This is a genomic window from Arsukibacterium sp., assembly GCF_018402695.1.
In the GTDB taxonomy this organism is placed as follows: Bacteria; Pseudomonadota; Gammaproteobacteria; order Enterobacterales; family Alteromonadaceae; genus Alishewanella.
Window position 1 is genome coordinate 57,672 of record NZ_JAGYIM010000010.1, and the last position, 54,861, is coordinate 112,532.

At 50.1% G+C, this 54,861-nt stretch carries 45 protein-coding genes; 16 read left to right on the forward strand and 29 right to left on the reverse strand.

What is annotated here, in order from left to right; genetic code table 11:
* The first annotated feature begins 29 nt into the window (after positions 1 to 29).
* From KG631_RS04555 to KG631_RS04565, 4 genes are all read left to right on the forward strand, one after another.
* Positions 30 to 1,487, forward strand: a complete 1,458-nt coding sequence (locus KG631_RS04555) for an NAD-dependent succinate-semialdehyde dehydrogenase (protein WP_213995690.1) — start codon at positions 30 to 32, stop codon at positions 1,485 to 1,487.
* 93 nt (positions 1,488 to 1,580) lie between these two features.
* Entirely contained in the window at positions 1,581 to 1,895 is a 315-nt protein-coding gene (locus KG631_RS18795; RefSeq protein ID WP_301003605.1) for a nicotinamide mononucleotide transporter family protein, read from the forward strand.
* A 25-nt stretch (positions 1,896 to 1,920) separates the two neighbouring features.
* The gene (locus tag KG631_RS18800) at positions 1,921 to 2,127 is read left to right on the forward strand and encodes a nicotinamide mononucleotide transporter (RefSeq protein ID WP_301003606.1); all 207 of its coding nucleotides are present in this window, start codon (positions 1,921 to 1,923) and stop codon (positions 2,125 to 2,127) included.
* Positions 2,128 to 2,366: 239 nt separating this feature from the next.
* Complete coding sequence (locus tag KG631_RS04565; protein WP_213995691.1) at positions 2,367 to 3,194, forward strand: MipA/OmpV family protein; 828 nt, start codon at positions 2,367 to 2,369, stop codon at positions 3,192 to 3,194.
* A gap of 128 nt (positions 3,195 to 3,322) precedes the next feature.
* Here the strand turns inward: KG631_RS04565 and KG631_RS04570 are convergent, their stop codons facing one another.
* The 8 genes from KG631_RS04570 to KG631_RS04605 all read right to left on the reverse strand — a co-directional run bounded on the left by KG631_RS04570 (position 3,323) and on the right by KG631_RS04605 (position 8,331).
* Entirely contained in the window at positions 3,323 to 3,724 is a 402-nt protein-coding gene (locus KG631_RS04570) for a hypothetical protein (protein ID WP_213995692.1), read from the reverse strand.
* Between the two features lie 31 nt (positions 3,725 to 3,755).
* Positions 3,756 to 4,463 carry a DUF3379 family protein gene (locus KG631_RS04575; protein ID WP_213995693.1) on the reverse strand — a complete coding sequence of 236 codons (708 nt, stop codon included), beginning with the start codon at positions 4,461 to 4,463 and terminating at the stop codon, positions 3,756 to 3,758.
* Positions 4,463 to 5,047 (reverse strand): sigma-70 family RNA polymerase sigma factor, encoded by a 585-nt coding sequence (locus tag KG631_RS04580; RefSeq protein WP_301003607.1) that lies wholly within the window; start codon positions 5,045 to 5,047, stop codon positions 4,463 to 4,465. Before KG631_RS04580 ends, KG631_RS04575 begins: the two co-directional genes overlap by 1 nt.
* Positions 5,048 to 5,140: 93 nt before the next feature.
* A complete protein-coding gene (locus KG631_RS04585) occupies positions 5,141 to 5,776 on the reverse strand; it encodes a DoxX family protein (protein WP_213995695.1) in 636 nt (211 codons plus the stop codon).
* Positions 5,777 to 5,908: 132 nt separating this feature from the next.
* Positions 5,909 to 6,691, reverse strand: coding sequence for a putative DNA-binding domain-containing protein (locus KG631_RS04590; protein ID WP_213995696.1), 783 nt, complete (start codon positions 6,689 to 6,691; stop codon positions 5,909 to 5,911).
* Entirely contained in the window at positions 6,688 to 7,542 is an 855-nt protein-coding gene (locus tag KG631_RS04595) for a DUF692 family multinuclear iron-containing protein (protein WP_213995697.1), read from the reverse strand. The genes KG631_RS04590 and KG631_RS04595 overlap by 4 nt, the downstream gene beginning before the upstream one ends.
* A gap of 3 nt (positions 7,543 to 7,545) precedes the next feature.
* Positions 7,546 to 7,977 (reverse strand): hypothetical protein, encoded by a 432-nt coding sequence (locus tag KG631_RS04600; RefSeq protein WP_213995698.1) that lies wholly within the window; start codon positions 7,975 to 7,977, stop codon positions 7,546 to 7,548.
* 78 nt (positions 7,978 to 8,055) lie between these two features.
* Positions 8,056 to 8,331: a hypothetical protein gene (locus tag KG631_RS04605; protein WP_213995699.1), complete on the reverse strand. Its 276-nt coding sequence runs from the start codon at positions 8,329 to 8,331 to the stop codon at positions 8,056 to 8,058.
* Positions 8,332 to 8,527: 196 nt separating this feature from the next.
* Between KG631_RS04605 and KG631_RS04610 the strand changes: the two genes are divergently transcribed.
* Both KG631_RS04610 and KG631_RS04615 read left to right on the forward strand, forming a co-directional pair.
* Positions 8,528 to 10,918 (forward strand): ATP-binding protein, encoded by a 2,391-nt coding sequence (locus KG631_RS04610; RefSeq protein WP_213995700.1) that lies wholly within the window; start codon positions 8,528 to 8,530, stop codon positions 10,916 to 10,918.
* On the forward strand, positions 10,911 to 12,827 hold the full coding sequence (locus tag KG631_RS04615; protein WP_213995701.1) for a TIGR00341 family protein: 1,917 nt from the start codon (positions 10,911 to 10,913) through the stop codon (positions 12,825 to 12,827). Before KG631_RS04610 ends, KG631_RS04615 begins: the two co-directional genes overlap by 8 nt.
* A gap of 52 nt (positions 12,828 to 12,879) precedes the next feature.
* Here KG631_RS04615 and KG631_RS04620 read toward each other — a convergent pair whose 3' ends face one another.
* The 13 genes from KG631_RS04620 to KG631_RS04680 form a co-directional block, all read right to left on the reverse strand.
* Positions 12,880 to 14,571: a S8 family serine peptidase gene (locus tag KG631_RS04620; RefSeq protein ID WP_213995702.1), complete on the reverse strand. Its 1,692-nt coding sequence runs from the start codon at positions 14,569 to 14,571 to the stop codon at positions 12,880 to 12,882.
* Between the two features lie 249 nt (positions 14,572 to 14,820).
* A complete protein-coding gene (locus KG631_RS04625) occupies positions 14,821 to 16,437 on the reverse strand; it encodes a GGDEF domain-containing protein (protein WP_213995703.1) in 1,617 nt (538 codons plus the stop codon).
* The gene (locus KG631_RS04630; protein WP_213995704.1) at positions 16,434 to 17,900 is read right to left on the reverse strand and encodes a 5'-nucleotidase C-terminal domain-containing protein; all 1,467 of its coding nucleotides are present in this window, start codon (positions 17,898 to 17,900) and stop codon (positions 16,434 to 16,436) included. Before KG631_RS04630 ends, KG631_RS04625 begins: the two co-directional genes overlap by 4 nt.
* Positions 17,901 to 18,000: 100 nt before the next feature.
* On the reverse strand, positions 18,001 to 19,509 hold the full coding sequence (lnt, locus tag KG631_RS04635; RefSeq protein ID WP_301003608.1) for an apolipoprotein N-acyltransferase: 1,509 nt from the start codon (positions 19,507 to 19,509) through the stop codon (positions 18,001 to 18,003).
* A 35-nt stretch (positions 19,510 to 19,544) separates the two neighbouring features.
* Positions 19,545 to 20,423: a transporter associated domain-containing protein gene (locus KG631_RS04640; protein WP_213995705.1), complete on the reverse strand. Its 879-nt coding sequence runs from the start codon at positions 20,421 to 20,423 to the stop codon at positions 19,545 to 19,547.
* A 33-nt stretch (positions 20,424 to 20,456) separates the two neighbouring features.
* Entirely contained in the window at positions 20,457 to 20,918 is a 462-nt protein-coding gene (gene ybeY / locus KG631_RS04645) for an rRNA maturation RNase YbeY (RefSeq protein WP_213995706.1), read from the reverse strand.
* Positions 20,918 to 21,922: a PhoH family protein gene (locus tag KG631_RS04650; RefSeq protein WP_213995707.1), complete on the reverse strand. Its 1,005-nt coding sequence runs from the start codon at positions 21,920 to 21,922 to the stop codon at positions 20,918 to 20,920. Before KG631_RS04650 ends, ybeY begins: the two co-directional genes overlap by 1 nt.
* Before the next feature lie 38 nt (positions 21,923 to 21,960).
* Positions 21,961 to 23,385 carry a tRNA (N6-isopentenyl adenosine(37)-C2)-methylthiotransferase MiaB gene (gene miaB / locus KG631_RS04655; RefSeq protein ID WP_213995708.1) on the reverse strand — a complete coding sequence of 475 codons (1,425 nt, stop codon included), beginning with the start codon at positions 23,383 to 23,385 and terminating at the stop codon, positions 21,961 to 21,963.
* Between the two features lie 112 nt (positions 23,386 to 23,497).
* On the reverse strand, positions 23,498 to 24,346 hold the full coding sequence (locus tag KG631_RS04660) for a DMT family transporter (protein ID WP_213995709.1): 849 nt from the start codon (positions 24,344 to 24,346) through the stop codon (positions 23,498 to 23,500).
* Between the two features lie 106 nt (positions 24,347 to 24,452).
* Complete coding sequence (locus tag KG631_RS04665) at positions 24,453 to 28,955, reverse strand: EAL domain-containing protein (RefSeq protein WP_301003609.1); 4,503 nt, start codon at positions 28,953 to 28,955, stop codon at positions 24,453 to 24,455.
* A 194-nt stretch (positions 28,956 to 29,149) separates the two neighbouring features.
* Complete coding sequence (locus KG631_RS04670; RefSeq protein ID WP_213995710.1) at positions 29,150 to 30,112, reverse strand: cobalamin biosynthesis protein; 963 nt, start codon at positions 30,110 to 30,112, stop codon at positions 29,150 to 29,152.
* A 31-nt stretch (positions 30,113 to 30,143) separates the two neighbouring features.
* Complete coding sequence (gene mtnN, locus KG631_RS04675; protein WP_213995711.1) at positions 30,144 to 30,857, reverse strand: 5'-methylthioadenosine/S-adenosylhomocysteine nucleosidase; 714 nt, start codon at positions 30,855 to 30,857, stop codon at positions 30,144 to 30,146.
* A 97-nt stretch (positions 30,858 to 30,954) separates the two neighbouring features.
* Entirely contained in the window at positions 30,955 to 31,851 is an 897-nt protein-coding gene (locus KG631_RS04680) for a pirin family protein (RefSeq protein WP_213995712.1), read from the reverse strand.
* A gap of 212 nt (positions 31,852 to 32,063) precedes the next feature.
* Here KG631_RS04680 and KG631_RS04685 point away from each other — a divergent pair, with 212 nt between their 5' ends.
* Positions 32,064 to 32,600 (forward strand): hypothetical protein, encoded by a 537-nt coding sequence (locus KG631_RS04685; RefSeq protein ID WP_213995713.1) that lies wholly within the window; start codon positions 32,064 to 32,066, stop codon positions 32,598 to 32,600.
* 99 nt (positions 32,601 to 32,699) lie between these two features.
* Here KG631_RS04685 and KG631_RS04690 read toward each other — a convergent pair whose 3' ends face one another.
* Positions 32,700 to 33,182 carry a methylated-DNA--[protein]-cysteine S-methyltransferase gene (locus KG631_RS04690; RefSeq protein ID WP_213995714.1) on the reverse strand — a complete coding sequence of 161 codons (483 nt, stop codon included), beginning with the start codon at positions 33,180 to 33,182 and terminating at the stop codon, positions 32,700 to 32,702.
* 1 nt (position 33,183) lies between these two features.
* Positions 33,184 to 34,557, reverse strand: a complete 1,374-nt coding sequence (locus KG631_RS04695) for an AlkA N-terminal domain-containing protein (protein ID WP_213995715.1) — start codon at positions 34,555 to 34,557, stop codon at positions 33,184 to 33,186.
* A 203-nt stretch (positions 34,558 to 34,760) separates the two neighbouring features.
* Here KG631_RS04695 and KG631_RS04700 point away from each other — a divergent pair, with 203 nt between their 5' ends.
* Positions 34,761 to 35,102 carry a HopJ type III effector protein gene (locus tag KG631_RS04700; RefSeq protein ID WP_213995716.1) on the forward strand — a complete coding sequence of 114 codons (342 nt, stop codon included), beginning with the start codon at positions 34,761 to 34,763 and terminating at the stop codon, positions 35,100 to 35,102.
* Between the two features lie 71 nt (positions 35,103 to 35,173).
* Here KG631_RS04700 and KG631_RS04705 read toward each other — a convergent pair whose 3' ends face one another.
* On the reverse strand, positions 35,174 to 37,291 hold the full coding sequence (locus KG631_RS04705; protein WP_213995717.1) for a S9 family peptidase: 2,118 nt from the start codon (positions 37,289 to 37,291) through the stop codon (positions 35,174 to 35,176).
* Positions 37,292 to 37,461: 170 nt separating this feature from the next.
* On the opposite strand from KG631_RS04705, the gene KG631_RS04710 reads away from it, so the two are divergent.
* The 4 genes from KG631_RS04710 to KG631_RS04725 all read left to right on the forward strand — a co-directional run bounded on the left by KG631_RS04710 (position 37,462) and on the right by KG631_RS04725 (position 42,660).
* Positions 37,462 to 38,697, forward strand: coding sequence for a DUF819 family protein (locus tag KG631_RS04710; RefSeq protein ID WP_213995718.1), 1,236 nt, complete (start codon positions 37,462 to 37,464; stop codon positions 38,695 to 38,697).
* Between the two features lie 36 nt (positions 38,698 to 38,733).
* Positions 38,734 to 39,819, forward strand: a complete 1,086-nt coding sequence (locus KG631_RS04715) for an AI-2E family transporter (protein ID WP_213995719.1) — start codon at positions 38,734 to 38,736, stop codon at positions 39,817 to 39,819.
* A 167-nt stretch (positions 39,820 to 39,986) separates the two neighbouring features.
* Positions 39,987 to 41,540 (forward strand): PAS domain-containing methyl-accepting chemotaxis protein, encoded by a 1,554-nt coding sequence (locus KG631_RS04720; RefSeq protein WP_213995720.1) that lies wholly within the window; start codon positions 39,987 to 39,989, stop codon positions 41,538 to 41,540.
* 88 nt (positions 41,541 to 41,628) lie between these two features.
* The gene (locus tag KG631_RS04725; protein ID WP_213995721.1) at positions 41,629 to 42,660 is read left to right on the forward strand and encodes a LacI family DNA-binding transcriptional regulator; all 1,032 of its coding nucleotides are present in this window, start codon (positions 41,629 to 41,631) and stop codon (positions 42,658 to 42,660) included.
* Here KG631_RS04725 and KG631_RS04730 read toward each other — a convergent pair.
* Positions 42,657 to 44,600 carry an amylosucrase gene (locus KG631_RS04730; protein WP_213995722.1) on the reverse strand — a complete coding sequence of 648 codons (1,944 nt, stop codon included), beginning with the start codon at positions 44,598 to 44,600 and terminating at the stop codon, positions 42,657 to 42,659. The two genes, KG631_RS04725 and KG631_RS04730, sit on opposite strands and share 4 nt — an antisense overlap.
* A 265-nt stretch (positions 44,601 to 44,865) precedes the next feature.
* Here KG631_RS04730 and KG631_RS04735 point away from each other — a divergent pair, with 265 nt between their 5' ends.
* From KG631_RS04735 to KG631_RS04745, 3 genes are all read left to right on the forward strand, one after another.
* Entirely contained in the window at positions 44,866 to 47,283 is a 2,418-nt protein-coding gene (locus tag KG631_RS04735; protein WP_213995723.1) for a TonB-dependent receptor, read from the forward strand.
* A 93-nt stretch (positions 47,284 to 47,376) separates the two neighbouring features.
* Entirely contained in the window at positions 47,377 to 48,948 is a 1,572-nt protein-coding gene (locus KG631_RS04740) for a sodium:solute symporter (protein ID WP_213995724.1), read from the forward strand.
* A gap of 1 nt (position 48,949) precedes the next feature.
* Positions 48,950 to 49,900: a carbohydrate kinase gene (locus tag KG631_RS04745; protein ID WP_213995725.1), complete on the forward strand. Its 951-nt coding sequence runs from the start codon at positions 48,950 to 48,952 to the stop codon at positions 49,898 to 49,900.
* Between the two features lie 35 nt (positions 49,901 to 49,935).
* Here the strand turns inward: KG631_RS04745 and KG631_RS04750 are convergent, their stop codons facing one another.
* The 3 genes from KG631_RS04750 to KG631_RS04760 all read right to left on the reverse strand — a co-directional run bounded on the left by KG631_RS04750 (position 49,936) and on the right by KG631_RS04760 (position 52,745).
* Positions 49,936 to 51,519, reverse strand: a complete 1,584-nt coding sequence (locus tag KG631_RS04750; RefSeq protein WP_213995726.1) for a methyl-accepting chemotaxis protein — start codon at positions 51,517 to 51,519, stop codon at positions 49,936 to 49,938.
* Positions 51,520 to 51,731: 212 nt separating this feature from the next.
* Positions 51,732 to 51,926 (reverse strand): hypothetical protein, encoded by a 195-nt coding sequence (locus KG631_RS04755; protein ID WP_097111743.1) that lies wholly within the window; start codon positions 51,924 to 51,926, stop codon positions 51,732 to 51,734.
* A gap of 168 nt (positions 51,927 to 52,094) precedes the next feature.
* Positions 52,095 to 52,745 (reverse strand): DUF2726 domain-containing protein, encoded by a 651-nt coding sequence (locus KG631_RS04760; protein ID WP_213995727.1) that lies wholly within the window; start codon positions 52,743 to 52,745, stop codon positions 52,095 to 52,097.
* A gap of 196 nt (positions 52,746 to 52,941) precedes the next feature.
* On the opposite strand from KG631_RS04760, the gene aceB reads away from it, so the two are divergent.
* Positions 52,942 to 54,546: a malate synthase A gene (gene aceB, locus KG631_RS04765; RefSeq protein ID WP_213995728.1), complete on the forward strand. Its 1,605-nt coding sequence runs from the start codon at positions 52,942 to 52,944 to the stop codon at positions 54,544 to 54,546.
* Between the two features lie 67 nt (positions 54,547 to 54,613).
* Here the strand turns inward: aceB and KG631_RS04770 are convergent.
* The coding region (locus KG631_RS04770; protein WP_213995729.1) for a hypothetical protein at positions 54,614 to 54,861 on the reverse strand (248 nt) is incomplete at its 5' end.

The following is a 54,861-nucleotide window of genomic DNA, read 5'->3' on the forward strand; positions in this document are numbered from 1 at the left end:
TTGGGCCGGCGGTAACCGAAGGAGAGACTATGACCAAACTAACCGATCAGGGTTTATTAAAAGACTCATCTTATTGGCAAGGCCAATGGCACAAAGCTGACAATTATTTTGAGGTCACCAATCCGGCCAACGGCGAGCTTGTTGCTAAGGTAGCCGATGCCAGCGCGGCCGATGCAGAAAAGGCGATAGCCGCCGCCCATGCCGCTTTTGCTGACTGGGCGGCCCGGCCCGCAGCAGAGCGCTCAAAACTATTAATGCGCTGGCAGCAATTACTGCTGCAGCATCAGGATGATTTAGGCCTGCTGCTTACCCTGGAGCAGGGTAAGCCGCTGGCTGAAGCTAGAGGCGAAATTGGCTATGGCGCGTCTTACCTGGAATGGTTTGCTGAAGAAGCCAAACGGGTTTATGGCGATACTATTCCAGCGAAAACCGCCGATCAGCGGATTGTCGTTATCAAGCAGCCTGTTGGCGTGGTTGCGGCAATAACACCGTGGAATTTCCCTAATGCGATGATTGCCCGTAAAGCGGCAGCGGCCCTGGCAGCAGGTTGTACTTTTGTAGTTAAACCGGCCCAGCTAACCCCGCTATCGGCGCTGGCGATGGCAGAACTGGCCGAACGCGCCGGCATTCCGGCGGGGGTATTTAATGTAATTACCAGTACCGATGCTAAAGCTATTGGCGAGGTGCTGAGCCAGGATAAGCGGGTGGCCAAGTTCAGCTTTACCGGTTCCACCAATATTGGTAAACAGCTGGCCAAGCAGTGTGCCGGCACGGTAAAGCGGGTATCGCTGGAGCTGGGCGGCAATGCGCCCTTTATTGTGTTTGCTGATGCGGATCTGGATGCGGCAGTTGACGGCCTGATGGCCTCAAAGTTTCGTAACGCCGGCCAAACCTGTGTTTGTACTAACCGGATCCTGGTGCAAAAAAGTATCGTAGAACCTTTTACCAAAAAACTGCAGCAGGCTATCGGTAAGCTGCAGCTTGGTAATGGCACTGCTGACAACGTGGATATTGGTCCGCTGATCAGCAGCGACGCCTGCGACAAAGTTGATAAACTGCTACAGGAAGCCGTTGCCCAGGGCGCAACGGTACAGTGCGGCGGTAAACGCCAGCCGACAGATAGCTTGTTTTACTTACCTACGCTGCTGACCGGTGTTAACAATCAGATGGCAGTGGCCCAGGATGAAATATTCGGCCCGGTAGCTGCAGTACAATGTTTTGATGATGAGGCCGAAGCCATTGCGCTGGCCAATGCGACCGAGTCTGGCCTGGCAGCCTATTTTTACAGCCGGGATATCGGCCGCTGCTGGCGGGTTGCCGAGGCCCTGCAATACGGCATGGTGGGCGTAAATGAAGGCATGGTGTCTAACCCGACCGCCCCGTTTGGTGGAGTGAAACAGTCCGGCTATGGCCGGGAAGGCTCCAAATATGGCCTGGCCGATTATCTGGATATTAAATACTTATGCCTGGGTGGTTTAGATAAGTAACGGATAAGCTGACTGAGACTAGGGTATTTATCAGGCTACCTTATTTATCAGGCTTATGGCACCAATAGAGCAGGGCATGAAGCTGGGAATGAAATGGCAATAACGGAATTAGTCGCGCCGCTGTTAACATTAACTGCGCTGGAATACGCCGCTAATGGTTTTTACTTACTGGCGGTGTTTCTGGCGGCCCGTAACAGTATTCACACCTGGTGGCTGGGGATTATTGGCTGCAGTTTATTTGCAGTGCTGTTTTATCAGGTGCAGTTGTACGCCGAAAGTATGCTAATGGCGTTTTTTATTGCCACTAATTTTATTGGCTGGTACCAGTGGGGCCGGGCCAGTGGTATTAAACATGTTAGCAAAAGCCGGTTAAGGCATTTATTGCCGTTCCACCGGCGCGTGCTTTAGCTGGTTACCGCAGCGCGTCGGTTGCTTGCTACATAACCTGACCGATGCTTATGCGCCTTATGTCGACTCGTCTATTTTAATGTTCAGCCTTATCGCCCAGTTTTTATTAATGAACCGCAAACTGGAAACCTGGTGGTTCTGGCTACTGGTTATGTACGCGACGCTATCCTCTGCTGTATATTTCCGCGAGGCTGAACGTTACTGCTATTGTTTATTGCGGCTTCTGGTTTAATGCCTGGTATGGCTTGTGTCTGTGGCGCACATTAAGCCGCGAAAATATCCAGCCCGCGCACAGTAGTGGTTGAAAGAAGGCGGTTAAAAGCAGGCGGCTTACAGGAGTGCTGCCCCCCACTTTAATATTTAAGTTAAAACAACAATCGGAGATCTCTTTTTCCATGTTGCTCGTAAACCGGGAAAATATAACCTTACTTCACAGCACCCATCGCCTGGGCGTACAGGAAAGATAACACTATGAAAAAATTCTCAAGTTTAATGCTGGCCCTGGTGCTACAGGGTTTTGTATTGCAAACAGCCGTAGCGCAAGACGACAATACGGCTATGGTGCCACTACCTTCAGTCGACGACTTCACCCGGGGTGAGGACGGCTGGGCTTTCGGACTGGGGCTGGGTATTGAATATGAAACCGCTTACGAAGGCTCGGATGAATTTGGGGTTGAACTGCAACCCGCCGGCGCCGTGCAGTGGCGCAGTGGCAATAACATTTTTTATTGGGCCGGTGAGGCCCTGGGCTGGCGTGGCGTTCGTGCTGATACCTGGTTACTTGAAGCCTTAGTGGGTTTTGAGGAGGGCCGCGAAGAAAGTGATTCTGACAAGGGCTATCTGGATGGGCTGGGTGATGGCGATGAAGGAGTTGAATTCGTACTGCAAGCGCGCCATGCATTCAGCGCCGACTGGCGTTACTGGCTGGTTGGTCGGGTGGTGACGGGTGAAAACGGCAACCTTGGCCTGTTTGGCGTAGGCCGCCGCTTCGGTAACCAAACCGACGGCTCCGGCTCGGAGATTAACCTGGTTGCGGTATTTCACGACAGCAAATATGCCAATAATGGTTTTGGCATCGACGCGCAGCAGGCCGTGGCATCGGGGCTGGACGAAACCAGATTAAGTAGTGGGCTGCGCTCGGTTGGCATCGATTACAATTACCGGCATAACATCAACCAGAACTGGCAGATCTACGGCGAAGCACTTTATGAGTATTACAGCAGCGACGTGCGCGCCAGCCCAATCGCCCGCAGTGATTATGAAGCTGAAGTAGGCGTCGGCTTTATCTATATATTTTAGGTTGGTTAACCACAGCTTAAAGGGAGCCTCAGGGGCGGGTATTAATTTTGCCGTATTGATCAGCAAATTGATCTGCCCCTGACAGCCTGTCAGAAGTCATTTAAGCAGTGAATCTTCGAGCGTTGCTGCTACAACCAAAGCCGCAGCAAGCTGGCGGCGATTAATGCCAGGTAGGTTACTGCGACCGTGGGTTTTAGCGCTTGTTTGGCGTAGCTAAGCAGCAGTTGTAGCGGGTTTTGCCGTTGATATTGCCACTGGCTATGCCACTGACAGCCGATATCCTGTGCCTGTAATATCGCTTGTTCCAGCTGCAGCAAACGGTTGGCCGCGCGCTGCTGCCAGGTTTTAAGTAAGGCTTCATGCAGCCAGAATAAGCCGATGACCCCCAGGAGCAGCTCAAGGCCGGCGGTGTTTTTCAGCAACCACAGCCATACCAGAATAGTGACTGCTTTTAGCCATATGGCTTGCTGCTCTTGTTTATCGTAGCTTTGCTGAACTAACAGCCATTCTGCCTGGTTTCTGTCGGTCATTGTGCATCCCTGCTGCCTGCTGAGTGCGGCGTTAAATAAATTTCAGTTGTTGCTCCAGTTTAGCCGGTAATTGCTGTAAGTCAGCATCATTTTCACTCACCACCACTAAATCAGCGGTTTTTAAGGCCAGACTGCGGCCGCGATACGTTTCATCAGAGAAATGATGCTCAAATTTCAGCTTGTTACTGGCCGGTACCACAAACACTGTGGCCAGGCCATGCTCGGTTTGCATTACCAGGTGCAAGGAGCGGGTGCCACGAAAATCACAAAAGTTAGCGTAGATAATAGCCTGTTGCCAGTCACTCAGCTCGGCGCCAAAGCTGGCCAGTTTGGCATTCACCTGATCCAGCGATTGTGGTGCCAGCATTTGATCCATATAAGGGGCTTCATGATAGACATGCGCCAGCGCATGCTGGCCCAGGGTCATCCCGGGGTAACCATAATTAAACCAGTTCAGGGTCAGGCCGGCCACAAAGGCGACTGAGGCTGCCAGAGCAATGGCACCGGCAAAGCGCTTTTTCTGAGTTTGCTGACTGAGCAGCATTTGCTGGCGCAATAGTTTTAGCGGTAAGGTATCGGGTACTTCCAGCGTCAGCGCCTGTTTAATCCGGGCCTGATCGAGCAACAGCTGGCGCTGTAGTTGTTGTAATTGTGGATCTGTCGCAACGGCTTGTGCCACCTCAGCAGAGCGAGCCAGCGGGTCGGCGATTAGCGCCTGTCTTAGTGTTAAATCAGCCATCACTTTCCCCCCTTTTGCCGGGTATCTTGTTGCGGTTTATGTTGTGCGATTAGGCGCTGCTTCAGTAATTGCCGTGCCCGGAATAAACGGGTGTTAACGGTGTTTACGTTTAAGTTGAGCAGTTGGCCAATTTCTTCGCTGTTAAACCCTGCCAGCGCCTGCAGCAACAGCGGTTCGCCATACTCGGCTGGCAGCAACAGTAACTGTTGTTGCAGTAAGGCATTGTCATACTGTTGCTCCAGCGCCGGGTTAGTTTCATCGGTTAAGTTGTCTTGCTCAACATCACTGTAATCGAGTTGTTTACGCTCAAACCGCCGGGCATTTTCCCGGCGTAAAATGGTAATTAACCAGCTCTTCGCGGCATTGTCGTCCAGCAGTGAATCGAGCGCTTTCCAGGCCCGCAAAAATGTATCCTGGACAATGTCCTCAGCAATATGCTGATCCCGGCACAGCCAGAAGGCATAACGATATAAGTCGGCATGATACAGCCGCACCAGCTGCTCATAGCGCTGGCTGTTACTTTGCGCTTTGCGCTTAAATAATGAGACCGGCAAACTGAACAAGCCATTTCGTGATTGTGACATTACTACTGATTTCTGTTCACTGGAGAGAGTTGTAAGCGTAATCGACATAAGCTTAACCTGTAAAGCGATCATTTGAATTGGCCAAAGTGCCCACTATTGCAAAGCACCTGATGTCCGTTGACTGATAGAGCATTTGAGCCAGTGATCAACGCTGACATAGCGGCCCCCGCCACTAAACAGCAGGCTGAGCAGCATGGCAAAGTAGATGGCCGCAAACTCAATGCCGTTGTTCAGAATAACCAGCTTGCCACTGGAGGTAAGCCAGTCGTAATTACCATGCTGCTGTAACAGGCTGCGGGCAGCGGCAATTTTATCGCTGCTGTCCATTACCCGTTCATTAAGCAAAATGGTGCCATCGGCCAGCCAGCTGCTGCTATCAGCTATCGCTGGCCAGCCATAGGGCAGGTGGACGGCGAAAATAGCGACCAACATGGTGACCAGCAGCGGTATCGTTACCAATCTGGTTAATAGCCCCAGCAACAGCATAACGCCACCAATCAGTTCTGCGGCAATAGCCAGACTGGCTAGTAACCAGGGCAAGGGCAAACCCAAGCCCCAGTCACTGTTGCCAAACCAGGCGACGGTATCGGCAAAATGCCTGAATTTATTCCAGCCCGCCTGAATAAGCACCGGGGCCAGAATAAGCCGCAGCAGCAGCGGTGCCACGCCGCTGAACAGAGCCAGCCGGCCACGAAACTGCTGATAATGTGCATAGAGCTGGGTAACCATAAAAATAGCCTGTCAGGGTGTCAGAGATAATGATGATGTTTAACAAGACCGTCAGAATGGCAAAGCTATTTCAGTCATTTTCCAACAAGGTAGGCGTTAAGGTGGAAGGTTAGGTGGGTTTAAAGTGGACGCTCAGGCCGAATATCCGCAAATCGCGCCTTTACCGGCTAAATCCTGCAACAGGGGTAGGGCGCCCTGTTGCAGTTGTTGTTCGGTTAAGCCTGGTAATTGTGGGCTGAGGGCTTGGATAAGGGCATTAAATGTCAGGCCCGGTTGTTCAGCCAGGGTGTTAAGTAGCAGCAAGGTAGCCTGGTTTAGCTGAACAAACTTTACCTCATGCTCGCTGTTACGATACAGCAAGAAAAATACCGGCTGCGTGGGCTCAGCAGGTTGAAAATCGACGCATATTTGCTGCACCGGATACTGATAAGCGCACAGCATGGCCAGTTCAGATAATTGTAAACGGGTGCTGCTGAGCGCGTCGCTGGCAAGTTCTGCCTGGCTGAGAGCAGGCAACTGCTGTTCGCTGGTTAAGGTTGCGATATATAGCTCAGCCCATTCATAGTGCGCCAGCTCGGCTAAAAAAGGCGGATCGGCTGCTGTTGGCTGGTAATCCTGTAAAAAAGTCGCAAACTGTTCGGCAATATGCAAAAAGTAAGGGCTATGACAGGCGTAGTTGCTGAAAAACTGCCGGGCCAGCGCTGTCCAGTTCTGCTCGCTGTACAGGGTTTTGAGCACCGGAAAGGCGGTATCGAGAAAGCCCTTAACGTTATTAAAAAACAGTTCCCGATACACTTTTAGCCGGCGTGGTTCAACCCCGGTCGGTGGTGGGGCGCTATCTGGGTTACGAATATATGCCGCCAACTGCTGCTGCACCTGGCTAAAGTCATTTAGTGTGGTATCTGTGGTACTCATAGCGCAACCTTTTGCGGGGCACTCGCTTTTAGCGCCTGTTGCTGCAGGGCTCTGATCGTGTCCAGTTCGCGCTTAAGGCTGCTAAGCGCCGGAATATTAAAATCGCGCTCGTACAAGGTGGGCTTGACTCCATGCTGTTGATAAGCCAGCTGCAGTAAATGCCATACCGGGTCGGGAATATCAGCGCCGTGGGTGTCGACCAGTAAGTCCGCTGCTTCCTGATAATGGCCGGCAACATGATAGTAAGCAACACGCTCGCTAGGCAGGGCCTGCAGAAATGCCTTGGCATCGTAACCATGGTTTACTGAATTAACATAAATATTATTTACATCCAGTAATAGCTGGCAATCGGCCTGGTTAAGCACTTCACGGATAAAGTCCAGCTCGCTCATTTGCTGACCGGGCGCCGCATAATAAGACACGTTTTCCAGTATCAGCGGCTGTTCCAGAATATCCTGCACGGTGCGCACCCGGGCGGCGACATAGCTGGCGGCTTCTTCAGTAAACGGAATAGGCATTAAATCGTATAAATGGCCGCCGGCCGAGCAGTAACTTAAATGCTCGCTGTATAATCGAATATTGTGCTGTTTAAAAAACGTTTTTAATTGCTTAACAAAGCCAATATCCAGTGGATCCGGGCTGCCAATGGACAGCGATAAACCATGGCAGGCAAAAGCGTGACGCTCGGTCAGGGCCTGAAACTGGCTGGCCAGCTTACCACCATAGGGCAACCAGTTTTCCGGCGCGACTTCAAAAAAATCGATGTTCTGGTTATCGCCGGCCAGTACCTCGGGCAGCATTTCCCGGCGCAGGCCAAGGCCTGCGCCGGTTAACGGCAGAGAAGTTGTCACAGCTTAAGCTGCTCCACACTTACCTTCGCCGCACTTCATTTCTTTTGCTTTATCTTCAGCTTTGGCTTTGGCATCGTCTTTCATTTTCGCGGCTTTATCGGCACCGCACTTACCTTCACCACATTTGCCTTCGCCACATTTCATTTCTTTCGCTTTATCTTCAGCTTTGGCTTTATCGGCACCACACTTACCTTCACCGCATTTGCCTTCGCCACACTTCATTTCTTTCGCTTTGTCTTTAGCTTTATCTTTGGCTTTATCAGCACCGCATTTACCTTCACCACATTTACCTTCAGTGGCAGCCAGCTGATAGGCCATGCTCAGTTCTGCGGCTGCGAAAGGGTTGCTATCGGCATGAGCGGCGCCAGAGGCTACTGAGCCTAATGCCATGGCGCCAAGAGCGAAAGAAAGCTGGGTTTTGTTCAGTGTTTTCATCAGATGTTACCTTTGTGGTTGTCAGGGTCTGTAATAAGACCTGCTCAGCTGCAAAGGTATTTCAAAAATTTGCTTATTTCAATGTACCCGGTAAAAACGGCAGAAAAAGTCGATGACACTGTCCGGGTCAAGTGTGCTGAAACGCACTTTCCGATTGGCAACAATGGCCTCACCTAAGGCCCGCAGCGTATGGTCAAGTGGGGCACCTGCCGGACGCTGTGCGCCATGGTCGGCAAACAAAAAGTTTAAGGCAGTAGCGGCGTAAGATTTACCCGGCTCCAGTTGCACTAACTCCAGTTCCTGTAAACGAACACCAAGATTGCGAATTTTTTGCAGACAATTTTGTTCGTTCATATTGACCTCGACGTAGATTGATTTCTGTTGCTAAGCTTGTATCGGCGCCAGTAGCAGGATCTTTAACCGGCTTATTGAAAAAATAAAATAGCCCGCACAGTGCTGCGGGTTTTTGGTAGTATGTCGGCATATGCGTTTGCGTAACTTTTGCTTCAATACTCTTGCTTTAATACTCTTGCTTTAATTAAGGGATAATATGACCCACAGCCGTTTACCCGCAGCACTGCAGCCTGCTGACCTTGGTCCGGTATTAGATAGCGTTCAGATTGAACAGGCGCTGGCCACCGCCGAGCTTATTCCCGGCTTTATCGGCCAGGACCGGGCAAAATCGGCGTTGGCCTTTGCCATTGGTATGGATATGCCGGGTTACAACCTGTATGTAATGGGCGAGCCGGCCCTGGGCCGCTTTACTCTGGTGCAGGATATTCTGCAACACGCTGCTGCCGAAAAAGCCACCCCAAATGAGTGGTGTTACCTGAATAATTTTGATGATGAGCGGGTGCCCAATACGTTGCGGCTGCTGCCGGGCGATGGCCGCATTCTGGTTAAAAAGTTAGAAGCATTAATAGATGAATTACTGGATACCTTTCCGGCCGCCTTCGACAACCCGGGTTATCAGCGCAAGAAAAAAACCATAGCCCGCCAGTTTGACGACCGTTACGAGCAGGCGATTGAGCGGGTCGAAAAAACTGCGCTGGAAAAACAAGTTGTGTTATACGAAGACAATGGCGCCGTCAGCTTTTCGCCGATCATCGATGGTAAGCCGCTGGACGACAGCGAATTCAGTAAAATGACTGATGAGCAGCGGCAATATTTCTATTCGCTGGTGTCAGAGCTGGAAACGGTGTTAAACGATGCGCTGCTTGAGTTGCCACGCTGGAAACGTGAACTATCGGAAAACCTGCGAGCGCTGCGCAAAGAAACGATAGAGCAGGCCATTAAGCCGATGCTAAAAGAAATGGAGCATGATTACAGCACCGAACTTGGCGTGCTGAAATACCTGAAAGAAATGCGGCCCCATCTGGTAAAAGCGGTGCTGGAATTACTGCCTGATGAGTCGGATGGTGAGAAGCAGGAAGAGATCGACAGCCGGGAAATTTTTGTTGAAGAATTTGTGCCGAATGTGCTGGTCCATCATGAGACCATGTCGGGCGCGCCGATTATTTTTGAGCCTAATCCCAGTTATGGCAACTTGTTTGGCCGGGTTGAATATAACTCGTCCAGTGGCGCGCTTTACACCAACTACCGGATGATCCGCCCTGGTGCCTTACACAAAGCCAACGGCGGCTATTTAATTCTGGACGCCGACCGCTTATTGTCGCAGGCATCCGTGTGGGATGCCCTGAAACTGGCGCTGAAGAGCGGCGAAGTGGTGATTGACACCTTAAGCGAGCACGCCGTTACAAATTCCACCATTATTACCCCGCGGGCGATACCGCTGAACGTTAAAGTGGTGCTGCTGGGCTCGCGTGACCTGTATTATCTGGTACAGGAAGTCGATGAAGAATTTAACGAGCTGTTCCGGGTGCTGGCCGATTTTGAACATTACCTGCCTTACAATGAGCAAACCCTGAGCTATATGTCGCGGCAAATTCAGTTGCAAATGCAGCAGCTGAATATTAACCAGCTGACAAAGTGTGGCCTGCGCCAGCTGTTGCAGTTCAGCTTTCGCCAGGCAGAACACCAGCGCAAACTGTCAGCCCGTTTTGCGGACGTGCTGGAGCTGGTGCGTGAAGCCTGCTACTACGCAGCGCAGACCGACAGCGATATTCTGAATGCGCAGCATGTGCAGCAGGCATTACAGGGCAAGCAACACCGTACCGGCCGGATCAGCGAGGGCTTTCTGGAAGATATTCAGGAAGGGCAGATCCTGATTGATACTGAGGGCCTTGCAGTCGGTAAAATAAACGGCCTGACGGTACTGGAAATTGGCGATACGGCCTTTGGTACGCCAGCCCGGGTCAGCGCCACGGTATTTGCCGGCTCCAGCGGGGTTATTGATATAGAACGTGAAGTGGAGCTGGGTAAAGCTATTCATTCCAAAGGCGTATTACTGCTTACCGGTTATCTGGGCGCGAAATATGCCCGCCAGTTTCCGCTGACGCTATGCGCGAATATTGCCATGGAGCAGTCCTATGGCCATATTGACGGCGACAGTGCCTCACTGGCGGAGGTATGCGCCTTGATTTCGGCCATTACCGATATCCCGATCAGACAAAGTCTGGCGGTTACCGGCTCGATTAACCAGCATGGTCAGGTGCAGGCCATTGGTGGGGTAAATGAAAAAATAGAAGGGTTTTTCCGGCTGTGTCAGTCACGCGGCCTGACCGGTGAGCAGGGGGTGATTATCCCGGCCAGCAATCAGCTGAATCTGGTATTACGCGATGAAGTCATTGCCGCCGTGGCAGAGCAAAAGTTTCATATCTATGTGGTAAAAACCGTGGATGAGGCACTGGGTCTGTTAACCGGCGAAGAAACCGGTGAGTTAAACCGACGTGGCCAGTATCCGAAAAAGTCGGTCAATGGCCGGGCTATGCAACGTTTGGCAGAGATTGCCGAACTGGTTAACGGAAGTCTGGATGAATAGTAGCAGTTCAGTTACCGATGAACCCTTAGTATTACTGTATGCCGATTTAGACGCAGAGCGGGTGCAGCAGCAATTAATTCCGCTATTAATCAGCCGCCTGGGCGAGGCTTTTTCGGCTATATCAGTGCAGGTATTTAATCCGGAGCAGCCGGCAGGTTTTGCCCCCGGCAGCAGGTTAGTCTGCTATTTAAGCGATGAGCACCTGCGTGAGCTGGTATTGCAGGTCCAGAATCAGCCACTGACCCTGGCCTTACTGCCCCATCCGGAGATGAAGCATGCCCGTTATGGCTTTGGTATCGCAGGGAAAACCGAAGACGCGTTGACCGATGCGCTGAATAACGAGACGGTAGAAGCCGATTTACTGCTGTGCAACGAGGTACCGGTGTTTAACTCGGTGGTGATTGGTGATGCCCTTACCCTAACCCCGGGTGAAGCACTGGCCGAGCCATTGGCAAAACGGATTAAACGCTTTATCCGGCTGGTCAAAGGTATTGGCGAGGTAACATTTGATGCCTTTAAAATAGTGACTCACAAGGAAAAAGTTGTTGATACCGCTGCGCTGGGAATCGTGGTGGTAGAGCATGGCCGCAGTTCAGTATTGTCTCGCCGGTTAGTGGCCGACTCCAGTGTCAATGACGGGATGTTACATGCGTTGGTGCTGGCACCGCGCAGTGTGTTTGAAATGCTGCGGTTTTTATTTGCTTCCTTGTTTTTACGTGACTACTGGAATAACAATACCCCTTCTTTTGTCGGTCGTATTAAAAGTCGCAGCCTGACCATCAGCAGCCCCAGAGCCATAAGTTATACCCATGATGGCCTGATTGAAAAGATCAGCGTGCTGCAGTTAAGGGTCGAACCGCGGGTGCTGCGGTTGGCCCCGGGTCGTTATCTGGCGCTGGAAGATGCCGGGGTTGAAAGTAAAGAAGCGATAAGAACTCAGGCTTTGCCCGCGGGTAAAGCGAAAACAGAGCTGGTGACCTATCCATTGCCGTGGATCCATCATGCGGCTACCGACGAGTTTAAAGAGCTATTTATGGCAATGCGCGAGAGCGCCAAAGCCTCGCCGTCTTATTTAACCCTGATGGTGTTAGCAACGTTACTGGCGGTATTTGGGTTATTTGCCAATTCTACCCCGGTAATTATTGGTGCAATGATTTTAGCGCCGTTAATGGGGCCGATTATTTCAATGGCCCTGGGTACCCTGCGCCAGGACGAGGGGTTAATGCTGGTTAGCAGCCGCAGTATCGCCGTGGGTACAGGGTTGGCGATGGGCTGTGCGATGGTGGCCACCTGGTTTATTCCGCTTACTACCATTAACAGCGAAATTGCGGCCCGGATCAGCCCAACATTACTGGACTTAGGCGTAGCGGTAATTTCCGGTATTGCCGGTGCTTACGCCCATGCCCGGGCGGAAGTAGCAAAAAGCCTGGCAGGGGTCGCGATTGCCGTGGCATTGGTGCCGCCACTGGCAGTGGCAGGTATTGGTTTGGGCTGGCTGGATCTAACCGTGTTCTGGGGCGCTTTTTTGCTGTTTTTAACTAACCTGGTTGGGATTATTCTGGCCGCAGTTATCACGTTCATGTTTCTGGGCTACAGTCCGTTTCACCGGGCCAAGCGCGGTCTGGCATTAACACTTACGCTGGCCGCCATTTTATGTATTCCGCTGGCAATCGGCTTTGGCCATATGGTGGCAGAGCACCGGATAGTGCAGCAGCTGGATGGCATAGTACTGGATGAAGTAAAACTGCGTGATGTCAGTGTACGCCCGGGAACACCGCTCAGAATTAGCCTGACGATAGTGTCCGGGAGCGCGGTAGATAATGCCACTATGGATAGGGTAAAGCAGCGTATCGAGCAGAAGCTGCAACAGCCGGTAGAGTTGGAAATTGGTGTCAAGGTTATTCGCTGATCCCAATAAAAAAGCCGGTGCGTTGCACCGGCTTGTTGTCAAGAATCAGGTGTTAACCACACTTTTTCGGACCACCTTTGCAACTGCCACCACCAGTATCACCACCGGTGTCGCCACCAGTATCGCCACCAGTATCACCACCGGTGTCTGCTCCGGTACAACCATTAGCGAGCAGGTAGTCATAAGCGGCTTTCGCTTTAACAATACCTTTACCAAACTTCACCGGGTCGCCGTTAGCAGGCAGTACTGCCGTTGCTTTTAAAGCGTTGCGAATTTCAGTGCCTGAACACTGCGGGAAGTTAGACCAAACTAATGCAGCGACGCCAGATACCGCTGGGGTAGCCATCGACGTGCCGCTCATATAACCATAATCGCTAGCTGAAGCCGAGATAGCAATATTTGCAGCGCCGACGATGTCGCTACGTGATTCTAACGCTGCACCGTAAGACGGGATATTAGCTGCGCCGGAAACGTCCATATAAACCGGACCTTCGTCCGCAATGTTGTTAATTACAACAGCGCCGATACCACCAGAGTTGGCACAGTTATTAATTTTGTCAGCAAAAGAGATATTGCCACGGTCAATAGTACAGATTTTACCGTTGGCACCGCTATCTGTCGCTTCAGCTGTACCCATATGGTATGTAGCTGCGTTCAGGTTGCCGGTGTTATCGGAAGGCGCGGCACTAAACCCAATACCGTCAGCAGTTGCTGTAACTAATGAAGTACTACCTGCAGGGTAGGTCGATAGGGTATCAACACCACCGGCGGTTGCTTCTACACAGAAACCTTCATTTGTAGTAGTGGTGGCATTTTTACCGCGGCCAGACGTCACTGTACAGGAAGGGTATTGAGAGAAAGTAGCAATATTGTTGTTGCCATCATTGGCACCAATCATCATGACCGAGGCATAACCTGCCGGGTAAGAGCGGGTAGTATTGCCGTCATTACCTGCCGCTGCCAGCACTAAACCACCATTATTAGTAAAGGTGTTAAACGCGTTCTCTTCGGTACTGTTGGCACCGCCACCGCCTAAACTCATACTGATAATTTCAGCCCCGTTCTGGGCGCACAAATTGGCAGCATGTGCTAAGTCAGACGAGTAACCCCAGCCTGCATCATTAAATACTTTAATAATATGCATCGGGTTACCTGGTGCCATGCCTACCACACCAAAGCCATTATCTGCTGCAGCAACAGTACCAGCAACATGGGTGCCGTGCGGGCCGCCATCGCGGAACCAGTCACCGGTGCCGGAATTGCTGCTACCGGTGATATTTGACCAGTCAAAATCGTTATTGCCACCACCGGTCTCACCGGTATCACGGGCAATACCAGAGTCAATTACACAAACCCGTTTGGCATTACCTAAGTTCAGGCCAACCTGATTAGCCTGTGACTGATAAACTGCATAAGGGGTTAACTGCTGAGTCACCGGGTTTCCGGCGTCATCGTTAAATAAAGCCTGAGGGTAACGCTTAACATCCGCTTCAATTAATTTAATGTGCGGGTTGTTCAGTAAACCTTTAACGGTTGCTAAATCCTGACCGCTGAAAGTGGCGGCAATAAAGCCATCCGAGTCTACTTCAATCTGGCCGCCCATTCGAACGGCTAATGCTTTTATCAGACCTTTGTTATGGTTATCTACCTGGATAACATATCGATCTGAAGCCTGAGCCTGCACTGACAAGCCCAGGGCGAGTAGTGTTGCGGCGGCGATGGGGGTAATTCTGGAATATTTCATTAGTACTTCCTTCCAAGCTGTTGCGATGAATGACTCTTCAGAGTTCTTTATTTAGTTTGTTCTTATCTATATTTATCGTGGATTTAGTGCGATTTGGCGCAATAGCTATTGCCAGCAACGCCAAATTAATTTGACGATAAATGAAGTGGAATGCAAGGTTTTTTTAGTTTTACCTAAAGCAACAACAAAATTGTATTAAAATGTAACAAGGAAGAAGCCGATACGCTGGTTTATGTCGAATCAGTGTTTTTACACCATCACACAACAATTTCGCCCCTGATTTTTGGCCTGATAAAGCGCTTTGTCGGCCTGGTTCAGTAGCACTTTGTCGCTGATATCCTGGCCCGGTAGCAAACAGGCAATACCCAGACTAATAGTGATAAAACCAGCTGTCGGGCTGGCGTGGTGTGGTAGCATCAGCGCCAATACGTCCAGCCGCAATTGCTCTGCCATTTTGAACGCCTGATCCGGACTGGTATTGGGCAGAACACAGGCAAACTCTTCGCCGCCGTAGCGTGCCACTAAATCTATCTGGCGTTGCAGGGTGTTGGCCAGAGTATCAGCAATCGCTTTTAAGGTGTCATCACCGGCCAGGTGACCATAACTGTCGTTGTAAGCTTTAAAGTGGTCCACATCCAGTAAAATAACCGCCAACGGCTGTTGCATCCGTTTTGCCATGGCGACGGCACTGTGCAATTGGCTGTCGAAATGACGTCGATTGGCGATGCCGGTAAGACCATCGGTTAGCGACTGGCGTTCCAGTGCCGTTTGCTGCGCTGCAACAGTATTACTGTACTGGGTAAAGGAGCGGGCAATATCGGCAATTTCATCATTGCTGGCGAACAGCCGGTCATCATCATCAAAACCACTGCCTGCCAGTACTTTTTCGTTCAGCAACTTTAAGCGTTTAATAACCCGCTTCTGGGTGTAAAACATAATAGCGAGCAGTAACAGGATTGCCGCCAATGCCAGGGCAAAACTGAATTGGTTTTGTCGTTCAAGGGCAGTTGACGATTGCTGGCTTAGTTGCATCAATGATGCGGCAGACTGGTAAGCATTCAGCTCGGTTTCGCTGGCGTAATCTGTTACCAGACTTCGCAGAAAGTTAGCTTTGCCGGTGGCCTTGGCAATATTACTGAGCTCGGCTTCGCGCAGCGCCAGAATGCCTTGTTCAGATAGCAGCGCTGTGATTAATTGCTGTGACAATTCAAGCGCAGTCTGCTGCTCAGTATTATGCAACTGCTTGAGCATCTGCTGATTAATTGCCAAAGCGTTATTCAGCTCTGTCCTGCTTTGGCGCAGGTTGTACAGCCGGTCAATACTGTACAAAGCAGTGATATCCCGCAACAACCCGGAGTAATGCAATAGCCACGGCTGGCTGGTGATGGTGTCAGTCAACTGCTGGCTTTGTTGCTGTAACTGGCTAAGTTTATCCAACCACTTTTTGTTATGTTGTTGCAGCACCAGGCGCTCGGCAATCAGCATATCCAGGCTGCGGGCTTCGTCAGCAATCAGCTGTAATCGTTGTTGCTGATACTGATGTTGCACATACTGCTGATGGTCCAGGCTGCTGATCTGGACGATGATCTGGCTTATTTGCTGGGAGGCCCTGGCTCTGGCCGCCTGACTGATGGCATCCCGCAGCAGTTCTGACTGCAGGTTCAGCTCTTTGACTTTGTCATGCACCTGGCTCGATTCCAACACAGCAGGAACGGCTTGCTCTGCCACGTTACTGACTATTTGCTGTGCTTGTTGTAAGCGATGATAAAACAGTAAGCTCAGTAAAATAAAAAGCAGTAAAATCAGCAATAATGACGCAAATAATAGCCGGGCGCTGGAGTAGTAGCGTTTACTGAACAGACTCATGGTTGCTCCTGCCGGCTTACGTCCTGTAAGCGGCCATCGGTGATCAGCTCAATGTTCTGCTGTTTTTTTATCGCCGCAGCAACAATATCGGCAATATTGCGGTCACTCGGGTTAAAAAAGTTCAGTTTGCTGCGTTTATTTAAAATGGTAAAACCATCACCCCCTTCGGCCAGGTATTGCAAGGTGGCACCCTTATACATTTTAGTACGAACTACGGCCTCACCATTTACCAGCAATTCCTTTACCCGGTTACCGGACGGTGCAGTGCTATCAAAACGCAGTGTTACGCCAGAGCTGTGCAGAAAAAAACCACGTTGGTTATCCAAACCACTTAAACCGTGTTCAAAGATACCGAGCAGGTCGCTGCCGCTGAGCTCGAGTAACACCGGCGTGTTGCGAAACGGCAGCTCTGCCAGAATATCGCCACGGGTCAGCATGGTATCAGCCGGGTAGTCTCTTACCCCACGAATAGTGCCACTATTAACAAAAGCCAGCTCAGCGCCGGTATAGTTTTTCAGGGTATCAGCAACAAAATTAGCAAAAGCATTTTCACGATTACGCACTTCATCGCGGCGGGTGGTAAAAGCAACCGTGCTGCGGCCAAGTGGCTCTTGCAGTAGTAATTGCAGCCGCTGGCTATGCTCCCGTATTTGCCGGGCCACCTCTGGTTTGGCAGGCAGGGTAGCGAGATCGATAGCGTGGGTTTGCAGGTTTTGCAGCTGCTGCTCAGCCACCAGCTCGGCGTTTACCACCAGAGCCTGATTAAGCTCTTGTTGCAGGATAATATCGGGTTGATCCGGCAATAGTTGCTGGCCATCATAATTGTTGCGAAACGCCAGTTGAATAGTGCCATCGGCCAGCAGCCCGGGTAAAAAATCCAGTTCGGTGGTGTGCATTAATACCAGCAGGTTGGCACCCAGGGCTTTAAGGTTGGCAGCTTGTACCAGAATAGCTTGCTCAGTAGAGGTTACCTGTAACCGCTCTAATGCATACTGTTGAATAACATAGGGGGCGACCAGGGCAATAACACCCAGTTTAATGTCGCCCTGCTGCACCAGAATGCTGTCTACCAGGCCGTCCAGATTGCCTTCAGTGATCGGGTCGTAAAGATTACTCAGTACCAGCGGAAACGCCGCTTCATAGGCCCGTTGCGACAATTCTTCCGGAAAATACGCAAAGTCGCGGTGGGACACCGCCATGGCATCCGGGTCTAAGGTGTTCAGAATGTCAATGATATGAGCGCCGCGGTCAAAAAAGCCCAGCGGGCTGGGGCCAATACTACCACCACCAAACAGAAAAAAAACCGGCGTGTCGCTGTTGCGATGTTGTGCCAACAGGCTGGCAAGGTGGGCATAGTTCGCTTGAGGGTGGTTTGCTTCTGCCATCTCAGCGGCATAAATAATGGTAAAATCTGACTCAGCGCGACTGGATAGCAGCGGATTGCTTAGCAGCAATGCGAACATCGCTAACCTGAAGAACACGACCATATTTCTATTTATGTCCGAAAACTGACCAGAAGTGGTCAGTTTAGTGGATCTTGAGCCGATGCGTAAAGCAAAGAATTCAGCTGCGCAGCCGTAAACCAGCCAACGTCAGTAGTACCAGGCAAAAAACGGCTAACGGCCAGTCGCCAAAGCGGCTGTAACCAGTGCGGCCTGTACTAAGCGGAACAGTATCAAGCAATACGGCTTCTGCAAATTGCGGCAGACGCTGGCGGATTGAGCCATCGGCGTTAATAGTCGCTGTAATACCATTATTTGTAGCACGTAGTACCGGTTTGCCAAACTCTTTGGCTCGCATCTGGGCAATTTGTAAATGTTGGTGTGGGCCGATGCTGTCGCCAAACCAGGCATCATTGCTGACGGTCAGAATAAAGTCGGTATCAGCAGTAAAGTTAGCGCGAATTTGGCGGGGGAAGGCAATTTCGAAACAAATGGCACTTAACAGCTGAAAGTCGTTGGCCAGTAAATTGGGTTGAACAAAACTGCCGCGGGTAAAAGAGCTCATCGGTAAATCAAAAATCGGTGCCAGCGCCCGCAGCCAGCTCTCAAATGGCACAAATTCACCAATGGGCAATAAATGATGTTTACTGAAGCGGTTAGCATGGCCATAAAAATAGTGGCCCTGATTGGCGTCAGCAGTATCTTTGCCCAGTACAATCAGGTTATTCCAGGCCTGCTCAGTTTTGAGATTATAATCAAGGATCCCGGTAATTAAGGCCGCATCGTTATAAAATGCCGCTTTATTCAGGTTATCCAGAAAGGCTTCTGCCAGAGGTTCAAGTTGCGGAATAGCGGCTTCGGGCCAGATGACGATGTCAGCCTCACCGAAATGTGGCCGGGTCAGATCCAGATATTTCAGCATGGTTGGCCATTCCTGCTCCGGCTGCCAGCGGAGCTCTTGCTTAATATTGCCCTGCACCATCACCAGTCTGACGTTCTGATCGCTGTATTGCCAGCCGTTTATTTGCTGCAGAAGGGGGGCGCTTGCGATCACCAATGCCGCAACCACGGCTGGGCCCACCCTGAACAAGGTTGGGCCTGGTTGGTACAGGCGCGCGAGCGCAGCGGCGCTGGCCGCCAGAATAAAGGTAATGCCGGTTTCGCCGATGAGTGGTGCGTAATCCGTTAAACCTGCTGTGGCCTGACTGTATCCCAGCGATAACCAGGGAAAACCAGTCAGCAAAAAACTACGCAGCCATTCTGCGCCAACCCAACTGGCAGCAAAGAGTAGCGGGCCGACATGGCCAGCAAGGCGCCGCCTGCTAACAAGCCCGTAGCTCAGCAATGCCGCCAGTGCCGGAAATAATGCCAGATATGCAACCAGTAATGCCATCAGCCCAAGGCTGGCAATCAGGGGTAAACCTCCAAACTGGTCAATACTGACATGGACCCAGCTAATGCCAACGCCAAACCAACCCAGGCCATAACAAAAGCCAGCCAGCGCTGCCTGGCGCCAATGACTGACATGACTCAGTACCACGACCAGCAATGCCAGGGTAAAAAATGGCAGCCACCACAGGGTAAAAGGGGCAAACGCCAGCGTGTTTAACGCGCCGGCACCACATAACAACAGGGCCGTTAAGGCAGTTTTTGCAGTAACGGTAGCTATGATCCAACATCCTCAGTTTCGGCAGTTTCTTTAGCCTTAATAACCTGCAGTTGCAGCAGGCGCCGGCTATTTGCTTTACTGACTTTAAAGGTCAGATCACCGAGCTGAATGCTTTCACCGCGCTCCGGCATATGGCCAAAGGCGTGCAACACTATGCCGCCAATAGTGTCAGCATCTTCTTCATCAAAATCGGTGTTAAAACTTTCATTAAATTCATCCAGTGGGGTCAGGGCACTGACCTGAAACACCCGCGACGCCATTTTCTTAATATCGTTGTCTTCTTCATCGTCATGTTCATCTTCAATTTCACCGACGATTTGTTCCAGAATATCTTCAATGGTCACCAGACCAGACACCCCACCATACTCGTCAACCACAATAGCCATATGGTAACGCTTCTGGCGGAACTCTTTTAGTAATGCATCGACCCGCTTACTTTCCGGAATAATTACTGCAGGGCGCAGGAATTCCCGAATATGCCAGTCGGTCTGATTTGGATCCAGCGCGTACTGCAGTAAATCTTTAACCAGCAAAATACCTTCAACGTGATCTTTATCTTCGTTGACGACCGGGTAACGGCTATGATTATTTTCCAGCAGAATAGGTAGAAAAGCGCTGACGGGTTGCTCGATGTCGATGGTGGCCATTTGCGAGCGCGGTACCATAATATCGCGTGCCCGCATTTTTGATACATCCAGTACGCCCTGCAGCATACTTTTGGTATCACTATCGATAAGTTCGCGGCTGGCCGCTTCGCTTATGATATCTTCCAGGTCTGAGATGTCCTGTGGTTCTGCACTAAAAATACTGGCGATACGCTCTAACCAGGTTTTGCCGGCAGAACCGCGGCTAGAGTGGGGGTTGTCGTCACTCATTCGTGAACTTATGCTCCATTAGTCAAAAGAAACCTAGTTATTATCCAATAAATAGGGGTTGTTGATGCCAAGACTGGCGAGAATTTGAATTTCTTCGGCTTCCATTGCCTCGGCATCGTCGTCATTTATATGGTCAAAACCTAACAAATGCAAGCAACCATGCACCACCATATGTGCCCAGTGATCATTTAGCAACTTCTGTTGCTCGTGTGCTTCTGTTTGCACCACCTGGGCACAAATCACTAAATCACCCAGCAGCGGCAGCTCAAGACCCGCTGGCGCCTGAAAGGGGAAGCTAAGCACATTGGTCGGTTTGTCTTTACCGCGATACTGCAAATTAAGCTGCTGGCTTTCCGGGGAATCGACAATTCGCACTGTGACTTCCGCTTGTGCCTGAAACGGCAATACTGCCGCATTAAGCCAGCACTGAATAGCACTTTCAGCAGGAATGCCGGGGGCTGTACTGGCTAATTGCAAATCAAGTACGACGGTCATTATTCAGCTTTGCTCTGCAACTTTTCGGCTTCATGGGCTTCATACGCCTGGACAATGCGCTGCACTATCGGGTGGCGTACTACGTCTTTGGCATTAAAAAAGTTAAAGCTGATTTCGCCAACATCGCTAAGCACATCAATAGCGTGTTTTAAACCTGAATACTGGCCGCGGGGCAGGTCAACTTGGGTAATATCACCGGTAATTACTGCTTTGGCGCTAAAGCCGATCCGGGTTAAAAACATTTTCATCTGTTCGGTGGTGGTGTTCTGGCTTTCATCCAGAATAATAAAGGCATCATTCAGGGTGCGGCCACGCATATACGCCAGGGGCGCTATTTCGATAACGCCACGTTCCAGATACTTTTCAACTTTCTCAAAGCCGAGCATCTCAAATAAGGCATCGTACAACGGCCGCAGGTATGGGTCGACTTTCTGGGCCAAATCACCGGGTAAGAACCCCAGTTTTTCACCGGCTTCAACCGCTGGCCGGGTCAGCACTATCCGTTTCACCAGGCCACTTTCCAATGCATCAACCGCACAGGCTACGGCCAGGTAGGTTTTGCCGGTACCGGCCGGGCCGATGCCGAAGCAAACATCATGACTCAGTACATTAGCGACGTAACTGGCCTGGTTTGGGTTACGGGCTTTAATTAAACCTTTTTTGGTTTTCAGGCTGAAATCGCGGGTACTGCCACTGTCATTCTGGTACTGAATATCAAAATTTTCACTGATGGTAAGATGCACCTGCTCCGGGCTGATAGCCGCTGCATGCTGGCGGCCGCCGGCTGTTAACTGAAACAACTGCCGCAGAATGTCACTGGCCGCAGCTACATTAACGTCAGGCCCCGCCACTTTAAACAGATTTTCCCGATAGCTGATATCAACCAGCAAGCGCCGTTCAATATGCTTTAAATTATCGTCATAGGGGCCGCAAAGCAGGTTTAACCTGTTGTTGTCGGCTGGCTCCAGTGCCAGTTCTGCTACATTCAAATTGTCAGTGTTCAATAGTGCACTCGCGGTTAGGGCCCGCTCAGGGCGTAAAATCAGGGCGTAAAAGTCGTCACACCTAAAGGGTCAACTTTAGGTTGTCTTGCCAGGATCTGAGCCGGGGCTATTTCACGGCGCAGGCCCATTTGCGCTTCAGTGCGGATTAAGTCGCCGCGCAAGGAGTTACTGAAAACGTCAGTAATTTTAACGTCAACAAACTGGCCAATCATTTGTGGTGAGCCTTCAAAGTTCACCACCCGGTTATTTTCCGTGCGGCCAGTCAGCTCCATAATATTCTTCTTTGACGGTCCTTCAACCAGAATGCGTTGTTCAGTACCAAGCATATTGCGGGCAATTTTCAGCGCTTGCTGGTTGATTCGATCCTGTAAAATGTACAGCCGCTGCTTTTTAGTGTCGTCACTGACATCATCAGGCAAATCAGCGGCTGGGGTGCCGGGGCGGGCACTGTAGATAAAGCTGAAACTCATATCAAAATCAATGGCCTGAATCAGGTCCATGGTTGCCTGAAAGTCAGTATCGTCTTCACCCGGAAAACCGATAATAAAGTCGGACGACATGCTTAAATTCGGCCGGATTTTCTTCAGTTTACGAATTTGCGCTTTATATTCCAGTGCCGTGTGGCCACGTTTCATCAGGTTTAAAATGCGATCTGAACCAGATTGCACCGGCAGATGTAAATGATCGACCAGTTCAGGTACGTCACGGTATACTTCAATAATATCGTCACTAAACTCGATCGGGTGTGAGGTGGTATAGCGAATACGGTCAATACCATCAATGGCGGCGACTAAGCGCAGTAGCTCAGAGAAATGGCAAATATTGCCATCATGGGTTTCACCGCGATAACCATTAACGTTCTGACCCAGCAGGTTTACTTCCCGCACACCCTGGGCAGCAAGCTGCGCCACTTCAAACAATACATCGTCCAGCGGCCGGCTGACTTCCTCGCCGCGGGTATAGGGCACCACACAGAACGTACAGTATTTCGAGCAGCCTTCCATAATCGACACAAAGGCGGTTGGGCCCTCTGCTTTGGGTTCTGGTAAGCGGTCAAATTTCTCAATTTCCGGGAAAGATACATCGACAACCGGCGAGTGTGAACCACGTACGGAGTTGATCATTTCCGGCAGGCGGTGCAGGGTTTGCGGGCCAAATACAATGTCGACAAAGGGCGCACGTTCGCGAATGGCTTTCCCTTCCTGGGATGCAACACAGCCACCGACCCCAATAATCAGATCCGGGTTCTTTTCTTTTAACGGACGCCAGCGACCCAGTTGGTGAAACACTTTTTCCTGCGCCTTTTCCCGGATCGAACAGGTATTCAGCAGAATAACGTCTGCCTCTTCCGCTTCCTCGGTCAGCGTGTAGCCATGTGTTGCATCCAGCAGGTCTGCCATTTTCGACGAGTCATACTCGTTCATCTGGCAGCCCCAGGTTTTAATGTGCAGCTTTTTGCCCATTGTTGGTCGTTACCTGTGTTGTCGCGTCTGAAAAAGGGAGCGTATTTTAGCCTGTTCGCCGCCGCAGTGCCAGCATCGTTGGCAAAAGCTTTTGCCGCTATTGGGCCCGGGTTTAAAAAAGGCGTTGCCGGGTAGTGACATAACCCGCATAAAAAATAACGATGACACCTGCCAGCCAGCCCCAGGTTACCGGTTCCTGCCAGAACAGGTAGCCAAAGGCTCCGGCAAATAACACGCTGCTGTATGTCCACATGCCGATATCACTGGCCGGAGCAATGGCAAAGGCCCGGGTCATTGCCAACTGGCCAATCGCTGCCAGAATGCCCATACCGATAAATGCCAGCCATACTTGGCCAACAAGCGGCTGCCAGCAAAAAGGTACTGGTATGGCAGAGAGTAAGGCAGTCAGCAGCGAGAAGTAAAATACAATCCGTACGGCCGATTCGGTACTGGCCATTGCCCTGATGGTCGTTTTAGTAATAGCCACTAAAAAGGCTGAAAATAAGGCCAGCAGCAGCACCAGATTCAGGCCCGGCTCGGGACTGGGCAGGGCCAGAATAACGCCGACGAAACCCAGGGCGATGCCAAAGCGTGTCAGCCGGCTGGGGCGTTCATTCAGCCAGAAGCGGGCCAGAATAGGCACAATAAAAGGCGATAGCATAATGACCATCATCGCCTGAGCCAGCGGTAACTGTGATAATACATAAAAAAAGCAGTACATCGATATCAGGCCGGTCAGGGCCCGGCTTAAATGCAAATACCAACGTTGGGTTTTCAGCATGGCAAAGCCATGACGGTATAAAAAAGGTAGCATCAGAACCAAGGCAAACAGGTTACGAAAAAACACAATTTGCACTTCGCTGGCCATATCACTGCTGTATTTCACCACCGCACCAATACCAGCAAAGCAGGCTTCCGCCAGTAACAGCAGTAATGCGCCTTTAAGCAGGTGAGGTTGCATAGGGTTCCTGACAGCGGGTCGTTTAGGCCGTGCAGTATAACAGGCCGCGGTTACGCAAAACGAGCTGTCAGCTTAGTTTAGTCGCAATCGCAGTGTCAGCTGCCGCTTAGCTGTTACTGCCTTTTAATCTTACCTGCTGCCAGAAATGCGGTATTTGCTCGGCAAGCAACGGCTTAGAATATAAATACCCCTGGATTAAGCTGCATTGACGTTCAGTGAAAAAGGCTAGCTGTTCCGTGGTTTCCACTCCCTCTGCAATACAGTATATCCCCAGGCTGCTGGCCATACTTAACATAGCGTCAATAATAGTTTCATCGCTTTTATCGATGCCGATATCGCTGACAAAGCTGCGATCAATTTTTATGGCATCAATGGGTAATTGTTTTAAGTATTTCAATGAAGAGTAACCGGTGCCGAAATCATCCAGCGCCAGTTGAACGCCCAGTGCACTTAGCGCCAGCATGGTTTCAATAGCGCTTTGCTGGTCATTCATCAACGCACTTTCGGTTACCTCAAAGCGCAGGCAACTGGCCGGCAGCTGATATTTATTCAGTAATGCTGCCGTATGGCTGGCCAGATTGGTTTGTTCAAGATGTTGGGTAGCCAGATTAACTGACAGATAAATATCAATACCGCTTTGCCGCCACAGGCTTAAATCGGCCAGTGCCCGCTCCAGCAATTGCTGGGTCATGCTGACTATCAGCCGTAATTCTTCTGCTAATGGAATAAACTCAACCGGGGACACAATACCGTCCGTGCTTTGCCAGCGCATCAGCACTTCAGCACCGACCATTGTCTGCTTGCTACTGTCGACAATAGGCTGATAAACGTTGAAAAACTCTTTGTTTTGATGCGCTTTACGCAGCCGGGTTTCTTTGGCCAGCTGCATATGCGCTTTTTCATTCATTTCATTGGTGAAAAACTGGAAGTTATTGCGACCGGCTTCTTTCGCGTGATACATCGCCACATCTGCATGTTTCAGCAGTTCCTGCGCTGTCAGCGCATCATCCGGATATAAGGCAATACCGATGCTCGGTGATACGCCAACGGTATGGGGCCCCAGTTGCATTGGCTCACTGACTACCGACAACATTTTGCGGGCGACCATGCTGACATTCTCGCCCCGGCGGTAGCCTTCCAGCAAAACGACGAACTCGTCGCCACCCAGGCGGGCAACTGTATCGCGTTCGCGCAGTGACAAGCCAAGCCGCCGTGCCACTTCTTTTAGCAGCAAGTCGCCAATATCATGGCCAAGCGAGTCATTCACCTGCTTAAATTTATCCAGGTCAATAAAACACAATGCCAGTGCTTTTTTCTCACGCCGCGATTGCTCCATCGCGTGCAGAATACGGTCCATCAGCAGGGCCCGGTTGGGTAAGCCGGTTAACGCATCATAGTTGGCCAGGTAGCGCAGCTCTTCTTCTGCCATTTTCTGGGCGGTAATATCAGTAAACACCAGCACATAGAACGAGACGTTTTGCAGCTCGCCAATGGCACTGATATTAATCAGGGTAGGGCGCTCCCGGCCATCCGGAGTTATAACCTGCTCTTCGCCCTGCCAATGCGCTCCGGCGTTTAATTCATGCAGTAATTTAGTATAGAATCGCCGCCGTACCAGACTGATCCCCAGATGATGGGTGCGGGGATTGTCCAGGTATTGCTCAACACTACCAAAGGCGTTCGAAAATGACTGGTTGGCAGCAATAACCCGTTGTTTGCTGTCCAGAATGACCACCCAGTCACGGGTTTGCTGGAATGCTTCACCAAATAATTTCGCTTTCTCCATATTGGCGCGGGTTTCGGTGATATTACTGAAGGTACCGGTGACCCGTACAACCTGCTGCTCGCTATCCAGTGCCGTAGCCCGGCCCTGATCCCGGAACCATAGCCAGTGGCCTGCCTTATGTTTTAAGCGGTAGGTGATATCAAAATTACTATCAGGATGTCTTAAAAACCGCTGCCACTGCTGTTGGTAATTCTCTCTGTCTTCCGAATGAATAAGCGACAAATGCTGTTGCAGGGTAATGTTGTTCATCAGCTCACTATAACCCAGCATCAACTGCATTCTGGAGCCATATAAGCTGTTTTTGTCGGCCCGCCATTCAAATGCACCACTATCTACCGAGGCCAGCGCCTGTTTTAAACGTTGCTCGCTGGTTGCGACTTCCTGGTGGGCCTCGCTGATGATCAGCTGCTGTTCCCGCCGCAATCGATAAAAGTGGTAAAGCAATGCCAGGCCGATTACGGCATACAGTACCAGGGCCCATGGTGAACGCCACGGGGCGGGAGCAATTCGCAAGGTCACTGAACTGACCTCACTTTCCAGGCCGGTATGCGGGGCAATGGCTACCACGTTAAATTGATAATTACCGGCGCGAAGTGTCGGAAATACTACATTATTTTCTTGTTGCTCGGGGTAACTTAGATTGTCCCGACCTTCCAGCCAGAAGCGGTAACGCATTTTATGATTGTCTCTAAAATGCATAGCACTAAACTGTAGCTGAATGCCGACATCTTCATGATCAAGATGAAATACTTTATTGTTCAGTAAATCACTAAGGGGTTTAAAGTTGCCACTTAATACACTGATATCGGTGATATTTACCTTCGGCCTTGGTTCAGCGGTCGCCAGTTTTGATGGATCTACCAGGGTGATACCACGCATACTGCCAAAAGCAAGCCGGCCATCCGGCAACACAGCTGATGCGGTACCATTATATTCATGAACGCTTAAACCATCGGCTTTACTGAAGTGTTCTATTTGCAGGGTGTTAGGTTTTAACCGGCTCAAGCCGCGATGGGATGAAAACCAGATATCGCCGGCCTGATCTTTTTGCAAGGCATAAGCTTGCTCAGCGATAAGTTTGTCATCCGTCGAAAACTGATGTTTTAATTCCAGGGACGCGCTGTCGAATCCCAACAAACCGATACCATTAATACCAAGCCACAGAATACCATAATCGTCCAGTACCATTTGATCTGCATAGCGCTGCAATTCTGGGCGGTAGGGGCTGGCCTGATATAACTGAGTGAGGGTATTGTGACGACTGTTATAAATCCATAGCTCATCGGAAGTCGTTACCAGTAGCTGGTCAGGATTACCAGGTAAGGCGCCGACAATGCCGCCATAATAATGCAGCGGTAATTGCTGAAATACATCAAGTTCAGTAATGGCGCCATTTGCCGGCGTATAGCGGTAAACTTTGCCATCCTGACTGAAATATAACTGGCTGTTTCCTTGTCCAGCGTTAGCATAATAGTAGAAGCTGCTACTCCCGAGCAGGGCGCGTTGTTGCTCATCTGCGACCGGCAGGGGTAATGTTTTACCTGCTTCAATATCGAATAAATTTAGTCCGTCTGCTGAAACAAACCACAGTAACCCGGCATTGTTGGGGTCTAATATAACCTGAATAACAGTACCCGAATGCCAGACGGCTTTCAGGTCTTCGGACACAAAATACGACTGGGTAACCCCGGTGGCAACATTAACTTTGTTTAAGCCGTTACTGGTGCCAATCCATAAATTGTTGGCAGGATCTGCAGCTAACTGATAAATCTTGTCGTTGCTAAGTTGCTTACCCAGGGTAGTTTGCCGGCTGATATGCTCAAATGCCAGAGAGCGCGGATGCCAGTAAAAAAACCCATCGTCTCGCGCTGCCAACCAGTATCCACCAAAATCGTCAGCTACTAAATCCAGAATGTTATTGTCATACAGCCCCAGATCACTGTCGCTGAAGCGCAGTAAGAACTGTAGGGTATTATCGTCACTGTTGAAGTTAAATAAACCTTGTTCAGTCGCGATCAGCGCTTTATCGTCCAGCCAGTGCATCTGCCAGATATTGTAATCGATAATATGCTGTCTGGCATGTAAAGGCTGGCTGGCCATGGCGGTGCCGGGTTTTGCTGCTTCTAAATCTGGCAGATATACGCTGTAAAGTCCTTCAACAGTGCCAATATACAGACGGTCTGAGGCTATGCTCAGATGTTTTACCTGTTGCTGATCCTCAGTTGCAGTTTGTTTATCTAAATAAGGTATGTAGTGATGCTTGTCAGTTGTTAAGTCGTACTGAATAAGGCCGTCAAAGGAACCGATAAACAGTTGCTCGTTATGGAGTAACAGCGTCCTAAGCCAGCCATCTTCAACATTAAGTTTGGTTAAGCTGAGCAGCTGGGTACTCTCGCCGGTATTTTTATTGAAGCGATGCACTTCATCATCGAGGATGTATAGCAGATGATCGTTATCCTGATCAATAACATCAATAATAAACTGGTACCGCTGCTGCTCGCTATCAACAGGCAGCGACATAAATAAATTAAACGTACTGGAGTCTTTGTCGTACAAATACAAACCGATATTTTCAGCAGCCGCCCAGATCCTACCCTGCTTGTCCTCGATTATCCGGCTGAAAGAAATATCATCAAAATTGTGCTCTGCCGCATGCATATGGGTCACTTTATTCGCGTCAAAGCGATTCAGTCCCCCTGCAGTTGCTACCCATAAAAAACCATTGCTGTCTATCATCATATCCAGCACAGTACTTTGTGATAAGCCCTGATCCGGGGTCAGTGGTTGCAACAATGGCTTTTGCGCCAGACTTGACGCAGACAAGATCAACAGCAGGCCGAACAGTAGGGTTCTGAAAAAACTTCCGTTTAGTTCTGGCAACAGATCAACTCTGAATATCACGTAATTATCCACTCCGGCAGCTTTATATTATTATTTTTAGTGCAGCTTTCAGCTGCGTCAGACCATATACCGAGTAAGCCGGTAATGTCCAGTGCTCAGTATACAACTTATATTGTTCAGGCGGCTAAAAAGGAATAGGCAGCATACAGTGCTAAAACGCTGCTTAAAATCAGAATTAATGCAGTTTGCTGGGCATTAATAAACAGTACCGCGCGCAATATATCGTTTGCTGCTGGTTCGGTACCATTTCCCAGTCGCTGACGGGGCGTTTTCGTGCCGGCATAAAATGCCGGGCCGCCAAGTCTGCTGCTAAGGGCACTGGCGCCAGCTGCCAGCAATAAGCGGCTGGGCCAGTTAAAGAACAGTGCTTCATTGGTTCGGTAATTACGCCAGGCCCTGCTAAGCCCGGTCTGCAAGGCCAGTAACAAGGCGGAAATGACTAGTCCAGGCGCAACAGCCAGTTGATAACAACGTGCGGCTGTGAGGCCAAAATAGCGATAGTGTGGCAGTTTACTGTTCCATTGACGAGCGGCAACCTGCAACAAGGTGTAAGCCAATGTCAGTAAACCGCCACCAACCAAGAACCAGAATATAACGGCAACCAGATTGGCAGCATTAGAATGCAATACACTTTCGATGCAGGCTTTACTTAACCCCATTGCAGACAAATTCTGGCGGTCACGCAGCAGTAATGGCCTGGCGCGCTGCCGGGCCAGGGTAAGCTGTTGGCGGTTAATGCTGTCAGCGACCGCCGCCGCCTGTTGCAGGGTGAGCCTGCTGCCCAGACAGAAATACAGAATCAGCGCATCCAGCACCAGTGGCAGTTCTGATAGCAGGTAGAAACCATAAGCAATGGCCAGGGTAAGGGTAAGCAGCAGTAATAACGCCAGGGTGCCCGACAATTGTTGCTGAAAATGACTACGACTGATATCCGGGTGTACCTTTTTTGCCAGTTGCTGCAGCAATACCGCCAGCGCGCGAAACGGTGCCCTGGCGCCGGGCAGCACCAACCAGCGGCTGGCCAGCAGAGCAAGCAGTGCCATTAGTGGCCAGGCGGGCAGGGTATTAAGCCATTGCATCAGGTTAGTGTTGCGTAGTGTGCTACAGGGGTCATGATAACTGAACAGCGCTGAGCTGACCGAGTAACGCCACCACCATGGCAGAGCTGTTTTTCGATGCGACTTCCAGGTAAGCGTCGAACGACACCGGTGATTCTTTGCCGGCGATGTCACTTAAGCTTCTGATCACCACGAACGGGGTATTCAGCATATAACACACCTGAGCAATGGCTGCACCTTCCATTTCTACTGCCAGCATGTCGGGAAAGCGCTTGCGGGTTTGGGCTATGCGTTCCGGATCACACATAAAGCTGTCGCCGGTAGTTATCAGGCCGCTTTTGGTTTTACAAAAGCCCAGGCTGGCAATCGTTTGGGCAGCCGCTTTTACTAAATCCGGGTGGGCAGTATAGGCGGCAGGCATTTGCGGTACTTGGCCATATTCATAGCCAAAGGCCGTAACATCGACATCATGATGGCGCACTTCAGTACCAATAGCGATATCACCGACACTCAGCTCGGGGTCAAAGCCACCGGCAGAGCCGGTATTGATAACGCAATCTGGTTTATAGTGGTCTATTAACAGGGTTGTCGCCACGGCCGCGGCAACTTTACCAATACCTGATTGCACAATAACCACGTCGTTACCGGCGAGCTGACCACGAACAAACTGATAGTTGCCAATTTGCTCAGTGCTGTTTGCAGTCAGTTGCTGTTTAAGTAAGGCAACTTCAGGTTCCATTGCACCGATAATACCAAATAACTTCATAACTGGGCCCATTTACTGAAAACGCTAGACTAAAAACACTAGTATAAAGGCCCTGAACCAGAAAATCCTCTGTAAATCGTGGTTACGCAGGTAAAGATTAAGCCGGTGAGTTCAGCTTAATTTCGGTTGCCGGGCCACCCGCGGTAAGCTTGCCTTGCTGATAGTCGCGAATTGCCTGCTCAATTTCCGCATTGCTGTTCATCACAAAAGGACCATACTGCACAATGGGTTCGCCAATAGGCTTGCCGGCCAGCAATATTAAGCTGACGTCAGTGCTGGCCACCAGAGTGACGCTTTCGCCCTGGTTTAATAAACCGGCATGATGCTCATTGAGCTGCTGCAGACTGCCGGCATTTTTCACGGCTAGGCTGCCGGCAAACGGATATAGCAATGCATGATGGCCCGCCGGCAACGGCACAGTAAGCTCGGTACCGGCATTAAGCCGGATATCGTAAAACTGCGGTTCAGTGCTTAAACCACTAATCGGACCGGTAACTGCATCCTTGGTAGTGTTAAAGCTGCCAGCGATGACTTTCACTTTGGCACCGGTTATCGGCGTAAACTGCGGTATCTGTTCCGGGCTGATATCTGCATAGGCAGCCGGTTTCATTTTCTCTGCTGCCGGCAGGTTAAGCCACAACTGAAAGCCCCGCATCAGGCCCTGCTCCTGTTGCGGCATCTCGGAGTGGATAATGCCACGCCCTGCCGTCATCCATTGCACACCACCACTTTTCAAATGGCCTTTATTGCCCAGATGGTCTTCATGCAACATATGCCCATCAAGCATATAAGTGACTGTTTCAAATCCCCGGTGTGGATGGGGCGGAAAACCTTTAATGTAATCATCGGCCTGTTCCGAGCCAAAACAGTCGAGCATTAAAAACGGATCAAAGCGTAACTGCGCATTGAGGCCAAGGCTGCGTTTAATCTTCACGCCGGCACCATCTGATACCGACATGGCCGGAATTATTTGCTGTAAACTGCGGTTGCTCATGATTTGCTCCTGCCAGAATCTGGGTGTCTGCTATTAAAGCGCAACTTATCAGAATATAAAATGCCATTTTTGGCCGGTATTCGTTCGAAAAAGCTGAAAGATTGTCGGAATAACGATTAAGTTCAGCAGCTGTTAAGTCTGGGAGGCTAAGCTACAACCTGATTGCGACACTGACAGATTGACTTGACTTGAAAAAGTAATGGAGTAACAAAATGAAAAAAGTATTAGTAGCATCAGCCCTGGTGGCAATGGCAGTAAGCGCAAATAGCATGGCGAACCCGGTCTGGGATTACGTTGGCGCTGGATACACCGATGCTGCTGGCGATGGTCCTTACATTGAAGGTTCTTTCCGCTTAAATCGCAACTGGGTAGCAGACGCCAGCTATGCTCGCTTATCAAATGGCCCATTCGATGCTAATCAGCTGAAGGCCGGTTTAAACTATGTAATGGGCACAACCCTGGATTTTGCTCCTAACACCCAGACTTATTTATTAGGTGGTGTTGAGAACTGGTCAGGCGATGCTGATGAGACCGGTGCCTATGCCGGGGTGGGTGTGCGTCATCCATTAACCCCGCAGGTGGAGTTATACAGCGAAGCCACCTACCACACGGTATATGACGACCATGGCAGTTTAGCCGGCGGTATTGCCTATTTTTTAAGCCCGGACTGGGCCATTCGCGGCAATCTGGCTTTAAATAGCGGTGACGTTAAAAATGAGTTCCGCTTTGGTGTGTCTTACCAGTTCTGATGACAGGCTTATAAGATGTTGCTGCTAGCGGCGTCTTAACATTTTTGCTTGCAGGTTTGCCGGGCTATGCCCGGCTTTTTTATGCCCTGGCATCAGGTTTCAGCACTGCGCAGTAAGTTTCTGCTCGTGGCTAACTTTTTGTTCATGCGCTAACAGCCAGGCTTTATTATCCAGACCACCGGCATAACCGGTGAGGGTGCCGTTGGCGCCAATAACCCGATGACAGGGCACGACAATTGCGATCGGGTTTTTACCATTAGCGGCCCCGACTGCCCGCACTGCTTTTGGGTTAGCAATCTGTCTGGCAATTGTGGCATAGCTACAGGTTTGGCCAAACGGTAGCTGGCACAGCGCCTGCCATACTTGCTGCTGAAATAATGTTCCCTTTGCTGCCAGAGGCAGACTGAATTGGGTGAGGGTGCCGGCAAAATACTGCTGTAACTGGGTGGCAGCCTGTGCTGTTAAGCGGGATGGCAGATCTGGCGCTGTGGTCTGTCTACCAAGATTAATTTGGGTTATTCCTTGCTCACTGGCGAAAATCTGCAGCGGCCCCAAGGGGCTGTCGATAGTTTGCTGAAACATATTAGTCTCCTGTCTGCAGCCACAACTGAAAGGTGGCATAGCTGCGCCATGGGGCCAAAGTTGCACTGTTTGCTTGCATGTTGTCTGTCCTGGCCAGAGCTTTCTGAATGCCCAAATCACCAGCCAACCAGATATCACTGTCACCAAGGCCGCGCATTCTGGCGTAGTTAACGGTCCAGGGGCCAATTCCTTTAATACTGAGCCATTGTTCGGGGACAGCGTCAGGCTCTGCCAGCACAAATGCTGCCAGGTCGCGCAGCGTTTGTCGGCGCAGCGCAGGGACCTTAACCATCGCTAAATCACTTGCCAACACGGCATGCGGAGTGGGGAATAATCTTCTGTCTCCGGCGACAGGTTCCCCCAATGCCTGCACCAGCCGGTTAAGCTGGGTGCGGGCACCGGCTACGCTAACCTGTTGTCCCAGAATGGCTCTGACACCGGCCTCCCAACTACTCCACACCCCCGGGATCCGCAGGCCGCTAAGCAGCCCGTTGCAGAACAAGGGATGATCAGCCAGTCGCTGTTCAATTTGCAGCATATTGGCATCTAAATCCAGCAGCCGACGCAGTTGCTGCACCAGGGCGCTTAGTCCGTGCCGGCCCGGCCAATGCAAGGTTAGCCGCAGGCTACTGGCGGTTTTAGGTTGTACCTCAAACCAGCCGGCGTGTTGCAGATAATGAAAAGTCCGGCCATAGCGCTGCTCCTCAACCCAGTCGATGCCGGTCAGGGTGCGCGCCTGCCAGAAAGCCAGCATTCGTTCCCAGGCCAGTGGCGGCCGGTAGTTTAGCTCCAGTTGCAGACCATTGCCCGCAGTTTTCGGACGGTGGCGGCGAATAGCTGACGGGTTAAGTTGCAGCTGTCTGACAAAAGCATCGTTAAAGCGCCTGACACTGTTAAAACCCGCCTGATAAGCAATGTCGGTAATGGCCAGGTCAGTTTCGTGCAGCAGTTTTTTAGCAAACAGCACTTGCTGGCTCAGCGCATATTGGGTTGGGGTTAACCCCAACTGCTGTTGAAATAACTTACGCAGATAGCGGTCAGTTATGCCAAGGCGAGCTGCCAGCTCAGTTTGGCCATGGCGCTGCAAAGCTCCTTCGTCAATTAAGCGCAGTGCCCGCTGTAGCGTTGTTTGGGTGCCTTGCCAGGCGGCCGAACCCGGCGCGCTGTCCGGCCGGCACCGCAAGCAAGGTCGAAACCCCGCCTGACTGGCAGCGGCAGCAGAAAAATAGTAGCTTACGTGCTGTTCGGCCGGAGGTTTTGCCGGGCATACCGGCCGGCAGAAAATACCGGTACTGTTAACTGCAGTGAAAAACAAACCATCAAACCGTGGATCACGGGCCAGCCTGGCTTGCTGGCATACTGAACGACTTAACATAAGCGTGGTTGCCTGATACGTAATTAGCCTGAGTATACCAACAGCAGTATGAAAAACTGGCCGGATCCGGTACTAAAAGGTAATTTAATGTTAACGCAGCTTTCGTTGTATTGCAGTTAACCTGACAGCAGCTTAATATCGGATGATGTTTGTCCGGGCAGGATAACAGTGGCCAGCGAGGCCGGTAAACAGCAGGAGTTGCAATGTTAGAGCGCTTTTTTATTCAGTTAAGTACAGAGCCTGAAACCATTAGTTTTCAGCAAAGTATTGGCATTATTGACCAGATGTATCATTTTCAGCCTTGTGCTTTTAAAAATGGTGAGTTGAACAATGTTGCCGGTGAGAACATTGGTGCCTGTAAAATATTGGCGTTTGGGGCATTGCACCAACTATCGGAGCCACAGACGCTGTTTTTATTTGGTGATTATTATCAAACTGTTCTGGCTAACCCAAAAGGGGATGATCATCAGAATATCCGCAATTTTATGCGCAGCGGCTGGGATGGTATTAATTTCAGCGAGCAGCCTTTGCGCTTAAAAGAATAACGATAGCAGCAAGCGCTACTGAAGTTAACCCTGGCTGCTGACGAGGCAGCCAGGGATGAGGCGCTAACTCATCAGGCCGCGTTTTTATTGTCTTCAGGTTGCTTATCGTCTTGCTCTTTCGCTGCTTTGATTTTGTCACTGTGTGGCAGCTGATGATCTGGCAGTTCAGTGTTACCCTGTTTCAGGAAATGATCCATCCAGCGGATTAGGCGCATACCATAGTCAAGCTGGGCGGCCGCTTTCTGATTGCCATGTCCTTCACCCGGATACAATACTAACCGTACCGGCACCTTGCCATGGGTTTTCAGGTAACGATACAGCTCCATCGACTGGCTGGGATGAACCCGGGTGTCGTTTTTGCCATGCATAATCAGAATTGGCGTTCTGGCTTGCTCTGCATGGTAAATGGGGCTGCGCTCTAAGTACCACTGCCACTTTTGCCACGGATAACTGCGGGCATGCACCAGATGCATTTCATTGGCGATGTCGGTAGTACCAAATTTAGACAGGTTATTACTGATCCCAACAAACATTACGCTGGCAGCAAAATGTTCAGTTTGCTTGGTGGCGGCCCAGGCAGATGCATAGCCTCCATATGAGCCCCCGGTAATACCTACTTTTTTGGCGTCAACTAAACCGATATCGACCAGATGTTTCTTAGCGTCAACTAAGTCATCAAATTCCTTGCCGGCATAATCATTCTGCCCCAGTTTTGAAAATTCAACGCCACGGCCGGTGCTGCCACGGTAGTTGGGAAAAAACTGCATGTAGCCTTCAGCCGCCATTAATTTTACCGGGCTGGCGTAACGGTCCAGCCAGCCATCAGACATATGCGCTTCCGGACCACCATGGACGACCATCACCAGCGGATATTGCTTGTCCTTAACGTAATCAAGCGGATATACCAGCACCCCTTCCAAGGCCAGTCCGTCGCTGGCGGTATGACGGATAGTTTCTTGTTTTGGCATATCAATATCGGCCAGCCAGGGATTTGAATCAGTTTGCCGGTTTAACGCGCCACGCTGACTCAGGGCATACACCTCGTTGGGATGTTCTGCTTTATTTAGCAAAACTCTGGCTTGCTCACCGTTTGTGGCAACCACCAGCCGGGTCACTATGCCATTGCCGTCTTTTACAACAACACTGCGTTTATTATTGCGAATATTCACACGGCCTATCTCTGCCCCGGTACCGACATGCCCCAGGTAATCAAGCTCAGTATTGCTGCGCCAGGCGATATCCTGCACATGGCCCATGTAATCAGGCAGAATTTCGTTGACCTTACCAGAAGTAACATCGGCCAGCAGCAAACGACCAGCTGAAGGATCGTGAATATCTGCACTGCCGATGATCGCCAGTTTCTTGCCATCGGGAGAGAAGGCGGCTTTACCCAGCTTGCCCGTGGTGGCAAATTGTTGCACAGTGTTACCTGCTAAATTAATCAGCTGATACTGGCTCGCCATATAGTTGTCGTCAATCAGTGCCGTGGGGGCGGAGCGGATCAGGATATGTTTGTTGTCAGGTGCAAAGTTAACTGATAACACGTTCCCCTCAATCGTTACCGTTTCGGGCTTTATTTCTGACGTGGTTAAATCAGCCAGCCACAACTGGGTTAATTCAGACTCTTCCTCGTAAACTTCTGCTTTAAAACCTTTTTTGGTTAGCTGTTCTTTTGTTTTTGGCTCGGCAGGCTTGGCCAGAAAAGCCAGTTTGTTGCCGTCCTGGCTGACATCATAACCGGCGATAGCATTGCCGTGACTCAGCACCTGGCTGGCTTCACCACCATTAACGGCTATTTTATATAAGCTGGCAAACTTATCTTTACCGCGCTTACTGACAAAAAACAGTGTTTTATCATCGGGGCTGAACTTAAGGTTGTTGACCCGGACGTCACCGGTAATAAAGGGCGTTTCCTGGCCGCTCTCGGTTAACATAAAAAGCTCGCGATAGCTGCTGCCATCATCGTCTTTATAAGGGTTTCGCGGCCGGTTGCGAACAAAGGCCGTGTGTTTGCCATCTGAACTGATGGTTAGTTCAGTTACGCTTTGTACTGAGACGGTTTGCTCCAGGGTAATGGGTTTTGCTATCAGAGTGGGGCTGAACAGTACTGCGCCCAACAACGCCGGGCTGAGCAAGGCTGTTGCTACCAGCTGTCGCTGTTTTGGCGGGTTTGTTACAGGGTTCTGCATGGTTGTTCCATCCATATTGTTGTCATTGCATTAGTTTATCTGCTGGTTACAGGGTAGCAGACTATTTTCTCCAACTGGTGCGCTGTGCTATGTTGAGCAACAGTTCGAGTTGCCGAAAATGCGGAACCATTCGGCTGTCAAAACAATAATAAAATGACACAGGACGTAATATGTCTCAACCACCAACCTTTACTAATGATGCTGTCGTTCTGGGCTTGCTGGCGGTTATTCTGGGCCTGGTGTTTTACACCAGTCACAGCAGCAACCGGGCTTGTCAGGGATTTTATAAGTACATTCCCGCTTTACTGCTTTGCTATTTTATTCCATCGCTGTTAAACAGTTTTAATATTATTGATGGTGAAGCTTCATCACTTTACAAAATGGCATCTCGTTACCTGCTGCCAGCCAGCCTGATTTTGCTTACCCTGAGTGTCGATTTTAAAGCGATTCTGGGGCTTGGGCCAAAAGCCCTGATTATGTTTTTCACCGGTACCCTCGGTATTATTATTGGCGGGCCTATTGCCTTACTGAGCGTTGGTTATTTCTTTCCGGAACAGCTGGGGGGGGATGTCTGGCGTGGAATGACTACCGTCGCGGGCAGCTGGATAGGCGGTGGCGCGAATCAGGCGGCAATGAAAGAGGTGTTTGATGTCGATGGCAGCTTGTTTTCAGTGATGATAACGGTGGATGTCCTGGTGGCTAATGTCTGGCTTGCGGTGTTGTTATTTATGGCCAGCCGGGCAAAGCAAATTGATGCAGCAAACGGTGCCGACACCCGTGCTATCGGTCATTTACAGCAAAAGATAGAGCAATATCAGGCTGAAAACTCCCGTATTCCGACCATTCAGGATATTATGCTGATTGTGGCGGTAGCTTTTGGAATAACGGGGCTGGCCCATGCGCTGGCAGATATTATTGCCCCCTGGATTGGCCGGGTAGCGCCTTATCTGGAAGACTACAGTTTAACCAGTGGCTTTTTCTGGCTGGTCGTTATCGCTACCACCGTTGGTTTGCTGTTATCTCTTACTCCGGCACGTAAACTGGAGGGGGCGGGCGCATCAAAAGTGGGTACTGCATTTTTATACATTCTGGTGGCAACGATCGGCATGCAAATGGATGTAACCGCCATTATGAGTAATAAGTTGATGTTTCTGGTCGGGATTATCTGGATGCTGGTGCATGCTATTTTACTGCTGGTGGTGGCTAAGCTAATTAAAGCGCCAATGTTTTATCTGGCAGTGGGCAGCCAGGCGAATGTTGGTGGTGCCGCGTCAGCACCGGTCGTTGCCGCAGCATTTCACCCGTCACTGGCGCCGGTCGGCGTGTTACTGGCGGTATTGGGTTATGGTTTAGGTACTTATGGTGCCTATATTTGCGGCTTAATTTTGCAACAGGTTGCGCCTTAGCAATACCTGAGCATCTGTCAATAAAGGGAGTTTTCATTGAGTAATCAAGTTAAAATCGAGCCAGGCCATTGGGTACTTATCATCTTTTTACTACTGGCACTGTATGCAAGTTATTTGCTGATAGCACCCTATATTGGCCCGGTGGTGCTGGCCTTTGTCTTGTCCTTGCTGTGCTTCCCGGTGCATCAATGGATTGTCCGTAAGTTTCCCGACAAACCTAACCTGGCATCAACCCTGACCTGCTCATTGCTGGTGGTAGTGATCCTGGTGCCTGCAGCGTTAGTGGTAATGGCGATAGTGCAGCAAAGCGTTACGTTTGCCAAACAAAGCTACCAATGGGTTGAGGACGGCGGAGCGGAAAAGTTGCTGCAACAACCCTTTATTAAAAACGGCATTGACAGACTAAACGACTTTCTGCCAAACAGTGACTTTAGTATTGATGGCATTATCGATAAATTTACTGATTTTGCCTCTGGCTTTAGTAAAGAGATGTTAGATGTGAGTACTAAAGTCGTCGGTGATGTTACCGGGATGATTATCAGCTTTTTCCTGATGCTGTTTGTGCTGTTCTTTTTACTGCGCGACCATAAAAAAATTATCGAAAGCCTGTTCTGGATATTACCCCTGGCTCGCTCGCAGGAAGAAAAGCTGCTGACGGAAGCTAACACCGTTGCACGCTCTGCGGTATTAGGGACTTTTCTTACCGCATTGGCACAGGGGGCTGCCGGCGGTATTGGTATGGCAATAGTAGGTATGCCAGGCTTGTTCTGGGGCACGATGATGGTGTTTGCGTCACTGATCCCGGTTGTTGGTGCAGCATTAATCTGGGTACCCGCCAGTTTATATCTACTATTAACCGGTGACTGGCCCTGGGCACTGTTTTTAACGGTTTGGGGGGCGATAGTTGTCGGCTCTATAGATAACTTCCTGCGGCCGATCCTGATGCAAGGTACCTCAAACATGAGTACCTTGGTACTGTTCCTGTCACTTATTGGTGGCTTGCATCTATTTGGCATTATTGGCCTGATTTACGGGCCTATTATTTTTGGCCTGACTCACGTCCTGATTAAAATGTACACCATCGAATTTAGAGACTTTCTGGAAAAACAAGATAGAAGCTGATAGCTTTTTTTCGCCTTGTAGCGGAGTTAACCGGCTTTGGTCAACTCCGCTTTAGACTTTCTATGTATTTCCTGTTTCGGTTATTTAAGACAAATTACAGTATCAGTTCGCTTTATAATGCAGTACGGCTATCTTTAATTATATGTTTATAAAGAGATAGTTAATATATGCGCCGCAACCTGCCTGTTACGAATAATGAACGGACGTTTGGTAAAGATGTAAAACTGATTACCACTACTGATTTAGATAGTAAAATTTTACATTGTAACGACGCCTTTATTGAAATCAGCGGCTTTGCCAAGGAAGAATTGCTTGGCCAGCCGCACAACATAGTTCGCCACCCCGATATGCCGCCGTTAGCGTACCAAATTATGTGGGAGCACTTGAAAGCAGGCAAGCCGTGGATGGGGCTGGTGAAAAACCGCAGTAAAAATGGCGACTATTATTGGGTTGATGCTTATGTTACCCCGGTAACTGAGCATGGCAGGGTGGTGGGGTATGAGTCGGTGCGTTCCTGTCCCGATCGCAATGATGTTAAGCGGGCAGCAAAGCTATATCAGGCGATTAACGCCGGCAATTTCAAAAAGCACCAGTGGCACTTGCGCCCTGACAGCTGGTTTTTACTGGCCGGGCTGGTACTTTGCGGCCTGTTATATGCGTTTACAACTGCTGGTTGGGTCATGCTTGCGCTGGTCGGTACGTTACTGGGGTATGCAATAGTCAGTAATGTATGGCGGGAAAGGGCAATGACAGGCGTTAAAGCTTTGCTAAATAACGACTTTAAACACGAATTGGCCGTAATGACTTTTACCGACGACGAGCCTGAAATCGGTGAACTGAAAGTTGCTATTATGAGTTCAAAGGCACACTTAGGCGCTGTGCTTACCCGGATTGAAGATGCTGCGATTAATGTTGCGCGCCAGGCGAAACAAGGGCTGGCGCAGGCAGAGTCTGCTTCAGGAAAAATTAAACAGCAGCAAACTGAAACCGAGCAGGCTGCCACGGCAATGCATCAGATGACGGCTACCATTGCTGATGTGTCATCCCATGTTCAGGAAACCGCTGAGCGTGCTGAGCAATCGAACGAGCTGGCTGGGCGTAGCCGGAAAACGGCCGCGACTACCCGTAAATCTATCGAAACATTGCGTGACACCGTTAGCAATATCAGCCACTCGGTAACTGAAGTGGCGGAGCAAACTCAGAAAATTGCTAAAGTAGCGCAGATTATTGCCCAGATAGCCGAGCAAACCAATTTGCTGGCACTGAACGCCGCTATCGAGGCCGCTCGCGCCGGTGAGCAAGGCCGTGGCTTTGCCGTTGTGGCTGATGAAGTGCGTAACCTGGCCAGTCGCACCCAGGACTCCACCAAAGAAATTCATGGCATTATTGCTGAGCTTACCGCCAGAGCCAATACGGCGGTGGAAGTCGCACAGCAAGGCCGTGACGGCGCTGAGGCTGGCTTACAGCAGGTTAAAGATACTGAACAAATGCTAAATGGGATATCTGATGCAGTAGGCGCCATAGCGGCCATGTCGATTCAGATGGCGGCGGCGGTGGAAGAGCAGGCCCATGTGGCGGAAGACGTGAACCGCCAGGTTGAAAATATTTCATCGCTGGCCCATGGCAGCCTGACAGAGGCAGATAGCTCTGCCAGCACCACCCGCAAGTTACAGCAAATTGCCGGTGAGCTGCACGAGCTAGTGGTGCGGTTTAAGCGATAGAGCCATGCGACCTTTGCTGGTTTTCATTAGCTTTTCAGGGCATTATAATTGTTTTGAATGTTAGCCAGGCCAATAGCAGGTAGCAGTTTTGCAAAAAAAGCTTACGTTAAAAGCAGTGGCAAAGCATCTTGGTGTGTCAGTTGCCACGGTGTCGAATGCCTATAACCGGCCCGACCAATTGTCAGCCGGTTTACGGCAGAAAATTCTCCGTCAATGCGAGGAGCTCGGTTATCAGGGCCCCAATGCGGCTGCGCGTAGCTTACGGACCGGCCGCTCGGGTATAATTGCCATTTTATTGTCGGATACGCTGGAGTACAGTTTTACCGATCCGGTCGCCAGCCAGTTTGTCCAGGGCGTGGCTCAGGTGTTGGAACAACATGGCCAGGACTTACTCCTGCTATCCAGTCAACATGACACCCAGAGTAGCAGTGCAGAAGCGGTACCGGATGGTTTTATTTTATATGGTGTGCCGCACAGCGACGCCCAGTTAACCCGAATTTTGCAGCAGAATAAGCCGGTAGTAGCGGTAGATTTTGACTTGCCGGGCTATGTTTCGGTAAACATTGACAACTATAAGGCCGCCCTGCAATGTGCACTACATGCGATGCGCCAGCGCAGTGGTAAAGTCTCGGTACTGGGACTGCGTCTGATAGACTCTGACCGGGTTTGCCGAATTCAACATGATGAGCTGTACAGCAGTGATGCATCGATATCCCGGCGCCGGCTGGAGGGTTATCTGGCAGCGGCCAGCCAGCTTAAACGCGACTTACCGGCCAGCCAGATTTGGCAAATTCCGAAAAATACTCTGCACTTTGCCCGCATTGCCGCTTACGAAGCGTTAAGTCAACATCCGCTGCCATCTGTTATTTTATGTATGAGTGATGTAATAGCACTTGCCGCCCTGGCCGCAGCCCGCGAGTTAGGTATAAACATTCCGGAGCAGTTAGTGGTTGTCGGTTTTGACGGCATTGCCGAGGGGGAGCGCAGCGTACCAACACTGAGCACGGTGCAACAGTTCAGTACCGACAAAGGCCGCAAAGCGGCGCAGAAACTACTCAACGCTGATCTGACCGACAACGAAATTATGCCATCAGAGCTGATTATCCGGCAAAGTTGCTAAGGTGCCTTATCTTGCTGACAAGAAGCCTGCAGCCATAGCACCTGGTAGGCCGTTAAAGAAACTGCGGTTTCGCTGCTATACGATTGTTGACCTAAGCAATCGAAATAATTGCCTTCAGCTGCAAATGGCAGATTGTTGAGCACAACACTTTGTTGCTGTTCCGAGAAATTAGCCAGCACCAGTAAACTATCGCTTGCTTGCTGCCGTTTATAACAAAACACGTGCGGGCTGCCACTGTCATAAAATTCGGTTCTGGCAGTGGCGAGCAGCGGTAACTGACGCCGCACTTGCAGCAACTGTTGTAAGCCCTGAAATACTTTTCCTGAAATTGTATCAGCTTGCCCGGCTTTTAATAAGGTTGTATCACTGACCGCCACCCGGTTAACCCAGCGGCTGTCGTCTTTTTTTGCCGGATCATCAGAATAGCTGTAGTCATTTAACACCCCCAATTCATCACCCAAATACAGTAGTGGGATCCCACCAATGCTGAAAATAATGGAATGCAGCAGCATAATTCGTTCAATGGCGCGTTGTTCGCCCAGCCTATCGTTGTTTTCTAAGGCTTGCTCCAAGCCAACCAGTGACGCTAACATGCCTGCTACCCGGCAATCACCGGTTTCTGGATTCTCCGCAAAAGGCACGCCGCTGGCAAAGCTGCCGGCAAAGTTGCCGGTATAAAATTGGTTTAAAAACTGACGGTGATCAGTAGGGTTAATGCCCAGTTGCCAGGCTACATTGTCATCAAAGGTCCAGCCAATATCATCATGACAGCGGATATAATTTACCCAGCTGCATTGCTCAGAGATGGCAAACTTTCGTTTTAACGACTCTGTCATCAACCGCACTTTGCGGGTGGCGAGGCTGTTCCAGAGCATCGCCATCAATAGCGGGTTATAAGATAACTGACACTCTTGCGGTGAAATGTATTTTACCACTTCATCCGGGTGAACTATCGCTTCAGATTTAAACAACAAGCCAGGTGCGGCAATTCTGGCAACTGTGTTAAACGCCTGAATAATCGTATGGGCTTTATCCAGGTTTTCACAGCTGGTGCCCGCTTCTTTCCAGACAAAGGCCAGCGCATCCAACCGCAAAATCTGTACGCCCTGATTGGCCAGAAACAACATTTCTGCGGCCATGGCGTTAAATACCGCTGGGTTGGCGTAGTTTAAATCCCATTGGAAGCTGTTAAAGGTGGTCCAGACATATGCGTTTAGCGTGGGTTCATAGGTAAAACAACCGCGGCGAATTTGTGGGAAAATTTCCCGCAGCTGCGGCTCAAACTCTGCCTTTTGCTGCTGGTCAAAAATAAAGTAGAAGTCCTGGTAATCAGTGTCACCTTGTTTGGCACGCTGCGCCCACTGGTGCTCATCTGAGGTATGATTAAAAACAAAATCCAGTACCAGACTAATGCCGGCTTGCTTGAGGGCTTGGGCCAGTTCGGCCAGTTGCGCCATGTTGCCCAGCTGTGGCGTGACGGTGCGATAATCTGACACCGCATAGCCGCCATCGCTGTTGTGTTCAGGTGCTGTAAACAGCGGCATCAGGTGTAAATAGGTCAGGCCTAACTGCTGAAAGTAGGGGATTCGTTTTTTTAAACCGGCCAGATCGCCACCAAACAAATCAACATAACAGGCACCGCCCAGCATGTGTTCACTGGCAAACCATTGTGGTTGTTGCAGATGCTGCTGATCAGCCTGCTTTTGCCAGGTTGGCCGTTGCCGGTAGCTGGTTGCCAACTGCCGCAATAACTGCTCCAGATAGTAATAGCAGTCATAACGGCTTTGATATAACGGCAGATATAGCGCCAGCAGATCTGGCAGATAAGTTTGCAGGCGGCAATGAAAATCCGGCCAGCAGTCGTGGCTTAACCGTTTCAGATCTTTACTTAATCGCTTAAGTATTTTACGACTTTCCCGCTGCAGTTGCTCTGGTGTCATTATCCGCAATACCTGTTAATTTGGCTGCCATTCGGCCAGTTGTTAAGCCTAATGAAATGCTATTTTAACTGGTTTTGCAAGCTTTCTGGCTAATTATTTAAAATAAATCGCTGTTGAATATTTACACTGCCTGAATTATGTTCTAACTTAACTTAATCGTTTAAGTTAGCGATTAACAAAGTCATGCAACGACATGAGGGTTAGCCCACAAAACCAAACGGGTACTAACTGCATAAAAACAGCAACAGGACAAAGGGTAATAATAATGAATAAGCCGTTAAAACCAACGCTGCTGGCGCTGGCTGTGGCAGCAGCGTGCTGCCAGCAGGTTAGTGCACAAAGCAATGAAGCGAATAATGAAACCGCAATTACTGAGCGCAGCCAGCCACAAGATAAGCTGGAGCGGATAGTGGTAACCGGGGTACCGCGTTCAACCACAGTGCTAGAGTCAAGCACCTCCGTCAGCAGTGTGCTGCCCGTTGAAATTGAACGTTTTGCACCGCGCTCTACCGCCGAGGTTTTCCGGCATTTACCTGGTATTCGCGCTGAATCATCCGGTGGTGGCGGCAATGCTAATATCACCATTCGCGGTATTCCGCTGGCAACCGGTGGCTCAAAGTTTATGCAGTTGCAGGAAGATGGCTTACCGGTCATGGAGTTTGGTGACATCATTTTTGGTAATGCCGATAATTTTTTGCGGATTGACGCCAGCATTGCCCGGGTTGAGTCTATTCGCGGTGGCTCTGCATCAACCTTCGCCAGCAACTCACCCGGCGGCATTATTAATATGATCAGTAAAACCGGCGAGTTGGCTGGCGGCAGTGTCAGCCTGAGCAGTGGCTTGGATTATGACGAGTTTCGCACCGACTTTGAGTTTGGTGGCGATATCAACAATGACTTGATGTTTCATTTAGGCGGCTTTGTCCGCGAGGGTGAGGGCGCACGCGAAGCCGGTTACAATAGTGATTCTGGTTTTCAGCTAAAGGGCAATGTTACCAAACAACTTGATAATGGCTATGTTCGGGTGTATGCCAAGCATTTAGACGACAATGTGATTACCTATTTACCTAGTCCGGTCCAGGTAAAAGGCGGTGGCAACTATGGCTCGGTGGCAAATTACGACGCCAGCAGCCAAACCTTGCATACGCCTTATCAGACATCCTATGTTACCGTTGATGCCGCTGGTAACAGGCGGCAGAAGAGCTTAACCGATGGTATTCATTCAAAAGTCTCGGCGCTTGGTTTTGAAGCTGCGCTAGATTTTGATCAAGGCTGGAGTGTGCTGAATAAAATGCGTTATTCCAGTATTTCTGGTGGCTTTATCGCGCCTTTCACTGACGGTTTTGGTGAGGCGGCAGTGCTGGGTGCAGAGCTCGGTGGTGCTGGTGCCAGTGTTACCTACGCCAATGGCCCTAATGCCGGTGCTGAGTACAGTGGCCTGGCTTTTAAGAATCTGATTTTCGATGTCGATTTTGATGACTTAGGTTTGTTCGTTAACGATTTTAAACTGACCAAAAGCCTGGATAACGATATCTTAATTACCGCTGGCTTGTATAAATCACGCCAGAATATTGCCACCTCGTGGGCGTCCTGGGGGTTTTATTTACAGTCGGTGGATGGAAAACAAGCGACCAACCTCAATGTGGTGAACGACGGCATTAGCTATACCGATAATGGCTTATTTAATAATGCTGTTGTTGCTCAGCGTTTTGATCTGCAATACTACATCACTGCCCCCTATGCCAATATCGCTGCCAAAGTTGGCAAGGTGGATATTGACGTTAGTGTCCGGCGTGACTTTGGTCAGGCGCGGGGCAGCAGGGCTAGCAGTGGTGCCGGCGTACCGTTCGATATTAACGGCGATGGCCAGTTATCCCTGGTAGAGCAAAACGGCGTTGCCATTGCTGATCTAAATAACCCGCAAATTGTTAATTACGACTATAACTTTACCTCTTATTCTGTTGGTGCCAACTACATGCTGACCGATCGTCAGGCGATATTTGGTCGTTACAGCTTGGGCGGCAGAGCCGGGGCTGATCGGTTATTCGATGTTGGGGTGATCAATGCCGACGGCTCAGTCGTTGCCGGTAGTGAAGTGGATGAAGTAAAGCAACTGGAGCTTGGCTATAAGCACCGCGGCCAGGGCTATAACTTATTTGTCACCGCCTTTGACACCACGACCGATGAAATTAACTCTGAAATTACCAGCGGTGGCGTATTTCAGCGTCAGTATAAAGCTTATGGTGTCGAGTTGGAGGGCACTTATTACCTGGGCGATATCAGCATCAGTGGTAACGCGACCTGGACCGATGCTGAAATTAAAAAAGATTTAAACAACCCGGCAGTGGTTGGCAATACGCCACGGCGCCAGGCTGATTTAATCTTTTCGGTGACCCCTGAGTACAGCAGCGATAATTTTACTGTCGGTGCTAACCTGGTTGGCAGCACTGACTACTACGTGCAAGACTCGAATGAAATGAAGCAAAAAGGCTACACTCTGGTGAATCTGTTCTTTAACTACTTTTTGACCGATGATTTAACGCTCTCATTAAATATCAATAATTTAACTGATGAGTTTATTATTACTGAATCGGAAGAAGGCTTTGCCAATACCGGCGAAATTATCCGGGCCAGGCCACTTAACGGCCGGACCAGCAGTTTAAGCCTGCGCTATAGTTTCTAAGCCTTACGCTAAGTAGCCGCCGGCAATGGATGCTGCCGGCGTTTTAAAGCTCAGTCGGCACTGTGGTGTCACTGCGATAAAAGAACCAGAATTATGCCAGACTTTAATTTAACCCTGCTGGATTTGCTGCTGATCCTGTTTTACTTCGCCCTGGTGCTGTATATCGGTATTCGGGTTGGTGCCAAAAATGATGGCGGCACTGAAGACTACTTCCTGGCCGGACGCTCTATGTTATGGCCCTTCGTCGGCATCTCGTTGTTTGCCTCTAATATTTCCAGTACCACCTTAATAGGCTTGTCGGGTGATGCTTATGCCACCGGCATTTCGGTATTTAACTATGAGTGGATGGCCTCGGTGGTCTTGGTGTTCTTTGCCATCTTCTTTCTGCCGCTGTATTTGCGCTCAAAAGTCTATACCATGCCGGAATTTCTGGAGCGACGCTTTGATGCCCGCTCCCGCTATTACTTTTCCGGCCTGACTTTAGTTGGCAATATTCTGATTGATACCGCAGGCGCGCTGTACGCCGGCGGTATTTTACTGAAGCTGATATTTCCGGAAATCCCGATGTGGCAGTCTATTATGGTGCTGGCATTGCTGGCCGGCGCTTACACTATTATCGGCGGCTTAAAAGCGGTTATTTATACTGATGCCATTCAGACCGTGCTGATTCTGGCCGGTGCCATCGCCGTATCGGTATTGGCTTATCAGAAAATTGGCAGCTGGGATTCGGTTACGGCGGTGACGCCCGACAGTATGCTAAGCCTGGTGCGACCGGCCAATGATGCTACCATGCCCTGGACCGGCCTGCTTTTCGGTGTGCCTATTTTAGGTTTTTACTTCTGGTGTACTAACCAGTTTATGGTGCAGCGGGTGCTAAGCGCTAAAAACAGCCAGCATGGCCGCTACGGTGTGCTGTTTGCGGCGCTGCTAAAGCTGCCAGTGCTGTTTATTATGGTATTGCCCGGTACTATGGCGCGGGTGCTGTATCCTGATTTGCCAAACCCGGATATGGTGTACCCCACCTTACTATTTGACTTGCTGCCGATAGGTGTGTTGGGGCTGGTAGTGGCCGGTACCCTGGCTGCGCTGATGTCCAGCATTGACTCGACGTTGAACTCAGCGTCTACCCTGGTAACCATGGACTTTGTTAAAAAAGCCCGGCCACAGTTATCCGATCACAAACTGATGTGGGTTGGCCGCTTTACGGCCTTTGTGTTTATGGTGCTGGCTGCGGCCTGGGCACCTTACATTGAGAGTTTTGGCTCCTTGTTTAAATACCTGCAAACCGTACTGGCTTATGTGGCACCGCCGGTAGTCGCGGTATTTATTGTTGGCGTATTCTGGCGCAAGGCTACCGCGATGGCCGCTTTTAGCACATTTATGGTGGGCTTGCTGGCGTCGTTGTGGTTATTAATCAGCCCTATACAGGTGCATTTTTTACATGTTGCGGCGCTGCTCTTTGTTATCTGTCTGCTGACAATGTGGCTGGTCAGTTTAATCACTGTGGCACGCAATAGCGATGAAATAGCCGACTATATCTGGACAGCTCAGGGCTATTACGAGGAAAGTCTGGAGCTGGCGACGTTGCGCTGGTACCAGAATTATCGGGTGTTGTCAGTGCTGTTGTTATTTTTAACAACCAGCTTAGTGGTATGGTGGTGGTAACATGCTGAAACTACATGCTTTTGGTGAAGTGTTAATCGATTTTTTGCAAAACCCGGCGGAGCCTGCGCAGTTTCAGCGGTTTGCCGGCGGCGCGCCGGCCAATGTTGCTGTTGCGTTTAGCCGGTTAGGGGGTAAGGCGGCTTTTATCGGCATGCTGGGCCAGGATATGTTTGGCGATTTTTTATTGCAAAGCCTGGCTGAGCATGGGGTTGAGACAGCGTTTTGCCAGCGTACTGACGATGCCAAAACTGCGCTGGCTTTCGTGGCGCTGGACCAATATGGTGAGCGGCATTTTTCGTTCTACCGGCCACCGGCGGCGGATCTATTGTTCCGGCCAGCACATTTTAGCCCGGATTGCTTTATTGCCAACAGTATCTGGCATATTTGTTCTAATAGCTTAACTGAGCCGGCGATCAGTGAATCAACTTTTTACGGTTTACAGCAGGCTCGTAAAGCCGGGGCATTGATAAGTGTTGATGCCAACTTACGCCATAACTTATGGCCGGCGGGGATGGCAGACCGCCAGCTAGTAACCCAGGTACTGTTGCAGGCTGATGTAGTGAAGCTTAGCAATGATGAGCTGGCTTATCTGGCGGATGGCAACGAGCCGGCGTATTGCCAGCAGTTGTTAGATGCCGGGGTACAGTGGCTGGTGGTGACCGCTGCCGGTGCAGCGGTACGCAGCATAACTGCCTATGGCGAGCAGCAGCTGGCAGTGCCGACAATTAACGTAGTGGATACCACCGCCGCCGGAGACGCCTTTGTCGCCGGCTGGTTGTTGCAGCTGGCACAGCGGCTGGATACTTCGCATAGCCTGACAGAGCTGTTGCGCTCCAGCGACTGGCAACACGCCATTTTGCAATTTGCCATTCGCTGTGGTGCTTTTGCCTGCCAGCGCCAGGGCGCCTTTGCCAGTCTGCCACGCCTGGCTGCTAATGGTACTCTTGTTTAACTGCTGGATTTAATTGCCTGAGTCTGGCTAAGGACTCAGGCGACTTTAAACTGGCTGGCCAGTTGCTGTAACTCGGTACCCAGCCGGCTTAAATCGTTGCTGGCGGCTGCCGTCTCTTCGCTGGCGGTAGCAGATTGTTCTGCAACATCGCGGATACTAAAGATGCTGCGGTTAATTTCCTCAGCCACAGTACTTTGCTCCAGCGCGGCGGCAGCAATTTGCTGGTTCATCTGTTGAATGCTGGTTACAGCAGTGTTTATTGCCTGAATGGCATCGCCAGCATCATCTGCACTTTCCAGGGTATTATCTGCCAACCCGGAGCTTTTATGCATATTACTTACGGCGGCCTCTGCCTTTTGCTGCAAAGTGCTAATGAGTTGCTCAATCTGGCCGGTCGACTCCTGCGTGCGAAACGCCAGGGCCCGTACTTCTTCAGCTACTACTGAAAAGCCGCGACCGGCTTCGCCGGCACGGGCTGCTTCAATAGCCGCATTCAGGGCCAGCAAATTGGTTTGGTCGGCAATGCTTTTAATCACGTCGAGCACCGAGCCAATATTATTGCTTTGTTCTTTCAGCTCACCTAGTGAATTGGCTGAGGTGGTTACTTCATGTGCCAGGGCTTTTATTTGCTTAATGGTTTTTTGCACTACCTGCTCGCCTACATCTGCCTGTGTGGACGACTCACTGGCAGCGGTTGACGCCTCTTCAGCACTTCTGGCCACTTCCTGCACCGTGGCGGCCATTTCGTTCATTGCCGTAGCGACCTGTTCGGTTTCCTCTTTTTGCCGGTTAACTCCCGCTGAGTTTTGCTCGGAAATGGCAGCCATTTCTTCAGTGGCTGTGGCCAGTTGGGCAATGCCGGATGTCAGGTTATTGATCAAAGCGCGCAGACTAACGCTCATTTTCTGCATTGCCTGCATCAGCTGGCCCGGTTCATCGTGGCGGTCAGTGGGTAAATCCTCGGTAATATCCCCAGCGGCAATTTTTTCAGCCACTTGCACCACATGTTGCAACGGCGCAACCACCATCTGGGTAATAGTGACGGCGGCCAGAATACCAATAATAATGGCGATAATAGCAGCGATAATAATCAGCCACTCCAGCTGACTGGTTTCCTGCTCCAGTATTCTTAATTGGTTCTCGACTGAACGGGTGCCGGCTTCATCTGCCGCTCTTGCGGCTATAACCATTTGTTGTTCGATTGCTTGCATCTGAGCACGGTCGGCTTGAGTGTCTAATCTGGTTAACAGCGAAAGTTGTTGCTGATAGCTGGCAATATGCTCAAGCATCTGCCGCATTAACACTCTACTTTCATCATTGGTAAATGAGTTCATGCTTCGCTCACCAAGCTGTTCAGCCTGATTACTGATGTCCAGAGCTTGCTGCAGGAATTGTGGATCATTTCTTAGTAAAAAGTTTTTATCCTGATGCCGTGCTTCGCTGATCAGCAAGTTGGTTTCTCTGACGTCATTTACCACTGCAAACCGACTACTCATATTGTCCAGCGCGTTATAGCTGACGACGGAGCTGATTAACAGAATAACTAATACCAGGCCAAAGCCGGTTAGTAATTTTGCCCGGACACTCAGGTTCTGGGTAAGGGTTGAAATAGCAGACATGGTGGAGGCCTCACTTAAATATTGTTAGCATTTACAGGGATGCTCCTCTGATTTTTCAGGAACGATGAATCGTTACAGCTGTGTTAGTAAGCTTAAATGTTAAGCTAGCTAATGCAAGTTTTTGGCGGTACGGGTCAAAGTTGTGTTGTGATGCAGAGTAAAGAAAGGCCAGCAAATGCTGGCCTTGATTTATACCGGAATGCAGAATGCAGCTATACGCTGATATTTATATTCTGGCCGATATTGCCTACTGGTGACGCGGCGGATGTTTGCTCAACCGTTTGCATCGCACTTTGTACCAACATATTGGTCATCTGCGCTTGCTGGTTTTGCTGTTTTTTCGCCATAACGGCACCCAGTACTTCAAAACTCTGAGCAGTTGCCAGAGCACCAACGGATTGACTCATAGTACCTCCTATTAACAATACGTCAGCCCTGTATCGGCCGTAAGGCGGAAAACTTTAGGCATTTTTTTGCCGTGTTTGCGAATTTGTCTAAATTCAGAAAAATGAATGCCGCCCGTTGCAGCGGGCGGCATTCCAACTTAGCGCGGAGTGACTCATTTCTCCAAAGCGTTAAGAAGCCTGTATCAGCGCAGTTTGCTGCGCCTTAATTTGAGAGTGTGATAGAGCAGGGGTCATCGCTGTACCAGCAGGTTGCAGCGGTTTGTAAGAACGCACAGGCCGGGTCGGGCCTTTTTTAACTAAACCTTTATAAAGCGGCTCTGGTTTTACTGTCGGTTTGCCTAAACGCTGAGCCAGCGCATGTTTTAAATCTGCTGCTGTGTAGCCTGCTTTAATTTTAATTCGCAAGTAAGGCAGACCAGCTGCCTCCAGTGCACCGCTGACAAACCAGTCTGGTGCCGCTTTATGACCGTCTTTATTGCTGTTATTAACTAAATCTAACACGGCGATAACCCGCAGGTCATCGGCCGAACATAAAACAAAATCCAGATATTTGGCATTTAACTTTACCAGGGTGCTGCGCCGGGCTTTTTCGTTAGCGTTTTCTTTGACTTCAATTAAGTCGGCAAGTTTTATCCGGTTTAGTATTTTATACTCTCCTTCAACCGCTTTCTCTAGTAAGTTTTGAAACGAGCGCTCGACCGGGCTGAATAAGCTGCTGCGTCTTTGCACCTGAAACGGGTTACTGTTATCAATAAAGCGACTGGCAACCATAGCCACCAGCACCACCAGTGCTACCAGCAACAACATAATAATTTCCATGTCTACCTCCGACGATAAATTGACATACCCAGCTATACTTAAATCTTAAAGCACATCCCGTGCCATAAATTTCAGTTGCTTAGCAATTAAGGTATTGTTTTTGGTGATGCTAAGCATTTTAGCCATTAATGGCATTTATAATGTGAAAGGGCTTATAGTTAGGTTACAAAGAGCAACAACGATGAAGGTTCTGGATATGTCTGACACTACTACCCGGGCTGGTTTAACCATAACCGGTCAACTGAACAGCGACTATGATCAAATTTTAACGACAGATGCCTGTGCTTTTTTGACTGAACTGGTGCGCGAGTTCCGGCCGCGGATAACTGAATTACTGGCGAACAGAATAAGCCGCCAGCAACAATTTGATAATGGCGCCTTACCTGATTTCCTGCCTGAAACCGCAACTATTCGTGGCTCTGACTGGCAGGTCGCGCCCATTCCGGCTGATCTACAGGATCGGCGGGTAGAAATTACCGGCCCGGTTGACCGTAAAATGATTATTAACGCCTTAAATGCCGATGTAAAAGTGTTTATGGCCGACTTTGAAGATTCGCAGGCACCTAGCTGGGCCGGGGTAATAGAAGGCCAGCTTAACCTGCGTGATGCCAACCTGGGTACTATCAGTTATACCGATCCGCAAAGCGGCAAACATTATGCGTTAAAAGACAACCCTGCTTTATTAATTGCCCGGGTACGCGGCCTGCATTTATGGGAAAAGCATTTGCGGGTTGATGGTGCTCAGGTACCAGGCTCGCTGGTCGATTTTGCGTTGTATTTTTACCATAACTGGCAAACCCGTCTGCAAAACGGCTCTGGCGTTTACTACTATCTGCCAAAACTGCAAAGCCATACTGAAGCCAAGTGGTGGGATGAGGTATTCAGCTTTACCGAGCAGAAATTCAAGGTGCCGACAGGCACTATTCGTGCAACAGTACTGATTGAAACCCTGCCTGCCGTATTTGAAATGGATGAAATTCTGTATAGCTTAAAAGATCATATCGTGGCGCTTAATTGCGGCCGTTGGGACTATATTTTTAGCTATATCAAAACCTTAAACAACCATGCTGATCGGGTACTGCCAGACCGCCAGGTGGTTACCATGACCAAGCCGTTTTTGAATGCTTATTCGCGCTTACTGATTAAAACTTGTCATAAGCGCGGCGCACTGGCAATGGGCGGCATGGCGGCTTTTATTCCGGCTAAAGACGCTGCGGAAAATGAAAAAATTCTGGCGCGGGTTACTGCTGACAAAGAGCTGGAAGCCAGCAACGGCCACGACGGCACCTGGGTGGCACACCCTGGCCTGGCTGCTACTGCCAATGAAGTGTTTGCCAAATATTTAAGCGGTGGTAAGGTAAATCAGCTGGATGTTAGCCGTGAGCAGGATGAGGAAATTACCGCCGAAGAGCTGTTAGCGCCTTGCGAGGGAGAACGTACTGAACAGGGTATGCGCACTAACATTCGGGTGGCGCTACAATATATTGCGGCCTGGATCAGTGGTAAAGGCTGTGTGCCTATATACGGCTTAATGGAAGATGCGGCGACGGCGGAAATTTCGCGCACCTCGATTTGGCAGTGGATTAAGCATGGAAAAAGTTTAAGCAATGGTAAGTTAATTACCAAGGCCCTGTTTGCCGACTTTTTAGAGGAAGAGGCAAAAGTAGTGTTGCAGGAAGTAGGGGCGGAGACCTGGCAAAGTCAAAATTTTGACCGGGCGAAGCAACTGCTGCTGGACATTACCACAGCTGATGAGTTGGTGGAGTTTTTAACGCTGCCAGCTTACCAGCTCCTTGATTAACCTGAGTAAACCAAACCAAAGGCGCTGCGATTGCTGACAGCGCCTTTTTTGTTTTTGGGATTTGGCTTCACGAATAGAGGATAGAACCTCTTTTGAAGGAGCCGGGGAGTGTCTGAGCCCCTGCCGTAAGGCAACGGGCGACAAATTCGTCAGGAACGAATTTGAACAGCTTTAGCTGGCCCGTTGGGTGCAAGGCAGGAAGCCTTGCATAGTTGCCCCGGCGAGTGAGGAAGAGTGTTGTATCCGGCATGTGAGGGAGATCAGCTGCAACACCCGCCTTGGCTCGCCACAGCAACTCGCTCGCGCTTGCGCACT

Excerpts from the sequence above, each read along its gene's own strand:
- mtnN (WP_213995711.1), bottom strand. The coding sequence starts at position 30,857 with ATGAAGTTATTTGGTATTATCGGTGCAATGGAACCTGAAGTTGCCTTA.
- KG631_RS04585 (WP_213995695.1), bottom strand. The coding sequence starts at position 5,776 with ATGGTTACCCAGCTCTATGCACATTATCAGCAGTTTCGTGGCCGGCTG.
- KG631_RS04710 (WP_213995718.1), top strand. The coding sequence starts at position 37,462 with ATGTCTCAACCACCAACCTTTACTAATGATGCTGTCGTTCTGGGCTTG.
- KG631_RS04740 (WP_213995724.1), top strand. The coding sequence starts at position 47,377 with ATGCCAGACTTTAATTTAACCCTGCTGGATTTGCTGCTGATCCTGTTT.
- KG631_RS04760 (WP_213995727.1), bottom strand. The coding sequence starts at position 52,745 with ATGGAAATTATTATGTTGTTGCTGGTAGCACTGGTGGTGCTGGTGGCT.
- aceB (WP_213995728.1), top strand. The coding sequence starts at position 52,942 with ATGTCTGACACTACTACCCGGGCTGGTTTAACCATAACCGGTCAACTG.
- KG631_RS04580 (WP_301003607.1), bottom strand. The coding sequence starts at position 5,047 with ATGTCACAATCACGAAATGGCTTGTTCAGTTTGCCGGTCTCATTATTT.
- KG631_RS04640 (WP_213995705.1), bottom strand. The coding sequence starts at position 20,423 with ATGAGTGACGACAACCCCCACTCTAGCCGCGGTTCTGCCGGCAAAACC.
- KG631_RS04680 (WP_213995712.1), bottom strand. The coding sequence starts at position 31,851 with ATGAGCAACCGCAGTTTACAGCAAATAATTCCGGCCATGTCGGTATCA.
- KG631_RS04610 (WP_213995700.1), top strand. The coding sequence starts at position 8,528 with ATGACCCACAGCCGTTTACCCGCAGCACTGCAGCCTGCTGACCTTGGT.
- KG631_RS04660 (WP_213995709.1), bottom strand. The coding sequence starts at position 24,346 with ATGCAACCTCACCTGCTTAAAGGCGCATTACTGCTGTTACTGGCGGAA.
- KG631_RS04695 (WP_213995715.1), bottom strand. The coding sequence starts at position 34,557 with ATGTTAAGTCGTTCAGTATGCCAGCAAGCCAGGCTGGCCCGTGATCCA.
- KG631_RS18795 (WP_301003605.1), top strand. The coding sequence starts at position 1,581 with ATGGCAATAACGGAATTAGTCGCGCCGCTGTTAACATTAACTGCGCTG.
- miaB (WP_213995708.1), bottom strand. The coding sequence starts at position 23,385 with ATGGGCAAAAAGCTGCACATTAAAACCTGGGGCTGCCAGATGAACGAG.
- KG631_RS04590 (WP_213995696.1), bottom strand. The coding sequence starts at position 6,691 with ATGAGTACCACAGATACCACACTAAATGACTTTAGCCAGGTGCAGCAG.
- KG631_RS04630 (WP_213995704.1), bottom strand. The coding sequence starts at position 17,900 with ATGTTCGCATTGCTGCTAAGCAATCCGCTGCTATCCAGTCGCGCTGAG.
- KG631_RS04625 (WP_213995703.1), bottom strand. The coding sequence starts at position 16,437 with ATGAGTCTGTTCAGTAAACGCTACTACTCCAGCGCCCGGCTATTATTT.
- KG631_RS04690 (WP_213995714.1), bottom strand. The coding sequence starts at position 33,182 with ATGTTTCAGCAAACTATCGACAGCCCCTTGGGGCCGCTGCAGATTTTC.
- KG631_RS04700 (WP_213995716.1), top strand. The coding sequence starts at position 34,761 with ATGTTAGAGCGCTTTTTTATTCAGTTAAGTACAGAGCCTGAAACCATT.
- KG631_RS04600 (WP_213995698.1), bottom strand. The coding sequence starts at position 7,977 with ATGAAAACACTGAACAAAACCCAGCTTTCTTTCGCTCTTGGCGCCATG.
- KG631_RS04730 (WP_213995722.1), bottom strand. The coding sequence starts at position 44,600 with ATGACACCAGAGCAACTGCAGCGGGAAAGTCGTAAAATACTTAAGCGA.
- KG631_RS04685 (WP_213995713.1), top strand. The coding sequence starts at position 32,064 with ATGAAAAAAGTATTAGTAGCATCAGCCCTGGTGGCAATGGCAGTAAGC.
- KG631_RS04750 (WP_213995726.1), bottom strand. The coding sequence starts at position 51,519 with ATGTCTGCTATTTCAACCCTTACCCAGAACCTGAGTGTCCGGGCAAAA.
- KG631_RS04720 (WP_213995720.1), top strand. The coding sequence starts at position 39,987 with ATGCGCCGCAACCTGCCTGTTACGAATAATGAACGGACGTTTGGTAAA.
- KG631_RS04755 (WP_097111743.1), bottom strand. The coding sequence starts at position 51,926 with ATGAGTCAATCCGTTGGTGCTCTGGCAACTGCTCAGAGTTTTGAAGTA.
- KG631_RS04745 (WP_213995725.1), top strand. The coding sequence starts at position 48,950 with ATGCTGAAACTACATGCTTTTGGTGAAGTGTTAATCGATTTTTTGCAA.
- KG631_RS04570 (WP_213995692.1), bottom strand. The coding sequence starts at position 3,724 with ATGACCGACAGAAACCAGGCAGAATGGCTGTTAGTTCAGCAAAGCTAC.
- KG631_RS04705 (WP_213995717.1), bottom strand. The coding sequence starts at position 37,291 with ATGCAGAACCCTGTAACAAACCCGCCAAAACAGCGACAGCTGGTAGCA.
- KG631_RS04670 (WP_213995710.1), bottom strand. The coding sequence starts at position 30,112 with ATGCAATGGCTTAATACCCTGCCCGCCTGGCCACTAATGGCACTGCTT.
- KG631_RS04620 (WP_213995702.1), bottom strand. The coding sequence starts at position 14,571 with ATGAAATATTCCAGAATTACCCCCATCGCCGCCGCAACACTACTCGCC.
- KG631_RS04735 (WP_213995723.1), top strand. The coding sequence starts at position 44,866 with ATGAATAAGCCGTTAAAACCAACGCTGCTGGCGCTGGCTGTGGCAGCA.
- KG631_RS04555 (WP_213995690.1), top strand. The coding sequence starts at position 30 with ATGACCAAACTAACCGATCAGGGTTTATTAAAAGACTCATCTTATTGG.
- KG631_RS04615 (WP_213995701.1), top strand. The coding sequence starts at position 10,911 with ATGAATAGTAGCAGTTCAGTTACCGATGAACCCTTAGTATTACTGTAT.
- KG631_RS04565 (WP_213995691.1), top strand. The coding sequence starts at position 2,367 with ATGAAAAAATTCTCAAGTTTAATGCTGGCCCTGGTGCTACAGGGTTTT.
- KG631_RS04605 (WP_213995699.1), bottom strand. The coding sequence starts at position 8,331 with ATGAACGAACAAAATTGTCTGCAAAAAATTCGCAATCTTGGTGTTCGT.
- ybeY (WP_213995706.1), bottom strand. The coding sequence starts at position 20,918 with ATGACCGTCGTACTTGATTTGCAATTAGCCAGTACAGCCCCCGGCATT.
- KG631_RS04575 (WP_213995693.1), bottom strand. The coding sequence starts at position 4,463 with ATGGCTGATTTAACACTAAGACAGGCGCTAATCGCCGACCCGCTGGCT.